The following is a 55,603-nucleotide window of genomic DNA, read 5'->3' on the forward strand; positions in this document are numbered from 1 at the left end:
TGAGCCTGGGCGAGCACGTGGGCCGGCTGCTGTTCGGCGCGTTGATCCTGTTCGGACTGGCTACCACGGTGTTCGGCCTGTCGACCTCGATCCCGTTGTCCATCGGCGCGCTGGTGGTGCTGGGCGCGGCGGACGCGGTCAGCGTGGTGGTGCGTTCGTCCCTGGTGCAGCTGAATACGCCCGACCATATGCTGGGCCGCGTGAGCGCGGTGAACACGCTATTCATCGGCGCCTCGAACCAGCTGGGCGAATTCGAATCCGGCGTCATGGCCGCGGCGTTCGGCGCTGTACCCGCGGTGGTGATCGGCGGGGTAGGCACCATGGCGGTGGCAGGATTGTGGATGCGGTGGTTCCCCGAACTGCGCAAGTTGAAAACCATCCACGCGTCCTGACGCGGCGCGTCCGCGCCGTGCATCGGCCAGCTCAGCGCTCCAGCCCTGCCTTCTTCGCCTGGCTGGCGATCGCGATCATCACGCCGATCCGCCGCAGCGGATCGGGCGGCAGCCAGTTCGGCCGCTCGAACGCTTCCAGGTCGTCGAGCATCGGGCTGCGCCTGCCCGCGATCTGCTCGGCCAGCAGTTTGCCGTAGATGGTGCCCTTGATCACGCCCGCGCCGTTGCAACCGACCGAGGCGTACAGGCCCGGCCGCACCTGGCCCACGAAGGACGCGCCATTGCCCGTCAGTGCCGTGGATCCGCTCCAGACGTACTCAAAGTCATGCGATGCCAGTTCGGGATAGCGGCGCTGGAACGAATCGCGCAGCAACTGCTCCATGCGATCCAGGGGCTGCTCGGCTTCATAGGAATAGGCGCTGCGCACCATGAAACGGCCGCCGCGGATGCGACGCAGCGTGGTGCCCAGGCGATTGGCCGGGATGACGCCCCACTGGTCGCGCTGGCCCAGCAGCGCCTGCTGCGTCGGACTCAGCACGGGCGTGACGCCAGCGTAGGTAAAGATGGTGACGAGGCGGCTGCGCAGGAAACCCAGCTTGCGCGCGAAGGCATTATTGGCCAGGACCACGTTGTCGGCAGTGAATTCGCCGCCGCGCGTGCGCACCGTGTAGGGGCCTGCGCCGCCGACCGCCAGCACAGGATTGTTCTCCATGAGCCAGACGTTTTCAGGGAGCGTGTCGGCCAGACCTCGTATCAGCGCGGCTGGCTGCACGAAGACGTTGTTCATCGAGTGGTATCCGAACTCGTAATAGCTGGTGCCCAGTTGTTCTCGCAAGGCATCCCGATCCAATTCGGTGTACGCGACGCCCCAATCGCGGTACTGCGCCAGCGACGCGTTCAGCGTGCTGCGGCCAAGCTGCGTGGCCGCAGCGTGGTACTTGCCCGCGACATCCCAGCCGCAGTCGAATCCGCCCCGTTCCGCCAATTCCGCCAGCCAGTCCAGTCCGGACTGGTACATCGCGATCTGCTTGCGCGCGACCTGCAGCGGACTGTGGTGGCCGCTCATGCGGGTGTTGTGCGGCAGGTTGATCAGAAAGCCGGAATTGCGCCCTGCGGAGCCTTCGCCGGCTGCGGTGGCGTCCAGCACCAGGATGCGCTCCTGGGGCTGCAATTCGGCCAGCCGGCGCGCAGCCGCCAGGCCGGTGTAGCCGGCACCGATGATCACGTGCTTGAAGCGCGCATGCGGCGGCGCAGCGGCGCATGGCGCGCGCTTGGGCAGCATGGCGTTCCAGCCCGAGCCGCTCTGGTATTGAGGATAAGTCTGCGGTTGCCCTGATGGGTGAGACATGATGGGTTCAGTGTTGCGGTTGGCGGATCATTGGTCTGCGCGCGCCTGCAGGCTGCGCATGACTTCGTTCTGCACGATGCCCCAGATCTGCGACTTGAGCTCGATGTAGCGCGGCGAAAGCTGCGCGTCGGCATTGCGCGGATAGGGGAGATCGTTGGGGATGTCGCAGGCGACGCGGCCCGGCCGCGCGCTCATGATGACCATGCGGTTGGACAGCAGCAGAGCCTCGTCGATGGAGTGGGTGATGAAGATGATGGTCTTGCCGCTGCGTTCGTAAATGCGGGTCAACTCTTCCTGCAGCACCTGGCGGGTCATGGCGTCCAGCGCGGCAAAGGGTTCGTCCAGCAAGATGACGTCGGGATCGTTGGCCAGCACCCGGGCGATGGACACGCGCTGGCGCATGCCGCCGGACAGGGCCTTGGGATAGGCGTCCTCGAAGCCCTTCAGCCCCACCATCTCGATGAACTTCTGCGCCGTCGCGCGACGTTCCGAAGCGGGAACGCCCTTGAGCTTCAGGCCAAAGGCCACGTTCTCGGCCACGGTCAGCCATGGGAACAAGGCGTACTGCTGGAACACCATGCCGCAGTGCGGATCCACGTCGCGCACTTCGCGGCCATTGACCACGATGCGTCCGGCGCTGGGTTTTTCGAATCCGGTGATCAGGTTGAGCAGCGTGGACTTGCCGCAACCCGACGCGCCCAACACCACCAGGAACTCGCCGCGCTTGACCTGCAGGTCCACGCCCTGCAAGGCGTGAAAGGAACCGAACGACTTGGAAATGCCTTCGATCGATATCATCGTATTGTTTGCTTCGTGGTTTATCGCGACCATGCCAACACCCTGTTTTCAATGACTCGGAAGACCACGTCGGTCACCAGCACGGTGACGCTGATGAGCGCCATGCCCAGCACCACGGTGTCGGTCTGGAAGAACTCCTTGCCGTTCATGATGAGAAAGCCCAGGCCTTCCTTCGCGGCAACCAGTTCGGCGGAAATGACGCAGGTCCACGACAGGCCCAGGATCACCTTGAAGCCGCTGAAGATCTGCGGCAGGCTGGCCGGCAGGATCACCATGCGCATCACTTGCGGACCGCTGGCGCCCAGGTTGCGAGCGGCGCGGATCAGCAGTGGGTCGATGTTGCGCGTGGCTTCGATCACGTACAACAGCGCCGGCGCGAAGGTGCCCATGAACACGATGCTGTACTTCTGCGTTTCGGTAATACCGAACCACAGCAGCGACAGCGGAATCCAGCTCATCGAGGGCAGCGGCCGCAGGAAGGACAGGATGGGGTCGAAGGCGGCACGGGCGCGCAGCGAGGTGCCCAGGAAAATTCCCAGCGGAATCGCCAGCGCCGTGGCGGCGGCAAAGCCCACCATGACCCGGCGCGCGGACGCCAGGATGTGGCCCATTAGCGCGCCTTGCTCCCACATGCCGGCCAGGCGGGCGAAGACGGACGAGGGCGGCGGCAGGAATAGCGGATCCACCCATTGCAGGCGGCAGACGCCTTCCCAGAACAGCAGCAGCACGATCACGGACACGCTGCTGATCAGCAGCAGGTCCGGACGACGCTGACGGTTTGATGCATTCATCGTTCAATTCCTGACAGAAAGAAGGGCGGGCGGCATGCGCCCGCAGGCGTATCGGTGTGGACGCCTTCGCAGTTACAGGTAGGCGGGATCAACCCAATCGCGTACAGCTGGTGCCTTGTCGATCTGTCCGTAGCGCACCATCATTTCCGCCAGCTTCTGCAAGCCATCGATGTACTTGCTGCCCGGCGCCAGCAGCGGCCCTTGTTCCGACGCGGCATACCAATCGGCGCCCTTGACCATTTCCAGCTGGTCGGCAGCGGTAAGTTTGGTCAGTTCCGTCAAGGCGGCCACCGTGCTGTCCGGCTGCGCGCGCAACTGCTCGTTGGCGCGGAAATACGCCTTGAGGAAGCGCTTGACGGCTTCGGGGTGCTTGTCCAGGAATGCGCGGCGCGCAACCAGCACGTCCGGCCCCGGCGTGACGCCGTATTCCTTGTAGAGCGAGAACTGCGTATCGTCGGCCAGCATGCGCGCGCCCGGCATGGCGCGAATGGCGTTGAACTGCGGCGTCCACGCCGCTGCCGCGTCGATCTGGCCTGCCTTGAAGGCCGCCGGCATTTCCGGCGCGGGCACATTCAGCACGGTGACGTCCTTGTCCGCCTTCAGGCCCGCCTGGTCCAGCAGATTGAGCACCAGCAGGTGCGCGCTGGAGGCGAACGTGACGCCGACCTTCTTGCCCTTCAGGTCTTGCATGCTTTGCACGCCGTCGCGCACGATCAACCCTTCGACCCGGCCGAAGTTCTCAGGCACGCCGATGATGGCGAAATGGCGCGAACCCCGCGCCATCACCGCCAGCGCAGCGGGTGCGGCGGTGACCGCCATGTCGATATTGCCCGACAGCAGGGCGCTGACGCGTGCCGAGGTCGTGCCGAAAGACTCCCAGCCTACGTCCAGCCCTTCATTCTTGAAGTAGCCGGCCTGGATGGCCAGCCAGGCTGGGTAGTGGCCCAGCCACGCCGAGCCGCCATAGCGCACGGCCTGCGCTTGCGCGGCCCAGGCCCGTCCTGCCATCGGCAGCGCCAAGGCTGCGGCGCTCAGGGCGGCGCCTTGGATGAATCTGCGTCTAGTCTCCTGCATGTCCTTCTCCTTTTTGTCGTCGGGCTATCCTGCGGCGAAAAACCGGCTGCGCGCGGCGCCTCGCGAAAGCGTGGCGTCTTGCCCAGGCGTTTCCCGCCGGGTCAACAAAGCCGCATCTGCCGCCCGAGCCAGGGCAAATGCGCGCTTACCTGCGGGAAGATTTCCGTCTCCAGCGCCTTGCGGCTGATCTGCCAGAACATGTCGGCCATCTCCTCGAATTCGTCCTGCCGCGACACCTGGTGCAGCGTGCGCGCCAGGCCCGGTCCCGGCAACGGCAACACCGCCACCTGATCCAGCCACGAACGTCCCTGCAACAGGCACAGCGGCGTCATCAGCGCCCAACCCAGATTGGCCGCGATCATCGCCATGACCACGTCGCTGGTGTCGATCTCCAGGAACGGCGGCGCGGTCACGCTGCAGCGGCGCAGATGACGTTCGATCATGGCGCCGAAGTGCGAGCGGCCGCTGAAGCGTATGAAGGGCGCGGCCTGGGCCACTTGGCGCAGGTCCATGCGCGCAAACTCGTCGGCGCGCGCCGCCGGCACCACCAGCGCAAAGGGCTCGGTCAGGATGGCGCGCCGCGCCAACCCATCCACGTCGTCCAAGGCGTCGGTGGTGACGATGATGTCGACCTGCCGGTTCAGCAGCGCCTGCGCGTGGCCGTAGGCCAGCCCGGACCACACCAGCACCTGGCTGGCGCTCTGCGTCAGCCGCTTGACGATGGCTGGACCGGTGGTCGCGGCGAAGGAATCAATCATGCCGATCCGGATGGCCGGCCGGTTCATCAGGTCCGCCTCGCGCACCTGCGAAATCAGCCGATCCACGTCATCCACGATCTGCCGCGACTGGCGGTACAAGGTCACCCCCGCCGGCGTCAGCCGGTATGGCCTGCGCGACCGGTCCAGCACGCGCATGCCCAGCGTGCTCTCGATCTGAGAGATCGTCTGCGACACGGCCGACTGCGTGATGTTCAAGGCTTGCGCCGCCGCCGACAAACTATCGGCCGCCGCCACCGCCGCGAAGATGCGCAGCATGCGGATGTCCAGGCTGGAATCGTTTTTTAGTGCGCCCATGGTGTCTCCTATCAGTGATGCTAAGAATGCCGGAATGAGGGGTCAAAAAATACGGGCAACTTAAGCAAATCTAATAGTCGACATTAGGAAGCGTGAAACAACGATGGTTGTGGAAACGCGGACGCCCATCGGGAAGATGGGTGCACGGCCGACGCAGATGACACGGCGACGCTGCACCCGGAGACAGGGCGCTTTCAATGCGAGGGAAGATCCCGGGGCCGCAGGCCGCCGAGTGCGGACGGACGTGTCCTTAAACCGCCACGCGCGGATTGCTACATCAGAGAGCCGGCAGATCCGCTTTCATGCAGGGCAAGACAAAGGACGCTCACACAGCCGCAAGCCGCTCCACGGTGTCTGGATACTTCTCGACCAGGCGAATCAATAGCGCGGCCTGCGCGTTCGGCTTGGCTCGGCCTTGCTCCCAGTTTTCGAGCGTTCGGGGATTGGTCCGCAAGTAACGAGCGAACACCTGGCGAGACAGATGCAGGCGCTCGCGCAGCGCCAGCAGCTCTTCGGCGGTCACATCCGGTGCAGGCTTGAACTCTACTTCGTGGGTGCGCAAGGTGTGCTTGCCCGCGCGCGCATTCGACATCGCATCGAAACCCTCGGCGATCTCTCCGTATGCCTAAGGCAAATCGCTCTATTCTGGAGGTGTCCCCCCGCCCCGTCATGCTTGCAACTTTTCCTGAATTACCCGAGCTATCTCTTGCAGGAGGTGTCCATGGCACCTCGGCACACCGTCCGATATTGTTGATACAATAAGAATCATTATCATTTAATTGAAGCCATGCCTAAGCGCCAGCTTCACAGAGCGCGCAGCGGACATAGCCTAGGGGCATCATGGGGGAGCGGTTCTTCGGCGTGATCGCCGAGGCGTACAAGGCGTGGAACGCGGAGCTGGTCGGTTTCCTGAACCGCCAGCTCAAGCGTTCGCCCGAGGCCGCCCAGGACCTGGCGCAGGAGACCTTCGCCAAATGGCTGGCGGCGCATGACGGCGCCACGCCGCCGGAGAAGCCGCGCGCCTATCTGTACGAGATCGCCCGCAACCTGCTGCGCGACCATTGGCGCCGCGAGAGCGTGCGCGATGAACATGTGGTGGCCAGCCTGGACGACCAGGGTTTCGAGCCCACGGCAGTCGGCCTGGCTGCCCCCGCCGGCCTGCAACCCGAAGCGCGCGCCGACGCCAGCCAGCGCCTGCGCCTGCTGCAGGCCGCCATCGACGAGATGCCGCCGCGCCAGCGCGAGGCCTTCCTGCTTTATCGGTATGATGAGCTCCGTTGCGAGGACATCGCCGACCACATGGGCATCAGTGTGCGGGCGGTCGAGAAGCACCTGCAACTGGCGCTGGCGCACTGCAAGCGCCGTGTCCACGGCGAAACGCCATGACCCGATCCCTACCTTTGTCCGCTGTCGAAGAGGCCGCGAGCGCATGGTTCATGCGCCGCCGGGAACGCGCGTCCGACGCCAGCGCCGAACAGTCCTTCCAGTCCTGGCTGCAAGCCTCGCCCGAACATCGGCGGGAGTACGAGCGGCTCGAGCTGGTGTGGGAGGACATGGCGGCGCTGCCGCGCCCGGACTCCGCCCGGGTGCACTCGCAGCCGGCCAACCACACGCAGAATCCGTCGCGCAGCCGGCCGCAGTCCCCGCCCCGCGCGTGGTCAGCGCCGACGCGGCGCCCCGCCTTCCTGCGCTGGGGCGGTGCGCTGGCCGCGATGCTGCTGATCGCGGCCGCCGCCTACCAGTACGTGCCCATCAGCTACGAATCCGTGGCCAACGCGTCCACCCAGACCCGCAACCTGGACCTGCCCGACGGCACCCGGCTGCATGCCAACGTCGGCACCCGCGTGACCGTGCGCTACACGATGGCCGAACGCCATATCCGCGTCGAGGGCGGCGAGGTCTACATCGATGCCGCCCCCGACCGCCGGCCGCTGATCGTGGCCGCGGGCGACGCGGAACTGCGCGACATCGGCACCGAGTTCAACGTGCTGCTGCTGCCCGACGTGCTGCAGGTCGGTGTGCGCAGCGGCGAAGTCAGACTGAACGCCCAAGGCGCCAACGCGCCCGCCGCGCAGACGCTTCAGGCCGGCGACACGGTGCTGCTGTCGCGCGCCGACGCGCGGCTGTTGCGCCGCCAGCAGGTGCCCGCCAGCGAGATCGGCGCCTGGCAGGGCGGCGTGGCGGTGATGCACGACGCCACCTTGCAGCAGCTGGCCGGCTACCTGGCCCTGTACCGCGACACGCCGCTGCGCTTCGCCGACGAGCGCGCCCGGGGCTTGCGCCTGTCCGGCACGCTGGATCTGCGCCAGCCGGACGCCGTCCTGGACATGCTGCCCGGCCTGTTGCCGGTGACGGTAAACCGGCGGCCGGACGGCGCCGCGGTGATCGGCAGCCGCTGAAGACAAGAATTAAGAATTATTTTTAATTAGACAGGTTCGGGTTTTGGCGGCTGGCGCGTCTTCCCCAGTTGAAGATCCACTTCCAGACTGGGGAAAGTCCATGGCGCAACGCCATTTTCATCGTCGGCTGAGCGCCGGCCGTTACGCGCTGCTGTGCGCGCTGTCCATGAGCGCCGCGCTGGCGGTCCAGGCGCTGGCGCCATCCGCGGCCCATGCGCAAAGCGCCGTCGCGCAAAGCTTCGACCTGCCCGCCGGCAGCCTGGCCGACGCGCTGGTGGCGTTGGGCCGGCAGGCGCAGCTGCAGGTGCTGTTCAGCCCCGACGTCGTGGCCGGCCTGAGCGCCCCCGCCGTATCCGGCTCCATGACGCCGCAGGTCGCGTTGAACCGCCTGCTGGCGCGCAGCGGCCTGGTGGCCGTGCAGAGCGGCTCGGGCTTCGTGGTGCGGCGGCCGGCCGACGCATCCACCGGCGATGCCACCACCCTGGCGCCCGTGACGGTCACCGGCCGCGACCTCACCGTCACCGAAGGCACGGGGTCCTACACCGCCCCCGCCGTCACCATCGGCAAGAACGCGCAAAGCCTGCGCGAGATCCCGCAATCGGTCTCGGTGGTGACGCGCCAGCTGCTGGACGACCAGAACCTGACCACGCTGGACGACGCCATGCGCACCGTCACCGGCATCACGGTGGAAGCGGGCAGCATCGGCGGCAACCATGGCAACTTCTACTCACGCGGCTATGCGCTGGACACGATCCAGGTCGACGGCGTGAACACGCCGGCCAGCACCGGCAACGACCTGTCCTCGGGCTTCGGACTGGCCATCTACGACCACATCGAAGTGCTGCGCGGACCTTCGGGTCTGTACCAGGGCGCGGGCGATCCCGGCGGTACCGTGAACCTGGTGCGCAAGCGCGCGCAAAAGGAATTCGCCTTCAGCGGCCAGGTCATGACGGGCTCCTGGGACCGCTATTACACCGAGGCCGACATCACCGGCCCTTTGGACAGCGACGGGCGCCTGCGCGGCCGCCTGGTGGCGTCCTATGACGACCGCAAATCCTTCGTCGACGGCGTGTACACCGAGAAGCCGCTGTTCTACGGCACCCTGAGCTTCGACCTGACGCCCGACACCGTCCTGACCGCCGGCGCCACCTACCAGCAATACAAGGGCCGCCCCTTCTTCGGCCTGCCCGGCTACACCGACGGCCGCTTGCTGGACGTGCGCCGTTCCACCAACCTGGACCCCAGCTGGAACCACATCACCGAGGAAGTCACCGAGTACTTCGCCGACGTGGACCACCGCCTGGCCAATGGCGGACGCATCAAGGTCAGCGGCATCTACCGCGAACAGGACGAGCCCAGCCGCGAGTTCGGCTGGTCCGACTGCGCAGTGGACCCGATCACCGGCGACACCTGCCTCGTCAGCTGGAAGTACCGCAGCAACTGGAAGACCTACGGCCTGGACGCCTTCGTCGCCACGCCCTTTGAAGCCTTCGGCCGCCAGCACGAGCTCACCGTGGGCGCCGACTACCGCAACGTCCACAAGAACTTCCGCTACGGCGGCGGCGACAACGCCGACACCAACCTCTACCACCCCAACAACAACATCCCCAAGCCGGACTACCAGTTCACCAACGGCAACGACAGCAAGACCGACCAGTACGGCCTGTATGCGCGCACCAATCTGCGCGTGACCGACGCGGCCACCATCATCGCTGGCGGCCGCTTCACCTGGTGGGAAAACCGCACGCAAAACCGCAACGCGTACTTCAACCAGTTCACCAACACCAGCGACAAGATCAACGGCAAGTTCACGCCCTATCTGGGCCTGGTGGTGGACCTGAACGAGCAGTTGTCGGCCTACGCCAGCTACACCAGCATCTTCACGCCGCAGACCGTCACCGACGTCAACGGCCAGCTGCTGGACCCGCGCACCGGCAAGCAGTTCGAGATCGGCCTGAAGGGCGAATTCCTGGACAAGCGCCTGAACGGCCACGCCGCGCTGTTCCGCATGGAAGACGAGAACCGCTCGATGACGGACCCGAACAATCCGCTGTTCTCCATGGCCGCAGGCAAGATGCGCAGCCAGGGCTTCGAGGCCGAAATCAGCGGCAGCCCCGCGCCAGGCTGGGACATCACCGCCGGCTACGCCTACACCACCACCAAGACCCTGAAGGGAACGGAAGAACAGAAGTCGCAGCAGTACGCCTTCATCACGCCGCGCCACACCTTCAACCTGTGGACCAAGTACACCTTCGCCACCGGCACGCTGGAAGGCCTGTCGCTGGGCGCGGGCGTGCGCAGCGTCAGCAGCATGTACCGCCTGAACGGCCCGGTGAAGTTCGAGCAGCGTCCGTACACCACCGTGTCCGCGCAAGCCGGCTACCGCTTCAACAAGCACCTGGAAGGCACGCTGACGGTGAACAACCTGTTCGACAAGGTCTATTACCAGCGCGTGTGGGCAGCGTATGGTTCGAACTACTACGGCGAGCCGCGCAGCGTGATGCTGAATCTGCGGGCGACGTACTGAGAGAAAGCGCCAGGTATGGGCACTGCGATAGCAGTGCCCGTTTTGACTCGAAAAAGTTATCCCGCTAGCTTTTTTCCATAGTGCGCAGCAATAGACTTAGACAATAGTTCCAAGGCTGACGCATAGTTCTCTCTAAAATCTACGTACTTCTTCGTGCGAAGCAGGATTGGAATTTCGCAGTCGTCGATAACGACAGGGATGACTGCCACCCTTCGCTCGCGCACCTCCGTCCAGTACTTGGCCTGCCATTCGTTTTCTACCCACTGAGATGCTATTGCATGTCGTGAAAGAACTACGATCACCAAGTCTGCGTCTTCGACTCCAGCACCCACCCTTTCAACGATCGACTCTCCAGCAAGTATTTCCCATTCGTCAAGCCAGGGTTGATGACCAAGCGCAGAAAGGTCGACCGCAAGGCCACGGACAAAACTCTTGTCAGTCGAAGAGTGTGAGATGAATACTCTGGCGCCTTTCGGCCCCTTTTCAAACTGAGCAGAGAACATACGATCATTGAGCAACGTAGACACGTAGGTAAACTCTTCCAGAACTTCTACTCGAGCATCTCCTTGAACGGCATCACCATAGTATGGTGACAACAGCCTAAGCAACTTGTCGAACCGTGCCATCAGTTGCTGCGTATTTGGAGCGTCAAGATAATGGATGGGGATATAGGAGTGGTACGGTGCAATAAGTGGAGATGCAAACATGACAACCGCGCATCGCCTTCCACGGTGTGATGTGTCGTCATCGTAATAGCCTATTCTTCCTTTGTGTTGGCCTCGTAGCACCACAACCGGTCCATAAGCTGAGTCTTTCGAAGAGTATGGCATCAAAAGGATGTTTCGGATAAGCGTTGAGAACCACAGCTTCATAACACAGAAGCACCGTCTGGTGCCGTAGACATGAGGCAAGGCCAAGGCCAGGAGCACGTACAACACTCCTGTCAGAAGCCGCTTAATCACGCTAGTAGTCTGTGCATTCGTCAGGTCTAGCCGACTCGCCACGACCTCCCGCTCTCACGTAGCATGTCAAGTCAGACCGCATAAGCATCTCAACTTTGCAGTCCGACACAATTGGCAAATTGTTGTCCGGCGCCCGCAACGACAGCCCATTAGCATGACGCCGCACACAATGGCATGCCGCCATCAGGACCAAGAACGACATCCGGCCACAGGCCCACAAGAAGCTGTCCAAAACATGAAAACCACTCTGAGCGCCAGTTCCCACTCCAGCATCCGCGGCCGCCTGCGCCGCACGGCCATGGCCGGCCTGCTGGCATCCGCCCTGGCCGCCATGTCCGGCCCCGCCGCAACCGCCGCCGAATCCACCAGCGCGGCGGCGCTGCCGCCCACCGCCCAGGCCGCCGCCATCGCGCCGCCCGATGCGCCGACGGTGATGTATTCCATCTACCAGATCGACGGCAAGGGCGCCGATTCCTACGAAGTCGCCAACGGCAGCATCGCCACCTTCTGGTTCGGCCATGCCTTCGAACTGGGCGGCACGCGCTACTACACCGGCTTCACCTGGGACACGCGCGAACGCTACGGCAAGCCGGGCGAAGACGAGGTCGGGCCCGGCACTCAGGTCAACTTGGCCGAAGCCACGTACACGCTGACCGGCGCCACGCCCGAACGTCCCTGGAAGTTCCGCGGCATGAAGCACTCGGTCGGCGAGTTCGGCGCCTACGAAAAACCGGAAGACGTCGACACCCGCCGCAAGCCGGTGGAATACCGCACGCCCGCCGGCAAGCTGCTGCTGGCCGTGCCCACCGAAGGCTTCGACAACGGCATCAGCTTCAGCGGCTACGCGCTGCTGGTCTTCAATCCGGCGGGTCCGGACGAAGGCGCGGGCTGGACCTATGTGGGCAGCATCAATACCGGCGAAGACAATAGCGCGGCCTGCGCCGAAGGCGACGTCATGCCTTGCGTGGCCAGCTCGGGCGAACTGGTCTTCTCCGCGCATGGCGGCAGCGACATGCCGCGCGTGACCGTCAAACGCAGCGGCACAGAAATCGCCGGCCCGGACAAGACCCGCCAACTGGGCGCGGGCGATGCCGTCGTCTACGCCTACGACACAGCCAGCAAGAAGTACGCGGAGAAGTAAGGCCGGCGTTGCTGCCAGCCGGGCGCGCAAGCCGGCTTCCCAACGGCTGCGATGCCCGCGCGGCTTGTGCTGCTACGTGAGATTCAAGCCACCATCGGACAGCAGGATTTCGCCGGTCAGATAGTCCGACGCGGCCAGCATGGCGACCGCCTGCGCGATATCCTCCGGACTGGCCGCCCGGCGCATCGGCGCCTTGTCGCGCCACAAGGCTTGCGCCTGCGTCCAATCGGCCGTCATCGGCGTGTCCACCAGGCCCGGCGCAACCGCATTCACGCGGATATGCGGCGCCAGCGAAAGCGCGAGCAAGCGCGTCACATGATTGAGCGCCGCCTTGGTCGCCGCATAGGGAATGGAAGCGCCTTTGGGCCGGAGACCCGCGTGCGAACTCACGTTGATCACGCAAGCCGGCCGGCCATGCGCCGCCGCCGCTTGCAACGCGGCCTGCGCTTCGGCCACCAGGCGAAACGGCGCCACCACATTGACCTCATGCAATGCATGCCAGATGTCCGGCGTGGCCGCGGCCAGGTCCGCATGGGGAATGACTTGGCTGATTCCAGCGTTGTTGACCAGCACGTCCAGCCGCCCCCATGCCGCGACGGCTTCCCGGACCAGCCGGACCCGGTCGGCATCGTTCGCCAGATCCGCCTGCACGTAGACAGCATCGCCCAGCTCGCGCGCCAAGGCATGGCCGGCTTCAGCCGAACGGCGTGAATGCACGACCACCGCATAACCGTCCCGCGACAGGCGGCGGGCAATGGCCTCGCCTATGCCGGAGGTAGAGCCCGTGACCAGCGCGACGGGACGCGTAGATTGCAAATGGGACATCGAGGAATCTCTTGCTCTGGAATGCGCCGCATGTGGCGATGGGTCTACAACTTAACACCGTGATGAAAATCGCAACCTGAGAGACAAGGCCTAGGCTGCCGCGCCGCCGTCCTCGCGCGACGCGTCCAGTTCTTCGGACACCCACTCGCAGAACGCGCGCGTCAGCGGATCGTCCTCGCTGTCCCGATGCACCAGCAACGCCCATTTCGGACCGCGCACGGTCTGCTCCGTCAACGCCGCCAGCGAGCCATCGCGGCGCGAGCGGTCGGCCAGCAAGCTGCTGACCAGCGCCATGCCCAGGCCCTCGCGCGCCGCATCCAGCAACAGGCCAGGGTCGGAAAAATTCATGCCCTGGCCGCGCTGGCCCACGTCGGCGCCGCCTTGCGTTTCCCAATGGCTCCAATCCATCTCGCGTTCGCCATGCAGCGTGGCGCGCGTCTCGGCCGCCAACAGGCGAGGGTGGCAGGCTGGATACATGCGGTCCTCGACCAGCACGCGGAACGCGCAATCGGCCTGTGGGCCCAGGTCGTCGCGCAGCGCGATGTCTATGGTCTGCTTGCCCATGTCCGGCGCGGCATCGCTGGTGTACAGCCACAGGTCCGCCTCGGGATGCAGGGTGCGGAAGGCTTCCAGCCTGGGCAGCAGCCAGTGCCGCGAAAACGCCGGACTGGTGTTCACGATCAGCTGGTTCGGCTTGCGATACTGGTCCAGCCTGCGGATGCCGGCTGCCAACTGCTGCAGCATGGCCTGCGTCGTGCCCAGCAGATCCCAGCCCGCATCCGTCAGCGACACGGCGCGCCCCTGGCGGAAAAACAGCGGCTGGCCCAGATAGTCCTCCAGGCTGCGCACCTGCTGGCTGATCGCCGACTGCGTCAGATGCAGCTCGTCAGCCGCTTTATGGAAGCTGCCCAGCCGGGCGGCCGCCTCGAAGCCGCGCAGCACGTTCAGGGGAGGCCATTGCTTGAGCATATCAATAAGCCCTGCTAATCAGAATTCCACTAAATATATCGCTAGTCCGCGCGGCCAGGCGGGAAATACACTGCAATTCAAGAGGTGCGCACCTTTGACTCAAACATAACCATTTTTTATCGATCTTCCAGAATCCCAGGAGCCCGACGTGCCCACCCGCCGCCAACTCATCCAACACACCGCCACGCTCATGGGCGTCCAGGCCGCCGCCTCGCTGGGCCTGGGTCTGCTCGCCCCCGGCGCACGGGCGGCGCCAGCGCCCCGGTGGCACATGCCCGACGAAGGCGCGCCCCAGGCCCGCGCCTTCATCGCCTTCGGGGCCCAGGACGCCATCTGGGAAGACTTCACCGCCGACGTCCAGGCCGCGCTCGGCCGCATCGCCCGCGCCATCGCCGCCCACCAGCCCGTCACCGTGTTCTGCCGCGCCCGCGAACGCAGCCTGGCCGAACGCCATTGCGGCGCCGACAACGTCAGCTTCGTCGAAACCCGCCTGGACGACATCTGGATGCGCGACATCGGCGCCAACTTCGTGCTCGACGGGCGGGGCGCGGCCACCGGCGTGGACTTCAACTTCAACGGCTGGGGCAACAAGCAGCGCCACGCCGCCGACGCCAAGATCGCCGCTGAAACCACCGAGGTCACCGACACCGAATACCTGCAAAGCGAACTGATTGGCGAAGGCGGCGGCATCGAAGTCGATGGCCGCGGCACCGGCATCATGACCGAAAGCAGCTGGATCAATTCCAACCGCAACCCCGGCTGGAGCAAGGCGGAAGTCGAAGAGGAACTAAAGCGCTGCCTGGGCCTGCGCAAGATCATCTGGCTGCCCGGCATCAAGGGTAAGGACATCACCGACGCCCATGTCGATTTCTACGCCCGCTTCGCCCGGCCCGGCGTCGTCGTCGCCAACCTCGACATGGACCCCGAGTCCTACGACTACGCGCTGACCCGCAAGCATCTGGAGATCCTCCGGCGCGCGACGGATGCCGACGGCAAGCCGCTGGAAATCCACACCATGAGCCCGCCGCTCAAGCCCCGGCGCAGCAAGTTCCTGCGCGACAACTCCGACTTCGCGGCGGGCTACATCAACTACTTCGTCATCAACGGCGCCGTCATCGCGCCGGAATTCGGCGATGCGGAAGCGGACGCGAAGGCGCGCGACCTGCTGGCGCGTTTGTATCCGGGGCGCAAGGTGGTGCAACTGGATATCGACGCCATTGCGTCAGGCGGCGGCGGGATTCATTGCGTGACGAATCAGTTGCCGGTGGTCTAGGCCAGACGGAAAGCCGCGCCTCACGCGGCCGTCAAACAGGCGCCAGACGCCCCATCAACCGGGCCTGCTGCTGCAAATTCGCGGCCAGCAACGCAATCCTGTCGGCGCGCATCCGCTCGTCTATTGCCGCAATGCTGATGGCCGCGATCGGCCGGTCCAACGAATCGAAAATCGGCACGCCCACGGCAGTGACGCCCAGCGTTACCCGATTGCGTATGAATGAATAGCCGTTGCGGCGCGTTTGCGCCACGGCCGCACGCAACGTGCGCTCGTCCAGGCCCGCCTCCGTCTGTACGCGCGGCAAGATGTGCGACATCACTTCCTCGTACTCCGCCGCCGGCAGGTGCGACAGGATGGCCAGCCCGCCGGCGCCCAGACCTAACGGTCTGCGGCTGCCGATGGACAGCGTGTTCACGCGGATCGGCGAGGGCCCTTCCTCGCGCGCCTGACATACGGATTCGATGCCGCTGCGCACACTGAGATAGACCGTGTCGCCCAGCTCCTCGGCCAATTGCCGCATGCCCGGCTGGCAATGCTCGCGCAAGTCGTAAGAGGGCGCCGCGGCCAGACCCAGCTCGAACGCCAGCGGGCCCAACGCATAACCCTTGCCTGTTTCACGCTGCACAACTAACCGCTCCTGCATCAACTGCCGCAGCAGACGGTGCACCGTGGAGTGCGCCATATCGGTGGACTTGGATAACTGGGTGAGTGCCAGGCCGCGCCGGCCCGCCGTCGCAAGCAGCTTGAGCAATTGCACGGAACGTTCAAGCACGCCTGGCTCGGCAGGTCTAGCAGGCATAAGTCGTGTCCACTCAACGGAAATTCGATCAGGGAATTTTCCTCCAAATCATATAGTCGCCACAAGAAAAGAGGCATGCCTTTCTGTACAACGGACAGAAGGCGCAACGGAGACTTTCATGGATCAGTGCTTCACCGAGCAAGGCCAGCCGGCCTCGCTGACCGGAAAAACTGCATTGGTGACCGGCGGCAGCAGCGGCATAGGAGCAGCGACGGTACGTGTGCTGGCCAATGCAGGCGCGCGCGTGGCGATCGGCTACCTGAACGGCGAGGACCGCGCCCGGGAGCTTTGCGCATCGCTGCCTGGAGCCGGCCATCTCGTGTTGCGGGTGCCGCTGGACGACGCCAATGCCCAGACGCGCGCGGCCGAGGAACTGGGTACGGCGTTCGGAAGCTTGAACATACTGGTGCATTCGGCTGGCTACACACGCCGCATTCCGCACCGCGACCTGCACACCCTCACGCCGGAACTCTACAACGAGATCCTCACCGCGAATGCGGGCGGACCGTATGCGATCACGCGCAGCTTTCTACCCTGGCTGCAGCGCGCCGACGAGGCAGTCGTCGTGGCCGTTTCTTCCGTATCCGCATATACCGGCTCCGGCAGCAACATCGCCTACTGCGCCGCCAAAGCCGCCCTGGACACGACGATCCGTTCGTTGGCCCGCGCGCTCGGCCCCATCCGGTTCCTTAGCGTTTCGCCTGCCGCAGTGGATACAGGATTCGTCGAAGGCCGCAACCGTGCGGACCTGGAGAAACATGCCGCAGGCACGGCCCTGGGACGCGTCGTTTCGCCGCAGGACGTAGCCCAGGCAATTCTGGCGGCCGCAACACTGCTGAATACCAGCACCGGTGTGCGGATCGTCATCGATGGCGGCCATACGCTATGACGCAACGCGACCATACCCACGACCCGGCCCTGCACAGCTGGGTGGAAAGCGCGAATGCCGCCGGAACGGATTTTCCGATCCAAAATTTGCCTTTCGCCGCGTTCAGCTGCCACGGCGCCACCCCGCGCATCGGCGTGGGCATAGGCGATGCCATCATTGATGTCGCTGCCGCGGCGCCATTGCTGCAGGGTCTGGCGGCTCAAGCTGCGCAAGCCTGCGCCGAACCCGTGCTCAACCCCTTGATGGCGCTGGGCGGCGAGGCGCGCCGGGCGCTGAGGGCGGCGCTATCCCACTTGCTCGACGCGCGCAGGACAAGGCAGACGCTGCCGCTTTTTCCCCAACGCGATGTCCGCCTGCATACGCCGGTGCAGATCAGGGGATTCACGGACTTTTTCGCTTCGATCGATCACGCCAGCAACGCAGGCCGGCTGTTCCGGCCGGAGCAGCCCTTGCTGCCAAACTACCGCTACGTCCCGGTCGCCTACAACGGCCGCGCCAACAGCATCTTGTGCGGTGCCGACATCGAACGTCCGCGCGGACAGCTCCGCCCGCCGGGACAGGAAGCGCCCGCCTATGAAGCCTGCCAACGGCTGGACTACGAAGTGGAGCTGGGCGCATACATCGGCCAGCCATCGGCGCGCTGGCAACCGGTGCCGGTGGAGCAGGCCTGGGAACATATCTTCGGCTTCTCGCTGCTGAACGACTGGTCCGCGCGCGACATGCAATCCTGGGAATATCAGCCGCTCGGCCCCTTCCTGGCCAAGAGCTTCGCCACCAGTGTCGCGCCCTGGATCGTTACACCGGAAGCGTTGGCGCCTTTCCGCATTCCCGCCCGCGTTCGCAGCGCGGATGAGCCAGCGCCGCTGCCCCATCTGCACGGCGCGGCAGACCAGGCGCTAGGCGCGCTGGACATCACCATGGAACTGCAGCTGCGAAGCGAGGCAATGGCACGGCAAGGCATCGCGCCGGTCACGCTTTCGCGCGGCAATACCGCAGACCTTTACTGGACCTATGCACAGATGGTGGCGCACCACACCAGCAATGGCAGCACCCTGGACGCGGGCGACCTACTGGGTTCCGGCACCGTCTCGGGTTCGCTGGCCAGCAGCTGGGGCAGTCTGCTGGAACTGACCCACGGCGGCAAGGAGCCCATCAGACTGCCCAATGGCGAGACCAGGAGCTTTCTGGCGGACGGGGACGAGGTCATCCTGCGCGGCTACTGCGAACGACCAGGATGTGCCCGCATAGGCTTTGGCGAGTGCACGGCCCGCATTCTGCCGGCACGGGAGGTGCGAACATGATCGTTGAACAACGCACCTACACCACCCACCCTGGCAAATGGCGGGACTACCTGGCCTTGTACGAGGCCGAAGGGCTGGCCGTGCAGCGCCGCATACTCGGACGCATGGTCGGCTATTACTACAGCGAAGCAGGCGCCTTGAACCAGATCGTGCACCTGTGGGCCTATCAAGACCTGCAAGAGCGCGAAACAAGACGAGCCCGGCTTGCGGCCGATCCGCAATGGCAGGCCTACGTACAGCGCATGCTTCCGCTGCTGCAGCACCAGGAGTCCAAGCTGCTCAAGCCGGCGCCCTTTTTCACCCATTCCTGGCACGACGATGCGAGTCAATCATGAATGCAACGAAGATTGAAGCCTTGCAGTACCAGAGCGGCTTTGGCAACCGCTTCGAATCGGAAGCCGTCGCGGGCGCGCTGCCGGTTGGCCGAAACTCACCGCAGCGGGTCGCGCATGGACTGTATGCGGAGCTGTTGTCCGGCTCGGCCTTCACCATGCCGCGCGACCTCAATCTGCGTACCTGGATGTACCGCATACGCCCGGCGGCCATGCATGGCCGATTCGCGGAAACGCCCGTGCCGCGCTGGCAGACGGGTCCTTTCACCGACGCGCCCACGCCCGCCAACCGGCTGCGCTGGAATCCCTGGGCAGAACCGGATGCGCCCACGGACTTCATCGATGGCGTGGTAACGGCGGCCGGCAACGGCGACGCGCATGCACAGGTGGGCGTCGCCGCGCATGTGTACGTGGCCAATCAATCCATGCGCAGGCGCTACCTCATGAACTCCGACGGCGAAATGCTGTTGGTGCCCCAGTCCGGACGGCTGCGCTTGCATACCGAACTGGGCAGGCTCGATATCGCCCCCGGCGAGATCGCCCTGGTTCCGCGCGGCATGCGCTTTCGCGTAGAGCTACTGGACGTGTTGGCACGCGGCTATCTGTGCGAAAACTACGGCAGTCCCTTCCGCCTGCCCGAACTGGGGCCGATAGGCTCCAACGGCCTGGCGAACGCGCGTGATTTCCTGGCTCCGGTCGCGGCCTATGAGGAAGACGGCGGCCCCGTCCAATTGGTCAACAAGTTCCTCGGCCGCTTCTGGCAATGCCAGCAAGACCATACGCCGCTGGACGTGGTCGCGTGGCACGGCAATCTCGTGCCCTACAAGTACGATCTGGCGCACTTCATGGCCATCGGCTCGATCAGCTTCGATCATCCCGATCCGTCCATCTACACCGTCCTCACCTCCAACACCGACACGCCCGGCGTGGCCAACTGCGACTTCGTCATCTTCCCGCCGCGCTGGCTGGTGGCCGAGGATACGTTCCGTCCGCCCTGGTTTCACCGCAACGTCATGAGCGAACTTATGGGGCTGGTGCGAGGCGTCTACGACGCCAAGGCCGAAGGCTTCGTGCCGGGCGGCATCAGCCTGCACAACTGCATGCTGCCGCACGGCCCCGACGCGGCCACATTCGAAAAGGCCAGCCAGGCCGATCTCGCGCCGCATGCGCTGAAAGACACCCTGGCCTTCATGTTCGAGAGCCGTCACGCATTTCGCCCCACCGCGCAGGCGCTGGCGGCGCCCAACCTGCAGCCGGACTACGACGATGTTTGGAAAGGCTTCAGCCGCCATTTCGAGCGGCGCTAAACCACAGATGGAGACAACGCCATGACCAACACAAAACGCCGCCAGTTGATACAGATCGGCCTCTGCGCGCCCGCGCTGGCCTGGCTGCCCCAGGGATTTGCCGAAGACGCTTATCCGGCCCGGCCGGTCCGGCTGATCCACGGCTTTGGTGCGGGCGGTAACGCCGACGTCGTCGCCCGTCTGGTCGGCAAGCAATTGACACAGTCCCTGGGCCAGCCAGTCGTCGTGGAAATCAAGAGCGGCGCTGGCGGGCGCATCGCCAGCGATGCGGTCGCCAAGGCCAAGCCGGATGGCTACACCCTGATCATGCTGACCGGCGCGCATACGGTCTCCGCGGCGGTCTCCAGGGAGCTGTCCTACGATCCGGTCAAGGACTTCAGCTTCCTGTCCACCGTGTCCAAGTTTCCGTTCGTGATCGCGGTAAGGGCGGATCATCCCGCCAGGACGCTGGCCGATCTGCTCGCCATGGCCGCCAAGGCTCCCGCCAAGATCACGTTCACGTCCGTAGGCGTGGGATCCACCCAGCACATGACCGGCGAACTGCTGGCCACCGAGGGCAAGGTGGAGTTGCTGCACATACCGTATCGAGGCGGCGGCGCCCCCGTCGAGGCTGTGCTGTCCGGCGATGTCGACATCCTGGTGGATACCTTGACCGTGGCAACGCCGCAGCTGAAGGCGGGCAAGCTCAGAGCCCTGGCCGTCACCAGCGCCATACCCTGGCCGCAGGCTCCGGATATCGCTCCAGTCGCGCAAACCCTGCCGGGCTTCGAAGTGCTGTCATGGTTGGGCATTGCAGGCCCCCCGGGCCTGCCCGAAAACATCGCGGCAACCTTGAATTCCGCCATCGGCAAAGCCCTGGAAGAGGGCGAAGTGAAGCAAACGCTCGCCACCCTGGGAAGCCAGCCCGCGCCCAGCAGCCCGGCCGCCATGCGCGACATGGTCGCCAGCGAGATCGTGCGGTGGAAGCAAGTCGTCAAGGCGGCGGGGATTCCGCCTTTGTAGCGCGGTCCGCACCGGCCAGAATCCGTTCACGACGCGATGGAGGCAGGAGGACTTGGGGTCATGACTGCCGTGATACAGTCAGCCGTCATTCCTGTCGCACCCATCACGTCGCCACGCATCGGTCCTCGGCCGGCAGGCCAAGCCTCGCAAGGCGAACGTGGCAAACCCCTTGCGGAGCGGAGCATGAACACCCAGACCCCAGCCATCGTCCCGGCGCGTACCGCCTTGCTGGTCATGCACTATCAGACCGACATCATGGAACTGTTTCCGTCGGTCGCCCCCGCCTTGCTCAGCAACACGCGGCAACTGTGCGAAGCCGCGCGGCGCGCCGGCGTCAGCGTCTATTTCGCCAAGATTCATTTCAGCCCTGGCTATCCTGAAGTCAGCCCCTTGAACAAGAACGGGCAGGGCATCAAACAGCTGGGCCGCTTCGTCCACGACCGCATCTCGCCGGAACTCGACCGCCGCGAAGACGAGCCCATCATCATCGCCCACCGCGCCAGCGTGTTCTTCGGCACCGGCCTGCAAGTGCGCCTTTCCGCGCAAGGCATAGACACGCTGATCATGGCCGGCGTCGCGTCCACCGGCGTGATGCTGTCATCGATTGCGCATGCCAGCGACGCGGACTACCGCCTGCTGACGGTCAAGGACTGCTGCTACGACCCGGACCCGATCGTGCATGAGCATTTGTTTGCGACGGCGTTTGAATCGCGCACCACCGTGCTGTCGCTGGACGATGCCTTGTCCTTGCTGGGCTAGCGGACTGCTGGAAGAATACCTGCCTCCATGACCCCGACGGGTTCCCCCTCGCTGCCCATCATGTCTTTCCAAACGATTCCTGCAGAACCTTACGCACCGCGCCGCATGGCGTTCATCGAACAATGGCGCGAAGACGGCCTGGCCATCAAGGCCTACGCGATACAACGCAATCCCGATCCAGCCGTTGCGCTGCTGTCCGCTGAAGTGGCCGCAGCCGCTCGCAAGACCGCAATGGCGGCGTTGCAAGACGCCGCCAGCGATCCGCGCGCCACGGGCTTGGGCTTCTGCATCGTGCACGTGGGCGAAGAAGCGGTCTGGCTGCTGGCTGACTGGTGGATATCCGGCGGCATCCTGTGCCAACAGATGTACTCCGCGCCGCTGGATCGGCCCGAACAGTTTCAACCCGTGCAGGGACCGTTCATTGCCTGCGTGTGGGAGCTGGAAGTGACCGCGCATGAGCGCGGCGCGTGGATGAGGCATGCGCTGCGAGAGACGCCGGATATCAACGCGTATTTGGCGGACGTGCTGCCTGCGGGCAGCTATTGAGACTGCCTCAAGCAGCGCGGCGCTTACTTCCTGAGATAGGACTTCTTTCCGCTATCGGTGTAGCAGAACGTTCCGCCCCGCGGCCCGGTGCAGTATTGGCCATCACGGCAGCTGCATGCGCCATTCGAGCCGGAAGCCGAGGGCTTGGAAACAAGTGGCTGTGCGCTGGAATCCGGACTTGAGCACACGCGCTTGGATGCGCTGATCGAACCGTCGCGGCACAAAAACTGTTCTCCGACGCAACGCTCCACGCCACCCTTCTTTCTGAGCAGGGATAGTTCGCCGCATGGGCCGTCGCGGCAAACAGCAAGGCCGCCAACAACAGACCAAGACGCATCGTCATTTCCATTGCAAGTAGGCAAGAACAGCGGCGGGAGCGGACTGCGATCAGCCCGTGCAACGGCCTTCGGCCGCCAGGTTCACTTCGGACTTGGAGATCACCCGCTGACCTTCCTCTTCCGTTACCTGCTCCACGCCGGCGCCACCCACAAATACGCCCATTTTGATGAATTGGCGCACGAAGTAATTCTTGCCCGCTTCCATCATCACCATCAGGTCGTTCGGCGAAAACTCCGATTCGGTGGAGACTTTGTGCTGCTCGTTGCCGGCGACCTGCGTGTAGAAGAACACGCGGTCGGCGGTTTCACCCAGGCACTTGCCGTTGACGTACACGTCCTTCTTCAGCGCCTTGCCCACGAAGCTATCCCGGTAGACATACAGACCGGACTTTCCTTCGTCCGGCGCCGGGAAGGATTTGGCCTGCTTGTTTTGTTCGGCCGGCGCCATCGGCACATTGGCGCATCCCGCGCCCGTCATCACGCAAGCGGCAGCGGCCGCCAACTTCAACATCTTTTTATTCATGTGATTCATCTTCTTCAGCTTAGTTATCTGCCGCTTCCTGCCCTCCGCAGGGGAACGGGTAAATGTATCCAAGAGATTCTAATAATGTCACATGAATACCAAATAAGCTATCTGACAGTAGGAAATGCTGCTGTTCCGGGATTAGAAATGGCAGACTACGACTCCCCGGCGACATCGCAGCCAGACATCTCCTCGTCCATGAACAAAACCGAAGGCGCTACCTTCCTAATGGCGCATGACAAGGGCAACTCGCACTTCAGCGATCTGCACTTCCACGACTGCACCTTCGACAACGGCGCCCTTTCCATGGTCAAGACCCCACAGCGCATGTCGCGCGTGCAGAACGTGCGCGTTTCCAAATGCCGCGCGGTCAACTCGATGATCCAGCCCTGCATGTTTGAAGACGTGCTGATCGAGGACTTGTCCACCAACCCCATCCTGCTGGTGTGGGCCTCGTTCTTTCGCCGGGTCAAACTGGTGGGCAAGATCGGCAAGCTCAATCTCAACCTGACGCCCACCGCGTTCTGCAAGGACGAGCGCATCCTCGATCAGTTCGCAACCGCGCGCGCCGCCTTCTACGCCGAGACGGATTGGGCCTTGGATATCAGCGAAGCCAAGCTGCTGGGCCTGCGCTGCGAAGGCGTGCCGCTGCACCTGATCCGGCGCGATCCGCAGACGCAGGTCATCGTGGACAAGCAGGGGAATTATCCGGGGCACGAGGCGCTGGGAGCGGATTTCGTCCAAGCGTTCCCGGGCATCGCCAGCACGCTGCATAGCTTTGATAGCTCGCCCGCCCAGTCCATGCTGCTGACCGCCTCGCTGGCCGCGCCCAAGGCGCGACGGGACGAGGAAAAGGGCGCGATCGCGGAACTCAGGACCTTGGGGTTCGTGGAAGAAGGTTCGGCGTAGTTCTACGCGCAAGCCCGCCGGTCAGGGCGCTACCGAAAATACGGCGCTAGCCAGAACCACGCCGCAACACTTATCCCCAGCCATAGCGCCACGATCATCACCGCGCCCGCCAGGCTGCGCGGCTTCTCCCTCTGCAACTGCATCCAGGCGTCCGCCTGGCCTCTGCATTCCTGCAGCACATCGGGTGGCAACAGCTTGATGGCCAGCCAGATCAGGCCGGGCAACAGCAGCACGTCGTCGATGTAACCCAGCACGGGGATGAAGTCGGGGATCAGGTCGATGGGGCTGAGCGCGTATGCCACCACGAACAGGCCCAGCGCCTTGGCGTACCAGGGCGTGCGGGCGTGCTTGCCGGCAAACCATAGCGTCAGGCCGTCGCGCTTGATGCGCTTGGCCCAGGCTTTCAGGCGGTCGCTGAGGGTCATGCGGAAAGCGGGTGCTCGCACCCAATAGCCGTGAATGGACGTAGTCTGACACACCTTTTCCGCTCATACGGTGCGCTGCTTCAGGGCTTGCGGTCGATGACAATCCGATTGCCATCCCGGCTGCACGTCAAGGTATCCCGATACGCCGTGCACAGCTTGTCCACCAGCGCGGACCAGCAGGCGCCGCTGACCGGTTGAGAGATCACCACGGTCTCGGCTCCTCCCTTCAACAGGATATCGGCGCTGGAGTTCCGGCGTAACCCTTCGGCGATGGAACCGAGTGTGCGAGGCGCCCCTGAGAATTCTTCCGCGTTGGCGGGGAACCTGTTGTTCAACTGCCAGTAAAGCCCTCCAACCAAGGCGATGGAGAGAAGTATCAAGAACACGCCGGCAGGCCCTTTCAAACCATATTTGTCGATGGTCGTTTCCACCTCATGCTTGGTGTTTGGCGTAGGGGAGGGTCTGGGTCGAAGCAACAAGTAGATCCCCAGCACGAACAAGATCAGGGCCACCACGACGGCAACAAGCAGCACGGCCCAATCCAATCCGGGAAGTTCTCGCATGCAGGTGAGATCCATGGCCGATCACCTCTTCGCATCAGAGAAGAAAAGCACCAGCAATTGCGACGCTTGCTTGTAGTCCATCAGCACATAGCCTCGCCCGATCTCAAACTGAAAGCCTTCCGTCCACGTCACCGAAAGCGGCGGCCTTTTTCCTTGGAATACTTCCGCTATGACGTTGCTGTATTTCCTGGAGAAAACAACGATCTCGTTGTCGATCTGTTTGACGGGCAACTCCGCGATGACGACGGCCTGTCGAAACAAGCTGCCTCGCGCCAGGACCGGCAGGGCGCTCTCGATAAAACCGCTCTCGCTCAAGGCCGACGTGTCTCCCGACTGCGCAAACGCCAGATAGCGGGGGAAGATCTGCGCCGCGGATTGCAACTGCGCTTGGTACGCGTCCTGTCCAAGGATGGAAGTAAGAACCGCCGGATTGGCCCCGATACCCGAGAAGCCGTATTCGCACTTGCGTCCGCCGGCATAGCGCTGGACGGTGCAGGTCCCGTTGACGCTATAGGCCTCGTATTGCCCGGATGAGAAGCGGCATTCGCAGTATTTCGCCGGCGCAAGCGGCGCGGTGGTTGGAACGTTCTGGCCGGTGCCTTGCGCTTGGGCTGTGGCGCCCAGCGCGATGAACGAAGCTCCAATGGCAGCCAGAGCATGCTGGATGAATCGAGAGTGTGGCATGGGTACACCTCGCTTTATTCAACCACCTGAACGGGATAGTGAAGCTTGCCGCACATTTAATAACGATCCCGCGCGGTCTGAACGAGGATTAATCCATCAGGAGAGATCCAAAATGGGCTCTGCCGGTGGAGCGGGTGACGATGAAGTCTCCATCCCCTTTGGCTTTCCAGAACCCATCATGCCATAATTGATAACGATTCCCATTTATTCACAGCACAAGCCGTGGACTCAACGCGTGACACCTGCTTTTCCACCATCTACAAGAGCGACCATCCCTGGCTGGAGCGCCGCCTCCAGAACGGCCTGCGCAATCGCGAGGATGCCGAGGATGTCGCAGGCGAAACCTTCACCCAGTTGCTCTGCCTTCCTGCGCTGGAGCAATTGAATGAACCCCGCGCGATGCTCATCACCATCGCGCGGCGCATCACATGGCGGCTGTGGCGCCGACGTGAACTCGAGCAAGCGTGGCTGGAGATGCTGCGCCTGCAGCCGGAACCCCTGGAGCCCTCGGCCGAAGAGCGGGTACAGACCCTGCAGTCCTTGCAGGCGCTCGACACGGCGCTGGACGGTCTTTCTTCCAAGGCCAGGATGGCTTTTCTCTACAGCCAGCTCGACGGCATGACGCATGTGGAAATCGCCGCGCGGCTGAAGGTTTCTCCCACCATGGTCCGCAAATACATCGTCCAGGCCCTGCGCCGTTGCTGCGAGGTGTTTGGCGTATGACGCCCTTGGACATGCGCAGCCGCGAGGCGGCCATCGAATGGCAGGTCTGTCTGTCCAGCGGCCAGGCCAGCGATGCCGACCGCAAGGCTTTCGATCGGTGGTTGGCGGAAAGCCCGAGCCACGGCGCGGCCTGGCAGCGGCTGAACTCGGCATTGGACGGCACGCTGCATCGCCTGCGGCCCGGACTGCTTGCCGACGGCAACCCGCTGCGGCGTTCGCTGGTCGGGCCGCAACTCGCGCAGCGCCGCAGGCTGGGCAAGCTCGTCCTGGCGGGCGGGACCGTGCTGCTCGGCGCCGGTGTCGCGGACCGCTATGTGCCGCTGCGGCATCTGGCGGCGGGCTATGTGACCCGCACCGGTGAACGCCGGCGCGTGGCCTTGCCTGACGGCAACATGATGGAACTGGACGCGCGCAGCGCCGCAACGCTGGACGGACAGCACGGCGTACACGTGTCTTCTGGTGCCGCCATCTTTGAGGTGGCGGCAGGCCAGGGGCTGCAAGTACGTCTGCCCCATGGCGAAGTCCGCCTCGCCCAAGGCCGCGCCATGGTGCGCTGCGCGTCCCAACGCAGCTTCTGCCTGGCCCTGAGCGGAACGGCCGAGGTCTCCACACTTGCAGGTATCCGCCGGCACTTGGCGCCCGGTCAGAGCGTCTGGTTCGACGCGCAGCAGATCGATGCGGTGCAGGACAACCAGGAGTACGCCGCCGCCTGGAGCAACGGCGAGCTTGAAGTCCATGACGAACCCCTGCAGACCGTGGTCGATGCCCTGGCCCGATATCGGCCAGGTTGGCTGCGAGCCTCACCCCAGGCGTCCCGCCTGCGCGTCACCGGCCTGTTCCCGCTGGACGATAGCGACCGCGCCCTGGCGGCGCTCACGCATACCCTGCCCATCCGGCTGCAACGGCTGAGCAGTTGGTACGTCATGATCGATCTCGCCTGAAAATTTTTTCTGCGCCAGGTGTTTTTTTGCCGGCGCCGATGCACATACATGGAACGCGTGCTCACGCATCCACGGAGTGTTCCATGCTTTCCCTCAGGTTTCCGGCTGCCTGCGTCATCGCAGCCGCCGCCAGCACCGCCCATGCCCAGGCGCTGCGCCAGTATGATTTGCCCGCGGGCCAGCTGGATGTCGCGCTGACACAGATCGCGCGCATCGCGGGCGCGGTCATCTCGTTTCGCGCCGAACTGGTGGCGGGCAAATCTGCGCCGGCCATCTCCGGCCGGTTGACCGTCGACGAAGCCACCGCACGCGCGCTGACCGGAAGCGGGCTGGAACTACGGCGCACACCGGACGGCAGCCTGACCGTGGCGCCATCAGGCACCACGACGCTCTCGCCGGTGACGGTCGAGGCGGCCACGCTGGGCGTGACCGAGGGCACGCATTCATACACCACGCCGGTGATGGCCACGGCCACCAAATTTGAGCTTTCGCCGCGCGAGACACCGCAATCGGTCAGCGTGGTGACCCGCCAGCAAATCGAGGACCGCGGCTTCCAATCCCTGGACGATGTGGCCCGCGACACCACCGGCCTCACCACGCGCCAGATCGGCGGCGGCGAGCGCACGCAGTTCTTCTCACGCGGATTCGAGATCAGTTCGTTCCTGGCCGACGGCGTGCCGCTGGCTTACGACTACGACACCCAGGGCGTCGCAACGCTGGCCATGTACGATCACATCGAAGTGCTGCGCGGCGCGGCCGGCATGATGACCGGCGCAGGCAATCCCTCGGGCACCATCAATCTGGTGCGCAAGCGCGCGACGGCGGTGCCGCAGTTTTCGGTGACCGCCAGCGCCGGCAGCTGGGACAACTATCGCGGCGAAGTCGACGGGTCGGGCGCATTGAACGAAAGCGGCACCTTGCGCGCACGCGGCGTCGTGGCCTATCAGGACTCGGATACCTTCAAGAAAGCCTACGAGCATCAGCGCCAGCTCTATTACGGCACCATCGAAGCCGATATCACGGCAAACACCACGCTCAGTATCGGCGGCTACTACAACCGCGAAGACAACCCCGGCGCGGATTGGAACGGCCTGCCGACCCGCCGCGATGGCAGCTTCTACGACTTCAATCGGTCGACCCGCCTGTCGCCGGATTGGGCCTATTGGAACAAGGAAAACACCAGCTTCTTCGCCGAACTCGATCATCGCTTCGACAACGGCTGGTCCGGCAAGCTGACCGCCCGCACGCTGCGCGCCAAGATGAACATGCTGGGCAGCTACCTCTATCCCCTGGAGAACTCGACGTTCTTCGGACAGGGCTTGGGCCAGTACAACTACGACAAGACCCAGTACAGCGTCGACGGCTACCTGAGCGGCCCGTTCACGCTGCTGGGGCGTACGCATGAACTGGTGCTGGGCGGCAGCTTCATGAAGAACAAGGACGACGACGGTCCTGGCGGATGGCCGTTGGGCTATGACATGACGGTCGATCCCGAACACTGGGACTCCAGCGCCGTCGAAAAGCCCACGTTCGTCTACCCCTGGTCGCGCAAGGGATTCCAGCGCCAGATGAGCGGCTACGCCACCACGCGCCTGAGCCTCGCCGACCCGCTGACGCTGATGCTGGGCGCCAGGCTGGACTGGTATGAATACGACATGACGCTGAAGTCCGGCGACTACGTCAGCCCGCCCGCGGCCTACAAGGTCAACCACGAACTGACACCCTACGCGGGCCTGATCTACGACCTGGACCGCCACCATTCCGTCTACACCAGCTGGACCAGCGTGTTCCAGCCGCAAAACTACCAATCAGCCAGCGGCGCACCGCTGGATCCGGTCATCGGCACCAATCTGGAAGCAGGGATCAAGGGCGAGTACTTCGACGGCCGCCTCAACGCCAGCGCGGCGGTATTCCAGATCCGCCAGCGCAACCGTCCAATCGCCCTGACCACATCCGCGTGCGGCCCAGGGGTGATCGAATGCTATGCGCCCTCCGGCAAGGTGGAAAGCCGAGGCGTCGAATTCGAAGTGGCAGGCGCAATCACGCCGGGCTGGCAGGTGTCTGCCGGCTATACCTACAACCAATCCAAGTATCTGGAGGACTCGGGCAACCTTCGGGCTGGCGCGGCGTATGACACGCAAACCCCGCGCCATCTGTTCAAGCTATCCACCATGTACACCCTGCCTGGCTCCTTGAATGCCTGGCGCGTGGGCGGGGCAATGCGCGTGCAAAGCGCGATCAGCTTGCCCGCCTACAACGTGCGCCAACCCGGCTACAGCACATGGGATGCCGTGGTGGCTTATCGGGCCAGCCCGAATCTGGATCTGCGGCTGAACGTCTACAACCTGTTCGACAAGTACTACTACCAAGCGATTGGCAGCAACCAGGACAACAACCACTTCGGCGCGCCGCGGTCGTTTTTGTTGACGGCGAAGTACACGTTTTAAGGTTGGGGCGTGGCTGGGAGAATCGTTCGTAGAAAGAATTTCGGACTACACTTTCCGGGGCAATTTCACAGCCTGACACCTTGCCTCGGACTCTCTGCCTGCCCGGCCTTGACCCACGGCATCCGGCTTGAAGAACACGACAACTGCGAGACGACACATGCGTGCTTTAAAAGCGGCTTTCCTGCTGGCGATACTGTACCTCGGCGTCGCTGTCTCGGCGCAGGCCGAACAAGGTTGCCCGGACGGCTTTATGCCCAACGCCGCCGGCACGCCGGGCCAGCAGTGCGTGCCGATCCCAGGCCTGTCGCGGCCACAAGGCGGCACCGGCGCGCAAACCGCGCCTGACCAACCGCGCTGGACCACCCGCTGGGGCGCAATCGCATACGACCCGCCCTCGGGCTCCGTCGGCATCGCCGCCGACAAGACCAGCAAGGTCAAGGCCGAACAGGCCGCGCTGGAGCATTGCGCGTCCAAGGGCGGCAAGGGTTGCAAGACCAACATCACCTACTACAACCAATGCGTGGCGGTGGTGTACGGCCCTTCCCCCAAAGGCGAGGGCGTCTTGATGAATTCCGCCAGCGCCGAGACCAAGGAACAGGCAGAAGCATTGGGCATGGAAACCTGCAATAAAGCCACGCAGACCTCCTGCAAGACCTTCTATACGGGCTGCAGCTACCCGGTGCGGTTTCAATAACGCGCGGGCTTCAACTACCGACCCATGACGTGACACGGGATGACCACGGGCCTGCGCAGCTGACGGCACTCGCGATACTGAAACACGCCGCACAGAGTAGACTGGCCGCCTGTCCATCTGTATCGAGTCCTACTCCATGCTAGTCAAAGCCCTACGTGTCGGCCTGGGTCAAATCATCGTGCTGGGCGACGCGCTCACGCGGCCCCGCCCGCAACAGCGCTCCGCGCAAGGCCAGGCCACGGTCAACACCGAAGCGGCCAAGCTGTCGCTCTACCAATTCCACGCCTGCCCGTTCTGCGTGAAGACGCGGCGCGCCATCCACAAGCTCAACGCGCCCATCGCGCTGCGCGACGCCAAGGGCGATCCCGAAGCGCGCGCGCAACTGCAGGCAGGCGGCGGCAAGGTGAAGGTGCCGTGCCTGCGCATCGACGATGCAGCGGGCACGCGCTGGATGTACGAGTCCAGCGACATCATCGCCTACCTCGAACAACGCTTCGCCAACGTAGCCTGACAGGGGTTCATGGGCATGATGCGCCTGGCTCGCCTGTTCCTCACCGCCTTGGCCACCGCGAGCGCGCTGGCCGGCTGCGATTCCGCGCTGGAGCCCGCGCCGCCCGGGTCGAAACTCAACGCTGAAGCCATCGCCACGCGGGACACCCCTCCGGAGCATCAGTTCAAGGGCGTGCTGGCCGGGAAGCCCGTGCATCTGCTGATGCATAAATGCAAGGTGTACATGGTCGAGCCGGCCGATGGTGAAAACCTGAAGTGGACGCTGGTGCTGGAAGGCGACCTGTATCCGCTGCCGACCAGCTGCATCCGTCAATCGCTGACCGAGAGCAAGGGCGTGGTGACCGCGTTCATCGGGCGGCAGGCGTTTGGGGCGGGCGGGTGCTGCACGGGAACGCCGGAGTATCGGTCCAGGGATGGGGTGAATTGGAAGCCGCGCTGAGCGCAGCGATATCAGGCCGCCAGCACCCTTTGCAGAAATCCCCGCATCAACGCAGCCACCTCATCCAGATGCGTCTCCAACAACCAATGGCCGCCACCCTCCAACAGGTGAAGCTCAGCATCCGGCAAATCCCGCAGATAGGCACGGGCGGAAGCTTCCGGCATGTAGTGATCCTGCGGCCCCCAGACAATCAGCGTAGGCGGCTGGTGATCCCTCAGATACTGCCGGTGTTCCGCAAACCACGCGCGGTTTTGCTTCAGGCCGGCAATCAAGTCGATGGCAACCTCCTTGCGGCGCGGCGTCATCAGCGACCAATGCAGTTTCCATAAATCCGGCGAAATGCGGTCGGCAACTTCCGGCCCGACATGGTTCAGGAATTCCTCCTGGAAGCTTGCCTCAGTAATGCTGTCGCCTATGGCGTGGCGCATCTCCGCGGGCGACAACGCCCAGGTGGCTTCGATGTCCGCATATTTGGGCCCTAAGGCATCCTCGTAGGGAACGTCGCCATTCTGGATGATCAGCGCCGTCACCCGATGAGGCGCACGGATCGCCAGCCGCGCCCCGATGGGCGAGCCGAAGTCGTGCAGGTAGAGCGCATAGCGGTCCAGGCCCAGGGCCACGACAAAGCGATCCAGAAAGGCCGCATAGCCGTCGAAGCTGTAATCGAAGTCCTCGGGCGTGGCGCTGTAGCCGGCGCCGGGATAGTCGGGCGCGACCAGGCGCCAGCGATCGGCCAGGCGAGGCATCAGGTTACGGAACTCGTAGGAAGAACAGGGGTAGCCGTGAGGCAGCAGGAGGGCAGGCGCATCGGAAGGGCCCGCGATGCGGTAGTAGGTGTCGATGTTGTCGACCGGGATGCGGCGGTGCTCGACAGGGACGGTCATGGGAGGCTCCTTGGGTTGCGGACGGCGGGTGGGTGTAAATGGCCGCTACTCGTCAGCAATCACAGTGCCTGGGCATGGTCGCCCCAGGGGGAATGCCCCGATGCAATCGCATCCGGCGCCGCGCGTGACACCATAAGCGCCTCTGCCCGCTTTTGGCTTTCCGGAATTCCGGAAGATCGTCCGGGATAAAGACGTCAGGCTACGATTTCGCAACATGCGGTTGGTCAGCCAACCGCCCGCTACGCCGAACCCCCAAAGGAAAGCCGCAGATGGCAAATGACGACCGCAGCCTGATCATTCCCAGAAGAACGCCCGAATCAGCGGCCATGACGGCCAACATCAAACGCGCGATGACGATCACCGCTGCCCTCAACCGCCTGACCTTCAACGACGCCGCCGAAGTCCGCGCCTTGTTCAGCGAACTGATCGGTAAGACGGTCGATGAGAGCTTCCTGTTGATCCCGCCGTTCTATACGACCGGAGGCCCCGACATCAGCGTCGGGCGCAACGTCTTCGTCAATCAGAACTGCACTTTCTATGACCTGGGTGGGTTGAGCATTGCCGATGATGTGATGATCGGGCCGAACGTCAGCCTCATTACCTCCGGACATCCCATCGAACCTTCGCGGCGTCGTGAGCTTGTCACCGCGAAGCCCAACGTGATCGAGAGGAATGTCTGGATCGCGGCGGGTGCGACCGTTATTGGTGGCGTGACTGTGGGCGAGAACTCGGTGGTCGCGGCGGGTTCGGTGGTCACCAAGGATGTGCCCGCGAATACGCTGGTGGGTGGGAATCCGGCTAGGGTGATTCGGTCGATTGCTGAATAGGGCGCGCGAGTGGGCGCCGCGCCTCTAGCTGCTGCGGGTGTAATTCGCGCTATTGAATCACTATCGATCCATTGTGCGTCGCCCCGCCTTCCTGGTCCGCATCACCTGCGCCAATCCGTGCTTGTTCCAGCATAGCGTCGGTCAGACTGCTTACCTGATCACACAGGCCTTCCACACCGCCCATCAACGCAGCCACCGTCCAGGCATCCAGCGGCTGCGAACCGGTGGCGTAGGGTTCGGACGCGCTGTTGCCAACCATACGGGCGATCGCCTCGATGGCGTAGCGGGCGCGGTCGATGTGGTGGAGATAGGCGAGGGGAACGGAGCCGAGCTCGGGATCGGTGTCCACGGACCGGGGGTTTTGGGTTAGGGGGTGGGATTGCATGACAGCCTCCAAAAACCAAAGACACTAGCCGGCTTCCAAACCGGGCTACCCTCGGGCGGGAGCGAAGTGAGTATATGGGACAGGACCAGTAAGTCTCCGCCGGCAATGACAATTTCGCCACGCTAGATCGCCGTCCAACCCGAGACACGCTGCCACCGGTTAGCAATCATTGCTAATGACTGCCACTCGCGAAATCCGTATGGTGCAGGATGCCTGACGTCGTATCGACCTGTGCACAAAATCGCTGCGGCGATCTGCTCGACCGAATATTGCTTGTGTTTCATTGCCAACCTCCCGTTCTCGCTGGGAAACTCGCCCTAAAACACTAACACTCAATTTCGTCCAGGATTTCGACAGCAGATCAACTCCCCAAGTAGCGACTAGCCATAGCCGCATAGCGGTCCTACTTCTGGTAATCGCTAAAAATTGGCGTCGCACTTGCGGAGCATCTCTGCCATAAAGTACCGAAAATTCGTATCCATAAATTTCTGTGGATACGAATTCTAGGAGCATCCGAGCAGACATTTTCGAATGGACTGACAGGATGAAGCCAGACCGTATCCACTGGCAGCTTACTGAGGTTTACCATAATGATGAAAATAGCGAATTCGGCGTGATCTTGCGTTTAAAAAAATGCACCATCACCTTGCGCACCGACGACGGGTTGCGCTGGAGGGCCTCACCGATGCTGCTGCATAGGAACGTCTAGCTAAACCATTCTAGTGGTTTGCTCTGGGCGGAACTGAGCGGAATTTCAAGCAAGTACTCACGGGAGACATACGAATTATCTTTATTGCTTTCGTCATTGAACACTACAGCAATAACTTCAAGGACATTTTCGTTCTCATGCGTGGAACGTAAATCTATTAAGAACTCTCGACTATGCAGCCTTCTTATAGCCATAGTCTTCGAGGTTCGGGATAGATTTGATCGAGCGCGAAAAGAACATTATTTCAGAAGCTCTGTATCTCTGGGCAGCGCTATAGCTCAAACCGTACTTAATAGACGAGAAACCAGTGTACATAGCCTCGATCTCAGGCGCATTATCGTAAGACACCACCCAGTTTGCCCCCTTAACTTTCCGCAAGGCATTTGCGACAGCTACGTGATCATTGTGGGTGTAGAAATTATCATACAAGCCCTTTCCCTTCACGTAATATGGTGGGTCCAAATAGACAATCGAAGGCTCACCTCCCTGATTGACTCTATTTTGAATAAATTCCAACCCATCCAGACGCGTAAGCTCGATGCGGTTTCGTTCCCCAGAAATTTTTTGAATTCGACCGATAAGATCGCTCTTATTGTAGCGGGCGTCCAATTTCCACTTCCCATCTTGGTTCTTCCCACCGATAACACCAGCCTTCATAATTCCAGAGCGATTGGATCGATTCAGAAAAAAAGTGGCGAACGCCTGTTGCAATATCGTTGCATCAATGCCTTTGCTGTAGATTTGCTTTTGTCGATGCCACTCCTCAATATTTACGTCAGTGTCATTGATTAATTTGCACAATGCATCAGTACGGTTTAGCACACAATCCCAAAATGCATGTATGTGCGTATTGAGATCGTTAATGCAAATCGAGGATACATACCCATCAAGGAGTAACTCAATAGCGACTCCCGCGCCACCAGCGTACACTTCTGAGTATCGGCACCCAATAAGACTATTTTCCGATAGGATAGCCTTAAGGTAGAGAGCAAGTTTTCCCTTGCCCCCCGGGTATCGAAGCGGGGTATAAAAGTTCATTACTCAGCCCAAATTGCTACAATTAGTGGTTCGACATTATTCCAGCCACGTTTTAAATCGTTGGATTTTGGGCTCAAATTTGGATTATGAACAAATGCATTCAACGAATTGGGATGGAAGGTACTATCAGCATTTCCAAGCTCTTTGTTGATTGATTGAACTTGATTGGACGTAAGTTGCTGCGCCGCCCTCAGATGCTCGACCACATCAGTCATCCGTGCTTGTAGATGGTACCGATTGCTGTTTAATTCATTTTCTGTCTTTAATCCCTTCGCAGCGAGATAGTGATTGACACTCATCTCCAGAAACAAACGAGCCAATACCGAAACTGCATTCGCATAATCGTCTACATCAAATGATTTCAAATTGTGGTAGAGATCATTTATTCTATTATTTTCAGTGATTCGTAGAATGCAAGTTGGACTAATAAGCTTCTTTCGCTGCTCAGAAGAGGGATTTGCCTTGGCCTTAGCTTTCGGGTTTCCTTCTGACTTTGCAGGCTGACTTTTTTGAGCAGGTGGTGCACTCGTTTGATCCAAACGCCAAGGCTCTACACTTTCACTATGTTGCGGTATGTTTTCTTTAGAAAAAGTGTCGAGATATGCTTGGCGGTCTTTTTTCTTATTGAGAGTTCGCGTCGTGACTCTACGGTTCTCATCAGGATTAGAAATATCGAAGACGATTTTCTGAAGCGGCTTTTTCAATTCATCGAAGGAGATCGTTGAAAAAAGCACCTTATCTTTAATTTCCAAACCAAGAAAACTCTTTACCGCAGGATCGCCGACAAGTCGTTCTATAGGAGTCAGCGCTGGAGAAAGAAGCAACGTGCTGATAGCCTCATCGTCAGCAAACAACTGACGCATGAAGTCAAGCAACTGAAGATGCGGGGGCTTCCTAGCTGTTAGTTTTGATTCAAAGCGCTGTTGTTCTTCACGATCCCACTGTGCCGTCCCAACACCATTGTTCTTCCCTGTATGCTCCAGTCGGACCCATTGTGCTGCTGCTGCTTCGCTCTCAAAAACTGCGCAGTCAACCGTCTTAAGGCTTGCAATTAGTTCGGGGGAGGCCCGCTTCAATTCATTTTTAATAGTCTTTGATACTTCCAGGCTATCAAGAAGTGCTCGATTAGTCAGGACTTTAAGCGCAGCCAGGCGGCGATTACCTTCTTGTGTCACGTATCGACCATCTTGCTCAGTTACGGCCATCCGTTTCATTGGATTTAGACCGTTCTTGGCGATGTGACGAGCCAACTCAATGGTGTCCGCCGTCATCAATTCCAGCAACGCCTCTCGCGGACTTTGCTTAGCGTTTCTGAACCGAGGATTCTCTAGGCTGTAGTCGATCTTGGAGAGAGCGATGCGTGGCATGGTCTTCTTGAATTGTTGATTGACTCAAATATAACATCGCACGATAAACATGTGGTAACGCTTATCACCAGAAAGCACCCGGACAGGCGCATATAGGAATGGTGCAGACTACCTTTCGGTATGAGACGAGGCTCAGACCTCCCATGCTCACCTGACGGACTGATTTAGAAGATGGTGCCAAACTATAATTTGGCGCGGATTCGTCCGATGCTTGGCGCGTGGGCGGAACCGTACATCATCTCTCACCACACCGCGCTTTAATTCGAGCCAGGAAAAATGGCTGCAAAATTGCATGAACGAGCAGGCTTTAACTATAAAGGGAAACGTTATTTTCATCGGCGCTGGGCATGGATTTGGCATTTCCGTCCGGTAACTTGCGAACTATTCGTGGAATATCATAGGCCGGGTGGCCTTAAGATGCGAAAGGCCGATATTGAGCTTTTTCTGAGTCAGAACGGTCAAGCCATCACATATTATGAAGAAAATCTCTCGAGGCAAGGAGACGTCCGAGTGGCCAAACAAGCCCTCGCCTTTGCCAGAGCGCAATATGAACGCAGGCAACAACCTAATTGCGACCCGGGTGGCAGCACCAACAACTCAGGCAAAGTTGCTAGGATTCTCGACGCCAACAGCAAACTCGTACCTGACGCGGAAGCACGACTTGCTCGTGCAATAGCGACTGCAGACATACTCGCAACAGGAAATCAACGGAAAACGTGAGCTAATAAGGAAGCCAGACCACAATTGCGGCTGCGTGTGATCGGCGAGATCGTAGTCTGACTTCTTTTATTCACTACGCTTTTTGAAATAGCCAACGGTTATTTGGTTGTCAGAATCGGGCAATAAAGTGGTCGTGCGCGACGAGGCACTGGCTAGTGCACTGGGCCTAAAGATCGGCGCGACAAAAGCTCTCCCCGACATAATTTTGGTCGATCTGGGTTCCGATGACCACGGCACCGACATGTTGGTGGTGTTCGTAGCGTAGAAGTTGTTGGATCGGATGGGCCAATCAATCGCGAGCGAAAAATAGCATTAACGACAATGGCTCTAGAAGCAGGTTTTGATGAGCGGCATCTAGCATTTCTTACTGCCTATTTCCAATCGTGCTGGCCAACCGTTCTGCAAGAGCATTTCGGAACTTGCCTGGGATTCCTATGCCTGGTTCACCTCTGAACCGGAACACACAAAGGATCTATGGGCAGCAGGTACGTGGAAGCTATCCAATGGCATTCTAGAATAGCGAGGATTAGCTAGACGAAAGGTGTCAGACTGCAGTCTCGTCAGCCACTTGCCGAAAATTTGCAGTCTGGCATCTTAATTGCTAGATGCAGAGGGATCGCAAGCTATTTTTCGCCGCGCCTTAGGGTGCGTTTCCGCACACGGCAACTGACGGCATCAGACATGAACCCGAAGCTGTGGCAAACGGGTTTGAGAACTAAAAAAATAAGGAGATGAGATGAAGTCGCTGTGGATAGAGACCTAACAAGCTCACCAACTCTTAGTTTAGATCCAAGGTCTTCAAGCTAGCGTCAGAATAACAAAACCGCCTTAGCTTTTCTGAAGCGATGTCGAATTTTTCACAAGGCGATCAACTCGCGGTGAAAGGTTGAAACGCTGATACTCTCAGCCTTGGCCAACCGATTAAATAGTGACGGCAAGTGTAGTCGCGCGTCCTGTAACGTACATTGATCGTCGAAGACAATTGCATAGAGGCCCTCCGTCCGATCCTGATTCTGCACTAGATCCTCTATAAACTGAAGCCACTTCGAAGTATCATTCACACGCCCGAGAACGTCCACATAGTTAACTTTGAGCGCAGACAGCATTCGCAGGGCCAACGTGCGCGTGGGAGCAACGAAGTCCATACGTGGCGCAACCCGGATATCGAGAAGCCATTTGGGCTGATAGCGCTCGATAAACACCTCAAACGCTTCGGGCGAGCCCAGATCCGTTTCGTGTACCAATACAACGGATCGGTCGCCCTCAAATGGAAGGCGCAATTGTGCACCTTGCCGAATGGTCTGATGATTTATCAGGCGATCATTTTGAATGGTGTTTGTTACGACCAACCTGAGATGACTTCGTGAACTCTCTCGATTATTCACCGTGACCACCATTCTCAATGAGTTGGGTCTCGACATCGACATAGCTGAATCGCAGCAACTCCGGACGAATGGACGTATCGGAGTCACCGAATTCCATGTTTCCTTTGGAATCTTTCAATTTTCGATCTTTCAAAAACGCGCGCTTGTATAGCCGCGGAGCGACACCGGTGAACGGTCGAAATAGAACATATGGCGGTGGGTGACCTTCGCCATTGCCAACCGCAGCATTCACCACCTCGCTTGGCGGACGCCAGTTAACCGCATTCGAAACAATCGCATCACCGTGCAGACTCAGCGCCTTACTTTTCTGATACGGCTCAATAAACTGCACTTCGTCGACGCCGGCCGCCACAATATGGCGAGCGCAATAGTGACAGGGGAAGGTAGTTACAAACATTCGCGTGCCGACGGTCGAAGTTCCCTGCCTACCGGCCGATAGCAAAGCATCCATTTCTGCGTGTACTGCACGACTGAATTCCAGCAGTCGCCCGACTTCGGTCTTTCGCAGGCGCAACTGCAATGTTACGCCGTCATCTTGTGCTTTAAGCTCAGGAAATGTGTCGATGATGTGCTGGATGATTGTCTGCTGCTCGACCGTGTTACGGCAGTACCGACCAACCATCGAACAGCGGTGATCGTACTCGTGTCCGTTGAGTACGTCCATACGGAACCCCCCCCCGTACACACCACCGCCAGCACGTGGCACCTCATTGGTGCCCGTGGCCACGACATTGCCAGCCGCATCAACCAAGGCTGCGCCCACTTGACGGGAAAGGCACGCACTGCGCATTCCAGATCCATAGGCGTGGAACATGCCAGTTTCGTTCGGCAGGGGTCTAACAACCTTCGCGTGTGTCAGGATATCGATCAAGCGCCCAAGCTGGTCTGCGACATCCCAGTCCGGGTTTTCGACATCCGCGTTGCCCTCTCGGATCAATCGGGCAGGCGTGTTGTCGACGAAAAAATCGGAAAGATGAAAGGTGTCTGTCACCTTCTGTCCATGAGGATCGTCAGCATCCTCGTCACGTTGCATGAACTCCTCGATCTGAGCTTCGGTCGAATCCCTACACTTGGATGAACTCAGCCGCTGCTTTCGCACCTCTTCGCTGCATACAACGCCGATCTGGCAAAACGCATCTTGGTAGACCTGTCGCAAAAGAGCAGTCTCTGCCGGCTGCTTGAGGGAGTCGATGATGTAGGCACGGCGCTCCGCAACCGCAGCCCCACCAGCCAAGCGACTTTCGGTGTGGCCCTTGCGTCGCTCATGCATCTCCCGCATTAAGCGAATCGCCACAGCCGCTTTATCACCAGTTTCTAAACGACACAAGTCTCCAAAGTCTTGCAAAGACCTTGCCCGCATTAATTTTGTGCTGTTGTCGACCATGTGGCTACGAGACGTTGCCCAGGTTTCGATAACGCCCGACGCCTTAAGAATTTCGGCCTGAATACCTGCATTACTAAGCAACCGTTTGAGTGCATCCGCCACCCAACTAGTGCCTGAGCCTGCCGGCCCCACCACTGCAAACACGTACTCATTTGCGACGAGATCTTTCAGCGTTTGGCTAGCGTCGCGCCCGCCTCCAGTCTTAATAAGTTGGGCGGTAACAAGTTTGGGCTGAGCGCTCATGATTTTTTTAGCTGGTTTTCCTGCCTTAATTCTACCGTCTGTCATGTCATGTGCCAAAAAGTGACTTTTGCCGGCAAGACTAAACAATGGCGTGAGACAACAACTTTGCATAGTTCGCTTCATGCCTGGCGCGAGGGTAGAGCGCGATCAGCTTGCCTACATACAACGTGCGCCAACCCGGTCACGTAGTGGCGTGTCGGGCCAGCCAACATCTGTATCTGCGCCTAAACGTTTGCACCTGTTCACAAGTACTAATACCAGGCGATCGGCACCATCCGCGACAACAACCTCTTTGGAATACCGCAATCGTTTTTGTTGACGGCGAAGTACACGCTTTAGGGTTAGTGCGTGAGCGAGGAAGTCGCAGCAATCGATTTGTTTGAGCTGGCTGGTCGGGGATCAGCTCAAAATCAGACCAAATCAGCTCATTTCTTGAGCTGATTACTGCTAAATTGAGCTGATCCAATATCTTCGGCTCTTGCCATGACCGTCCGCGAAGACATTCTTCAGTTTCTGCACACTCAGCAGCGCGAGAATCTCCCCTGGGTGAGTTCCAGCGAACTGGCCTACCGAACCGGCGTCAGTTGGTCCACGGTGAAGCGCCAATTGGAAAAGCTGCGCAAAGCCGGCGCAGTACTGCGCGAGGGGCAGGGCCGGGCAACCCGTTACCGGATTGCGGAAGAAACACCCGCATCGACGCTCCCAACGACCAGCATTGCCACACGGCTGGCGGAACCGGCGTCCGAGGCCGTCGGGATGATCTGGTCTGAGCGTGGTCAAGCCCTGCTGGCCCGGCTTCGGCAGCCGTTGTCAGTGCGTGCCCCTGTGGGATACGACCGCGCCTTCGTGGAAAGCTATGTGCCAAACCAGAGCTTCCTGTTGCCGCCTTCGCTAGCTCAAGACTTGGCCGACGAAGGCCGCATGCCAGGTCAGTCGCCAGCCGGGACTTACGCGCGCCGCGTCCTGGAGCCGCTGCTGCTCGACCTGTCCTGGTCATCCTCTCGACTGGAGGGCAACCGGTATTCCTTGTTGGCCACGCAGGAACTCTTCAAGCACGGAATGGCCGGGGAAGATCTGGATGCAGTGATGCTGCTCAACCATAAGAGGGCCATCGAGTTCCTGGTCGATGCGGTGCCCGCACATGGCCTGACGTCCGCCGTGATCGGCAACCTTCACGCGATCCTGCTGGAGGAACTATTGGCCAATACCGACGGCCTGGGCCGCATCCGCCAGATCGTGGTCAACATCGGGGACACGACTTACGTACCGCTCCAGGCGCCCTTGTTGCTGCAGGAAATGTTCGACCAGATTGTGGAGAAAGCTCGGCTTATCAAGAACCCAGTGGAAGCGGCATTCTTTCTGTGGGTGAACCTGGCCTATCTTCAGCCGTTCGAAGACGGCAACAAGCGCACCAGCCGTCTGGCGGCCAACATTCCGCTGATGCTTTACAACTGCGCGCCGCTGTCCTTCCTGGACGTGGAGGTACAGGACTACGTCCGCGCCATGTTCGGAGTCTATGAATACGGCGATGTGACGCTGGCGGCGGAGTTGTTCGCCTGGGCCTATCGGCGCTCGATCCGCAAGTACGCCGTACAACTGAACGCTGCGGGCGTGCCGGATCCGGTGCGATTCCGATTTCGGGAAAAACTGAACGAAGCGATTGGCCGGGTACTACGTGAGCAGCAAACGGCCGACACCGCAACAGCGGCGCTGGGCCTATCCGAAGACGATGTTCAGTTATTCCGCCCGATACTGGCGCAAGAACTGCGCATACTGGACGTGTACAACTGCGCTCGCTATCGCTTGTCGATGGACCTAGTTCAACAATGGGTCGAGGCTGGGCGGCCGCACTGAAGTGAACCAGCGGAACAAGAGCCGCAAACATTGCGGCTCTCCAGTCCCGACACCGATGGATGCAAATCAGGGCTTACACCCAAACCACTCAGGTATTGTCTTTCACCACAGTACTTGGCCCATTGGTCTTCACAGACGCGATCCCGGCATCTCGAGCCGCAGTGCTCGAATACATTTCACTGCGTCCAATAGACTGCCCATTCGCCGCGCTCAACGAGAAATAAGGTGAACCGTTGGTTGCCGTCTTGCGCTGATAGCGCTCATCGATCGGCGAATTCTGCCGAACGGATGCAATGCCATCCTGAGCGCTAGCCTTGGTGGTGTACCGCTCGCTCGTCAAAATGACTTCATGATTCCCGGCTTTCAGATTGAACATGTACTGATCGCCGCTGCGCTTCAACTCGTAGTAACCGCTCATGGAAACCTCCAATATCTGGTTAGTTCAACGATGGGTCGATACTGCGATGCACACACATGAATGCCGGTTGATGATAGTCCATGCCTTGCGTTCAGGACATGCCAAAGAAAAGGGCCGCTAATCGCGGCCCTTATCGTCACTGCTTAACGAATCGATTCGATTACGCCTTACGCACCTGCGCAATCAACCCATCCAACTGCGCCAGCATCGTATCGATCTCTTCCGCCGTCACATTCAACGCCGGCATAAACCGCAGCAGATTCCCACGCGGCGCATTCAGCAGCAGGCCATTGGGCGCCAGATTGCGCGCGGCTTCGACGATGGCGGGGCCGTCGTCGCGGTCCATGACCAGCGCACGCAGCAGACCCATCCCACGCTCGCCCTTCATGCCCCACTTAGCCGACAGAGCCAGCAGGCCTTCGGACAGCTGCTTGGCGCGAGCATTGACCGACTCCATGAAGCCCGGCGCAGCCAGAGCATCAAACACAGCAACGCCAACAGCAGCCATCAGCGGATTGCCGTTGTACGTGCCGCCCTGGTCACCATGCGAGAACACGCAGACTTCCTGGCGAGCCAGCAATGCAGCCAGCGGCACGCCGCCGCCAATGCCCTTGGCCAGCGTCATGATGTCCGGCACGACATCCGATTGCTGGTAAGCAAACATGGTGCCCGTACGCCCCATGCCGGTCTGCACTTCATCAACGATGAACAGCAGCTTGTGCTCGTCAGCCAGCTTGCGCAGGCCTTGCATGAATTCCTTGGTGGCCGGGATGACGCCGGCTTCGCCTTGGACGGGTTCGAGCATGATGGCGACGGTTTGGTCGTCGATCAGCTTGCGCACGGATTCCAGGTCGTTGATTTCGGCCTTGGGGAAGCCTTCGACCTGCGGGGCGAACATCTTGTCCCAGCCCGGCTTGCCGGACGCGGACATGGTGGCCAGCGTGCGGCCGTGGAAGCCGTGGTTCATGGTGATGATCTTGTAGGCGCCGTTCTTGTTCACCTGGCCCCATTTGCGCGCCAGCTTGATGGCGCCTTCATTGGCTTCGCCGCCGCTGTTGGCGAAGAAGACGCGGTCGAAGACCGAGGCGCCGGTGAGGCGCTCGGCCAGTTCGATGGAGGGCAGGTTGTAGAACGCCGGCGAGGGGTTCATCAGCAGCTTGGACTGGTCCAGCAGGGCCTTCTGCATTTCCGGGGCGCAGTGGCCCAGGGTGTTGACGGCCCAGCCCTGGACGAAGTCCAGGTATCGCTTGCCCGCGTGATCCTCCAGCCAGGATCCCTGGCCGCGCACGAACACGAGGTCCGGGCGGGAGGTGATCTCCATGAGGGCGTTGGTCTTGAACTGGCTGAATTCCATGGCGGTTCCTGCGGAATGAGAGAACAGGGATTAAAAGTGATTGGACGATGCCAATAGGCGAATTTAGCACCGACGGGGGGATGCTATTGTGACGTACCCCCAGCCGATCCGCCCCGGGCCGCCTCAAAAGGGCAGACAACGCGGGCGCTCTATTTTATGCAACAGGCGCGACCCCGCGCGCAGCCCTTTGTCGCTTTTTACTGACCAATCATGAAACGTATTCTTTCCAGTCTTGCCGCCGGCCTGGCGCTGGCGGCGGCCACGGCGACCGCGCATGCCGATTTTCCCGAGCGCCCCATCCGCCTGATCGTGCCGTTCCCACCCGGGCAGGCCACTGACATTTTTGCGCGCGCGCTGGCTGAAAAGCTGGGCGCGGCCGTCAAGCAGCCCATCGTGGTGGAGAACCGCGCGGGCGCGGGCAGCAATATCGGGATGGAGCAGGCGGCGCGTGCGACGCCGGACGGCTACACGCTGGTGATCGCGGGCTCTGCCGCGGCAGTTAACCAGACGCTGTACAAGACCATCAATTACAGCCTGACCAAGGATTTCGCGCCGGTGTCGGGGGTTTTCTCGGTGCCGCTGATGTTCCTGGCGACGCCGGCTTCGGGCATTACCTCGCTCAAGCAGCTGGTGACGCAGGCGCGCGCCAATCCGGGCGAGCTGGCCTATGCCAGCGCGGGCATCGGCGGCACGCAGCATTTGTCGGCCGAGATGTTCAAGGCGGCGGCGAACATCGACATCCGCCACATTCCGTACAAGGGCAGCGGTCCGGCGCAGGCGGATTTCCTGGGGCATCAGGTGCCGTTGATGGTGGACTCGGTGACTGCTGGTCTGCCGCATGTACAGAGCAAGAAGGCGGTGGCGCTGGCGGTGACGACGGCCAAACGCCTGCCGCAGCTGCCGGACGTGCCGACGGTGGCGGAATCGGGTTATCCGGGTTTCGAGGCGATCGGCTGGGCGGCGGTGTTGGCGCCGCGCGATACGCCGGCCGAGGTGACGGGCTATCTGAGCAAGCAGATCGGCCAGGTGCTGAACTCTCCGGACATGCAGAAGTTCTTCCGCGACCGCGGTGCAGAGCCGATGCCACTGACGCCTGAGGCGACCGGCACTTTCATTGCCGGCGAAGTGAAGAAGTGGGGCGAGGCGGTGAAGCAGTCGGGCGCTCAGGTCGACTGACGGACGCGCAAGACGTCATGCCCCAGCAAACCACCCCGCATCGCCGGGGCGGTTTGCATGAGGGGCTGAGGTAAAGCTATGGCGGCTTAGGCCGGATCACCCGGCTGGCCCGGCCGTCCGGGCTCGCCAGGCTGCCTGGGCTTTTCTGCGGGCTGTCCGGGGTTGCCGGGCACTTCCGGCGGCATGCGGCCCGGATCAGTGTCATCGGGGCCGGGCTGGCCCGGTACCTGGCCGGGAGCCTGCTTTTCGGGCGCATCGCCCGGCTCCTGTCCGGGACGCTGGGACGGATCGATGCCGGTCTGGTTGGCGGGATCGCCGGGCTTCTGGTTCGTGTTCATGGATGTCTCCTGAAGATTCACGTGTAGCGCTCACGCGCAGCGGCACGCGTATCGTGCAAGTCCACGATAGAAGCCAGGTTCGCGCTCGCCCAGATCACGCAGGACGACTTTATCTAGTACTTTCTTCTTATCTCTTGCTCAACCAGGAGCCGGAATGAAGAAGACTGCCACGGCGTTCACCACGGAGCGCCGCCATCTGCTGGAAATCATCGACGGCCTGATCGAAGGCATCATCCTGCTGGACCAGGACCGGCGCATCGTCTGGGCCAACGACACTGCGTTGGCCATGCATGGCGTGACGGATCTGGCCGCGCTGGGCGGCACCGCTGCCGGCTACCGCAAGGCGTTTTCGCTGCGCTATCGCAATCACCGCGCGCTGCGCGCGGCGCAGTATCCGCTGGACCGCGCGCTGGCGGGCGAGACCTACAAGGACGTGGTGGTGGAAGTGACCAGCCGCCGCGATCCGGACTTCAGCCGCATGCATCAGGTACGAAATCTGGAGCTGCGCGATGCGCAGGGCGCTGCCGAAGGCATGGTGCTGGTGCTGCTGGACGTGACCGAACGCTATAGCGCGGAAGAGCGTTTCGAACGCACCTTCAACGCCAACCCCGCGCCGGCCGTGATCTGCTCGCTGGCGGATCTGCGGCACATCAAGGTCAATGACGGTTTTCTGGCGATGACGGGCTACACGCGCGAACAGGTGCTGGGCAAGACGCTGCGCCAGCTGGACGTGCTGGGCGATACGCCGCAACGCGAGGATGCGCTGCACCGGCTGGCGGAAGGCACGACCATTCCGCAGACGGAAACCATCATCGCGGTGCAGGGCGGCGGCAGCAAGCTGGTGATCGTGGCGGGCCAGCCCATCGAGGTCGCGGAACAGCCCTGCATGCTGTTCACCTTCAACGACCTGGAGCCGCGCCGCAAGGCCGAGACGGCGCTGCGGGATAGCGAACAGCGCTTTGCCACGGCGTTCCGTCTGGCGCCCGTGCCCATGACGCTGAGCACCACGGAAGGAAAACTGCTGGAGGTCAACGATGCCTTCGTCGCGACCACCGGCTACGACGCCAAGACTTTGGCGCGCGACGAGGATGCGCTGGCGCAACTATGGACGGACCCGCAGGCCTATGACCGCGCCATGGCCTCGCTGGAGCAGGGCGCCAGCGTGCGCAGCCAAGAAATGGCGTTGCGCACGCGCGACGGCGCATTGCTGGACTGCCTGGTGTCGGCCGCGCCGGTATCCATCCAGGACCAGCCCTGCGTGCTGGCCGCGATCCAGGACATCACCGAGCGCAAGCGCAACGAGGTGGAACTGATGGAGGCGATCGAGACGGTGATGCAGGACACCTCGTGGTTCAGCCGCACCGTCATCGAAAAGCTGGCGCAGATCCGCACGCCCCAGGGCGCGCCGCAGGGGCAAGGCGAACTGGCCGACCTGACGCCGCGCGAACGCGAGATCCTGGGCCTGATGTGCCAGGGCCACACGGATCCGGAGATTGCCGCCAGCCTGCACTTGTCGCGCAACACGGTGCGCAATCATGTGGCGGCGCTGTACAGCAAGCTGGACGTGCACCGGCGCAGTGCCGCCATCATCTGGGCGCGGCAGCGCGGCATCGTGGGATATGAAAAGCCGGCGCGCAAGCAGGCACAGAAGCCGCCTGGCAAGCAGGCTCAAAAACGGGTCCACAAGATTCGGTAGAAAAGTACCAGTCGATCTGATGCGCGCGCTTCTTACGCGCGTTCCATGCGCTTTCTATAGTGGGTTCGTCCGCAGCGGGAGTCCAGGCTTCGCAGGCCTCTCCAGCGCGGTTTCACGCAACCTGGAATTAGGAGCGACAACATGGATAACGACCGCATCAAGGGCGCAGCCAAGGAAGTCAAAGGCTCGATCAAGGAAACGGCAGGCAAGCTGACCGGCAACCGCGAGACCGAAGCCGAAGGGAAAGCGGAGAAAACCGTGGGCAAGGTGCAGCGCAACGTGGGCGAAGCCAAGGATCAGGCACGGGACTTGCTGAACAAGAAATAGCGCGGCTGCCTGTCGGCATGACCCGCTACGCCCATGAACGCCGAAAGGAGAAAAAAATGACGCATCGAATCTGGCTTGCGCTGCTGCTGGCAATCACCGCCATCACGGCCGGTTGCAACACGATGGAAGGCGCCGGCAAGGACATCGAACGTGGCGGGGAGAAGATCCAGCAGAAAGCCCAGTAAGTCCTGAACCGGTAGCCTGCCTGGACGGCTGGCGCGCTGAAGGCGCGCCGGCCTTTTTGCGCTTATGCGTTGCGTCCTATAGCGCTTTTGCGTCCAGGCGGCCCAGCAGGGCGTCGAAACGGCCTAGCCGCGCGTAGCGCGTCTGACCGCCCGCCACGACCTCGCCGCCTGGCAGGCCGACCCACTGTTGTATCCCGCTATCCAGGTCCAGCGCGCCATGGCGGATTCGAAGCAACTGGCCCGACGCCGGATGCCAGAGCTGGCCCAGGTCCATGCTTCGATGCGGCGCATGCCAGTGGCCCAGCAATAGCCAGCCGCCCTGCAGCGCTTGCAGCGTCATGCCGCCGGCAGGCAGATGCGCCACTTCGCGCTGATGAACAGCGCCGGCATCCAGGCCTGCATGGCAAAGCATGTCGTCCTCCAGCCACGCAATGGCACTGTCGCCCAAGGCCACGGGATGCGAGATGTCGCCCGACAATGGCACGGCATAAGAGAGCGGCAAGGGATGCAGCCGCCCTTCGCGAAACTCCAGCAGTTGGCCGCGGCACAGCACGCAGGTACGGCCGTCGGGCGTAAGAATGACGGCGGACCTGTCACTGACGGGACGGCGTTGCGCGGGCGCCGTGTGCAGCAGCGTCGGCTCCGCGGCGCAGTCCCCTTCCTGGCGCCCGTAGGCGGGATAAAGAAAGACCATGCCACGGTCCACCAGCAGCAGATCGTCGCCCGCAAACCCCAGGCTGAATTCCGGCGTCCGGCGTTGCACTTGCGCGGCGCGCGGCGGCAGGGGCATGCCGGGCCGGTTTGAAGAAGGCAGCTCGACCTGGCCGGAATGCAGCAGACGCGCATAAGGCGTGCTGGACAGTCCGTCCGGACCCTGTTCGATCCAGGCATGTACCCCGCTGAGGCTTACGCAGGAGGCGAGCAGCCCGCGCCGCGCCGGAAACTTGCCGTCAATCGCGCGCAATGCCGGCCATGCACGCAGGTCGGTGAGCATCGGGCCTTCCCAGTCCTCCATTGCGGCGCAGGCCCATCCCGGAGCCACCGCTACGGCGTAGGGAATGTCCAGATAGTCCTCCGGGCCGCACAGCGGACCCGAAGCCGGCTTGGGCAGGGCCGCCTGGGCGCCAGCCGCGGCCCCTTCCTGGCGATGTGCAACGGCCGCCCAACCCCGCGCCTGTATGTGCGTCTTGAGATTGTCTGCCTCGGCCTGCGGCACGATCAGCAGACGAATCGCGTCATCCTCTTCGCGCTGCTCGATGAGCGCCAGCCCCAACGACTCCAGTTCCTGGCCCAGCGCCGGCAGGAAGTCGTCGGCCCGGTCGTCGCTCATGACGGACCGAAGCCGGTCCAGGCGCGCGGATGCAAGCGCCGGGTGGCGGGTCGAATAGATTTGCCTGAGCGTGTCCAGCACGTCGGACAGGGGAATCTTCCAATCGAAGGAGACCGGCTGCTGCATCACGATTCAGCGCGAGAAACCGCGCGCGGAGATTTCCCAGATGTCCTGCACCACGCCATCCTTGAACACCACCAGGCCGTCGTGCAGGTTGAAGGTGGGGTCCACGTGCGCGGGCACCAGGCGCAGCACGCTGCCCAGCGCGGGCGCCGTGGCGCCGGGTTCGACGCGCACCACGCTGTGCTCGTCGTTGATGGCGGTGCACGTCAGGCCGGATTCGCCATAGACGGCGGGCGGGCCGCATTCGGCGGAGGCCGATTTGAGGCCGGCGTCCAGCACCACGCGGTCAGGCGTGGGCGTGCTCATCACGGTGGACAGCAGGAACAGGCTGTTCTGGAAATTGAGCGGGCCACCCCATTCGTTGGCGCCGTAGTCGCCGTCCATGAAGGCATAGGAGCCGGCCTGCAGTTCTGTATAGACACCGCTGGCGGCGTCGAACTCCGCGCTGCCGGTGCCGCCGCCGGTGATGGTGTCGCAGGCGATGCCGCTTTCACGGAGCAGCTGCGCGTAGGACGCGGCGATGCGCGCGGCCTGGCGGGAGACGGTGGCGCGTTCTTCGCGGGTGCGGTAGTGCTGCACCGACCCGTGATAGGCCTGCAGGCCCGCGAAATTCAGGCCTGGCAGCGCGCGCGCCTGCTGCGCCAGCGCCAATACGGTGGCGTCGTCGGATACGCCGCAGCGGCCCTGGCCCACGTCCACTTCCACCAGCACGTCGATCTGGGCGCCGGCCTGCACCATGGCGGCGGACAGCTGCGCCAGGTTCTGGGCGTTGTCGACGCAGACGCTGATCTTGGCGGCGCGCGCCAGTTGGCCCAGCAGTGCCATCTTGGCCGGGCCGACGACTTCGTTGCTGATGTGGACGTCGCGGATGCCGGCGGCCACGAAGGGCAGGGCTTCGCTGACCTTCTGGCAACAGATGCCGCGCGCGCCCAATGCCACCTGCCGCAGCGCGATCTGCGGGCACTTGTGGGCCTTGGCGTGCGGCCGCAGGGCGACTTCGTGGCGGTCGGCCCAGGCCTGCATGGCGCGCAGGTTGGCTTCGAAGGCGGTCAGGTCCAGCGCCAGGCTGGGGGTATCGACGCGGGCGAGGGGATCGCCCGGCTGGGCGGCGGGGGGCAGCGCAATGCCGCGTATGACTTCCTGGGACATCTTGGAAACTCCGTTATCAGCACTGCTGGGATGTAAGCGCACACCATAACCAAAGCGGGACCGCCCATAACCTTGGGCGATGCGACCCCCTGGAAAACCATAGCCCTGTAATCATTGGCTACAGGGGACGGGCATGACAGAATTTCATCATAAAGAAAGCCCCCGAGGGGAGGCAGATTTTGCCGGGGGAATTCGCCCATCGGCAGAAATCACATTACTGATACCCGTCAGCAAGAATTCGGAGAAGCTCGCATGAAACTCAAGACCTGGATCACCGCCCTGACCATCGCGGCCGCCGCAGTCGGCGCCGCCGGCACCGCGCAAGCGCAACAATTCTTCCGCATCGGCACGGGCGGCACGGCCGGCACCTACTACCCCATCGGCGGCATCATCGCCAACGCGGTGTCCCAACCCGGCAAGCTGGTCGCCACGGCGGTCGCCTCCAACGGGTCGGTGGCCAACATCAACGGCATTCTGGGCGGTTCCTTCGAAGCCGGCTTCACGCAGTCCGACGTCGCTTTCTGGGCCTATAGCGGCACCGGCACCTTCGAAGGCAAGCCCAAGGCGCAAGACCTGCGCCTGATCGCCACGCTGTACCCGGAGAGCATCCACCTGGTGGCCCGCAAGGGCGCAGGCATCAAGAGCGTGGCCGACCTGAAGGGCAAGCGCGTGTCGATGGATGAGCCGGGTTCCGGCACCCTGGTGGACGTGCGTCTGATCCTGGGCGCCTACGGCATGACCGACAAGGACATCAAGGCCGAATACCTGAAGCCCAACCAAGCCGGCGACAAGCTCAAGGATGGCGGGCTGGATGCCTTCTTCTTCGTGGGCGGCGCCCCCGCAGGCGCCATCGCGGAACTGGCGTCCAGCGGCGCCGGCATCGAGATCGTGCCCTTGGTTGGCCCGGAGATCGACGCGCTGCGCGCCAAGCAGGAATTCTTCACGCCGGACACCATTGCCGCCAACACCTACCAGAACGTGGGTGAAGTGAAGACCATTTCGGTCAACGCCCAGATGGTCACCTCGGCCAAGCTGCCGGAGCAGGTGGTGTACGACGTCACCAAGGCGCTGTACAGCGACGCCACCCGCAAGACCCTGGACAACGGCCACGCCAAGGGCAAGCTCATCACCCGCGACAACGCGGTCAAGGGCGCCGGCATTCCGTTCCACCCGGGCGCTGAAAAGTTCTACAAGGAAATCGGGCTGCTGAAGTAGGCCCCCCGAGCGCCTTCGGCGCTTCCCCCAGGGGCGCCGCAGTGGACCGGCGGAGCCGGATCCACGCGGCCCCGATCAGTGGCGACGAGGTCATGCGACTAGCGTGCCGCGCGGCCATGGGGCGCAGGGATGGCAGTGCATGTCCGCGGCGCAATGCGCCGCGCTTGAGTAGGGCCGCCACGAGCGGCCCTGCTTGCTGAATCACCCAGAGAATTACTGCGATGGAAATTGATCACGAAAAAACCCAGCAGCTGGCGGAGAAGTACGATTCGGAAATCCGCTTCCGGCCGCTGGACAAGACGGCGACCTGGATCGTCTCCGGCCTGCTGGTTACGCTCTCCATCTTCCACTACTACACGGCCGGCTTCGGCCTGCTGCGCGAAGCCACGCACCGCGGGGTGCACCTGGCTTTCGTGCTCAGCCTGATCTTCCTGGTGTTCGGCTTTTCCAAGTCGCACTACACGCGCGAGCCCAAGTCCACCTGGTACGCGCCCGGCGGCATTCCGCTGTACGACTGGATCATCGCGATCGCACTGGCCCTGTCGGTGCTGTACATCCCCTATATCTTCGAGGACCTGGCCTTCCGCGTGGGCAATCCGCTGCCCATAGACGTGTTCATGGGCTCGATCCTGCTGATCGGCCTGTTGGAAGCCACGCGGCGCGCCATGGGCTGGCCGCTGCCCATCATCGCGCTGGTGTTCATGGCCTACGCCATGTTCGGTCCGTATTTCCCAGGACTGCTGCAACACGCGGGCAACACCTGGCCCCAGATCGTCAACCACATGTACCTGACCAGCCAGGGCGTGTACGGCGTGGCGGTGGGCGTGGTGGCGACCTATGTGTTCCACTTCGTGCTGTTCGGCGTGCTGGCCACCCGTATCGGCCTGGGCCAGCTGTTCCTGGACGTCGCTTCCACCATCGCCGGCCGCTACGCCGGCGGGCCGGCCAAGGTGTCGGTGTTCGGCTCGGCCATGTTCGGCATGCTGTCGGGTTCCTCGGTCGCCAATGCGGTGACGGTGGGTTCGCTGACCATCCCGGCCATGATCCGCATCGGCTACCCGCGGCACTTCGCGGCCGGTGTGGAAGCCGCCAGCAGCACGGGCGGGCAGATCACGCCGCCCATCATGGGCGCGGCGGCCTTCCTGATGATCGAATTCCTGGGCATTCCGTACCAGCAGATCGCGATCGCGGGCATTTTCCCGGCTTTCCTGTATTTCTTCGGCATGTTCATGCAGGTGCACTTCGAGGCCAAGCGCGAAGGTCTGCGCGGGCTGACCGAAGCAGAAATGCCCAAGCTCAAGCAGTCGTTCAAGATGCGCTGGCCCACCCTGATCCCGCTGATCCTGCTGATCGGCGTGCTGGCCAGCGGCCGCACGCCTTACCTGGCGGCGTTCGCGGGCATTACCGGCTGCATCATTGTGGGCCTGCTGAATCCATTCCAGCGGCTGCGCCTGCGCGACCTGTACGAAGCCTTCGAGACCGGCGCCAAGTACGCGCTGGCAGTGGGCGCCGCGGCGGGTACCGTGGGTATCGTGATCGGCGTGGTCACGCTGACAGGCGTGGGCTTCAAGATCTCGTACATCGTCATCTCGGCGGCCCAGGCGATCGCCGGCGGCGCGGCAACGGTCATCCCCGATGCCATCGCCAATACCCAGACGCTCACGCTGATCGCCGCGCTCATCATGACCGGCCTGGTTTGCATCCTGATGGGCTGCGGCATCCCCACCACGGCGAACTACCTGATCATGGTGGCGGTGGCCGCCCCCACGCTGGTGCAGCTGGGCGTGCAGCCCATCGCGGCGCACTTCTTCGTGTTCTATTTCGGCATCCTGGCGGACATTACACCGCCCGTGGCGCTGGCGGCCTATGCGGCGGCGGGCATGGCGGGCAGCGATCCATTCAAGACCGGCAACACCGCCTTCAGGCTGGGCATCACCAAGCTCATCGTGCCCTTCGTGTTCGTGTTTTCGCCGTCGCTGCTGATCTCGGTGCAGGGCTTCACCTGGTATGACTTCTTCGTGACGCTGTTCGGCTGCATGGTCGGCCTGGTACTGCTGTCGGCGGCGTTCTCGCGTTACATGCTGGTGGGCATGAAGAGCTGGGAGCGCTGGCTGTGCACCATCGGCGCCTTGCTGACCATCCTGCCGGGCCTGACCAGCGGCCTGATCGGGCTGGCAATCTGCATCCCGGTGTTCATGCGCCAGATCGCTCAGCTCAAGCTGGAAAACGCGCCCAAAGCGGCCTGATCAGCCACCCGAAAACAAAAAGGGGCGGACCTTATCGGTCTGCCCCTTTTTGCCTCGAATCATGAATATTGGCAGCATTTAGGGTAAAAATGTGCGCGTTTTGAGGCAAGGTGACTTCATACAACATTCCACCCTCCGGCCGGTTGCCCACCCCTATAAATCAGCGTAAAGTAAAATTCATGTTTGCTGGTCTGCCGATATGCGGGCCGACTGTGCAAACAGGCACAAAACTGCGCCATATGTTCGATATCCTGGTTTATCTGTACGAGAATTACTACACGCCGCAAGCCTGTCCTGCGGCGGACGTGCTCGCAAAGCGGCTTGCCGCCGCCGGTTTCGAGCACGAAGACATCGACGACGCCCTGGGCTGGCTGTACGGCCTGGCCGAAACCACCGAACGCTGCGTCGATCTCGCCCAGGCCCCCGCCACCGGCACCCGGATCTACACCGACAACGAATACCAGCAGCTCGGTACCGAATCCATCGGCTTCATCGCCTTCCTGGAATCGGCTGGCGTGCTGCCCGCGCCGCTGCGCGAAATCGTCATCGACCGGGGCCTGGCGTCGCCGGAAACGCCCGTGCCGCTGTCCAAGATCAAGATCATCGCCCTCATGGTTCTCTGGAGCCAGGAGGCCGAGATCGACAACCTGGTCCTGGAAGAGCTGCTGGACGAAGACGGCACGCGCTTGCTGCATTGAACGGCATCCGCGTCGCTTGATGCCGTTACTCCTTACCCGCGCGCATGGCCGCGCGGGCGTCCCATCGTGAATTACGTCGGCCGCTTCGCCCCCAGTCCCAGCGGCCCGCTGCATGCGGGCTCGCTGGTTGCCGCGCTGGCCAGCTGGCTGGACGCGCGTGCCCATGGCGGGCGCTGGCTGCTGCGCATCGAAGACGTGGACACGCCGCGCACGGTGCCCGGCGCTGCCGAGGTCATCATGGGCCAATTGAGCGCGCTGGGCCTGGATTGGGACGGCGACATCATGTGGCAGTCGCGCCGCGGCGACGCCTATCAAGCCGCCTTCGACTCGCTGGCCGCGCGCGGCCTGATCTACGGCTGCGGCTGCACGCGACGCGAAATCGCCGATTCGGCGCTGCGCGGCCAGACCGCGCCCGGGGCCGACGGCGAACGGCCGTATCCCGGCACCTGCCGCCACGGCTTGCCACCAGGCCGCGAGGCCCGCGCCTGGCGCGTGGTCATGCCGGAAGGCGTGGAACATTTCGTTGACCGCTGGCTGGGGCCGCAGGAACAAAACGTGGCGCAAGCCGTGGGCGACATCGCCCTGCGGCGGGCCGACGGCCTGTGGGCCTACCAATTGGCGGTGGTGGTGGACGACGCCGCGCAAGGCGTGACCGATGTGGTGCGTGGCGCGGACCTGCTCAGTTCCACCGCGCGCCAGCGCGTGCTGGGCCGGCTGCTTGGGCTGCCGCCCGTGCGCTACCTGCACGTACCGCTGATCCTGGACGCTTCCAGCGGCCTGAAACTGTCCAAGCAGAACGGCGCCCCGCCCATCGACACCGGGGCGCCCCTGGCGGCGCTGATGGCCGCC

57 protein-coding genes (2 of these 57 only partly in view) are annotated in these 55,603 nt (G+C 62.3%); 32 read left to right on the forward strand and 25 right to left on the reverse strand.

The window, feature by feature from the left end:
• Positions 1-392, forward strand: partial view of an MFS transporter gene (locus HV793_RS06845; RefSeq protein WP_175212885.1) — the final stretch only. It extends 829 nt beyond the left edge of the window; the window shows 392 of its 1,221 coding nt (coding positions 830-1,221); its start codon lies beyond the left edge, outside the window; it ends in the stop codon at positions 390-392.
• 31 nt (positions 393-423) lie between these two features.
• Here HV793_RS06845 and HV793_RS06850 read toward each other — a convergent pair whose 3' ends face one another.
• The 6 genes from HV793_RS06850 to HV793_RS06875 form a co-directional block, all read right to left on the reverse strand.
• Positions 424-1,740, reverse strand: coding sequence for an NAD(P)/FAD-dependent oxidoreductase (locus HV793_RS06850; RefSeq protein ID WP_175212886.1), 1,317 nt, complete (start codon positions 1,738-1,740; stop codon positions 424-426).
• 27 nt (positions 1,741-1,767) lie between these two features.
• Positions 1,768-2,538, reverse strand: a complete 771-nt coding sequence (locus HV793_RS06855; protein ID WP_370539838.1) for an ABC transporter ATP-binding protein — start codon at positions 2,536-2,538, stop codon at positions 1,768-1,770.
• A gap of 20 nt (positions 2,539-2,558) precedes the next feature.
• A complete protein-coding gene (locus HV793_RS06860; RefSeq protein ID WP_059376592.1) occupies positions 2,559-3,329 on the reverse strand; it encodes an ABC transporter permease in 771 nt (256 codons plus the stop codon).
• A gap of 72 nt (positions 3,330-3,401) precedes the next feature.
• Positions 3,402-4,403: an ABC transporter substrate-binding protein gene (locus HV793_RS06865; protein WP_175212888.1), complete on the reverse strand. Its 1,002-nt coding sequence runs from the start codon at positions 4,401-4,403 to the stop codon at positions 3,402-3,404.
• Positions 4,404-4,504: 101 nt separating this feature from the next.
• Positions 4,505-5,476, reverse strand: a complete 972-nt coding sequence (locus HV793_RS06870) for a LysR family transcriptional regulator (RefSeq protein ID WP_175212889.1) — start codon at positions 5,474-5,476, stop codon at positions 4,505-4,507.
• A gap of 325 nt (positions 5,477-5,801) precedes the next feature.
• Positions 5,802-6,068: a helix-turn-helix domain-containing protein gene (locus tag HV793_RS06875; RefSeq protein ID WP_175212890.1), complete on the reverse strand. Its 267-nt coding sequence runs from the start codon at positions 6,066-6,068 to the stop codon at positions 5,802-5,804.
• 248 nt (positions 6,069-6,316) lie between these two features.
• Here HV793_RS06875 and HV793_RS06880 point away from each other — a divergent pair, with 248 nt between their 5' ends.
• The 3 genes from HV793_RS06880 to HV793_RS06890 all read left to right on the forward strand — a co-directional run bounded on the left by HV793_RS06880 (position 6,317) and on the right by HV793_RS06890 (position 10,402).
• On the forward strand, positions 6,317-6,862 hold the full coding sequence (locus HV793_RS06880; RefSeq protein WP_054455634.1) for an RNA polymerase sigma factor: 546 nt from the start codon (positions 6,317-6,319) through the stop codon (positions 6,860-6,862).
• Entirely contained in the window at positions 6,859-7,875 is a 1,017-nt protein-coding gene (locus HV793_RS06885) for a FecR family protein (RefSeq protein ID WP_175212891.1), read from the forward strand. The genes HV793_RS06880 and HV793_RS06885 overlap by 4 nt, the downstream gene beginning before the upstream one ends.
• A 100-nt stretch (positions 7,876-7,975) precedes the next feature.
• On the forward strand, positions 7,976-10,402 hold the full coding sequence (locus HV793_RS06890) for a TonB-dependent siderophore receptor (RefSeq protein WP_119449830.1): 2,427 nt from the start codon (positions 7,976-7,978) through the stop codon (positions 10,400-10,402).
• A 56-nt stretch (positions 10,403-10,458) separates the two neighbouring features.
• Here the strand turns inward: HV793_RS06890 and HV793_RS06895 are convergent, their stop codons facing one another.
• Complete coding sequence (locus tag HV793_RS06895; RefSeq protein WP_175212892.1) at positions 10,459-11,028, reverse strand: toll/interleukin-1 receptor domain-containing protein; 570 nt, start codon at positions 11,026-11,028, stop codon at positions 10,459-10,461.
• Positions 11,029-11,599: 571 nt separating this feature from the next.
• On the opposite strand from HV793_RS06895, the gene HV793_RS06900 reads away from it, so the two are divergent.
• Positions 11,600-12,505 (forward strand): hypothetical protein, encoded by a 906-nt coding sequence (locus tag HV793_RS06900; RefSeq protein ID WP_175212893.1) that lies wholly within the window; start codon positions 11,600-11,602, stop codon positions 12,503-12,505.
• A 72-nt stretch (positions 12,506-12,577) separates the two neighbouring features.
• Here HV793_RS06900 and HV793_RS06905 read toward each other — a convergent pair whose 3' ends face one another.
• Both HV793_RS06905 and HV793_RS06910 read right to left on the reverse strand, forming a co-directional pair.
• Complete coding sequence (locus HV793_RS06905; RefSeq protein ID WP_175212894.1) at positions 12,578-13,330, reverse strand: SDR family NAD(P)-dependent oxidoreductase; 753 nt, start codon at positions 13,328-13,330, stop codon at positions 12,578-12,580.
• 90 nt (positions 13,331-13,420) lie between these two features.
• Positions 13,421-14,299 carry a LysR substrate-binding domain-containing protein gene (locus HV793_RS06910; RefSeq protein WP_119449828.1) on the reverse strand — a complete coding sequence of 293 codons (879 nt, stop codon included), beginning with the start codon at positions 14,297-14,299 and terminating at the stop codon, positions 13,421-13,423.
• A 148-nt stretch (positions 14,300-14,447) separates the two neighbouring features.
• Here HV793_RS06910 and HV793_RS06915 point away from each other — a divergent pair, with 148 nt between their 5' ends.
• A complete protein-coding gene (locus tag HV793_RS06915; protein ID WP_175212895.1) occupies positions 14,448-15,572 on the forward strand; it encodes an agmatine deiminase family protein in 1,125 nt (374 codons plus the stop codon).
• 31 nt (positions 15,573-15,603) lie between these two features.
• Here HV793_RS06915 and HV793_RS06920 read toward each other — a convergent pair whose 3' ends face one another.
• A complete protein-coding gene (locus tag HV793_RS06920; protein WP_175181643.1) occupies positions 15,604-16,344 on the reverse strand; it encodes an IclR family transcriptional regulator in 741 nt (246 codons plus the stop codon).
• Between the two features lie 145 nt (positions 16,345-16,489).
• On the opposite strand from HV793_RS06920, the gene HV793_RS06925 reads away from it, so the two are divergent.
• From HV793_RS06925 to HV793_RS06955, 7 genes are all read left to right on the forward strand, one after another.
• Positions 16,490-17,260, forward strand: a complete 771-nt coding sequence (locus HV793_RS06925; RefSeq protein WP_175212896.1) for an SDR family NAD(P)-dependent oxidoreductase — start codon at positions 16,490-16,492, stop codon at positions 17,258-17,260.
• Positions 17,257-18,561, forward strand: coding sequence for a fumarylacetoacetase (fahA, locus tag HV793_RS06930; RefSeq protein ID WP_175212897.1), 1,305 nt, complete (start codon positions 17,257-17,259; stop codon positions 18,559-18,561). The genes HV793_RS06925 and fahA overlap by 4 nt, the downstream gene beginning before the upstream one ends.
• The gene (locus HV793_RS06935; RefSeq protein ID WP_054455651.1) at positions 18,558-18,896 is read left to right on the forward strand and encodes an NIPSNAP family protein; all 339 of its coding nucleotides are present in this window, start codon (positions 18,558-18,560) and stop codon (positions 18,894-18,896) included. The genes fahA and HV793_RS06935 overlap by 4 nt, the downstream gene beginning before the upstream one ends.
• On the forward strand, positions 18,893-20,200 hold the full coding sequence (gene hmgA / locus HV793_RS06940) for a homogentisate 1,2-dioxygenase (protein ID WP_175212898.1): 1,308 nt from the start codon (positions 18,893-18,895) through the stop codon (positions 20,198-20,200). The genes HV793_RS06935 and hmgA overlap by 4 nt, the downstream gene beginning before the upstream one ends.
• A 21-nt stretch (positions 20,201-20,221) precedes the next feature.
• A complete protein-coding gene (locus tag HV793_RS06945; protein ID WP_175181641.1) occupies positions 20,222-21,202 on the forward strand; it encodes a Bug family tripartite tricarboxylate transporter substrate binding protein in 981 nt (326 codons plus the stop codon).
• 183 nt (positions 21,203-21,385) lie between these two features.
• Entirely contained in the window at positions 21,386-21,961 is a 576-nt protein-coding gene (locus HV793_RS06950; RefSeq protein ID WP_175212899.1) for a cysteine hydrolase family protein, read from the forward strand.
• 105 nt (positions 21,962-22,066) lie between these two features.
• Entirely contained in the window at positions 22,067-22,507 is a 441-nt protein-coding gene (locus tag HV793_RS06955; RefSeq protein ID WP_175181640.1) for a hypothetical protein, read from the forward strand.
• A gap of 387 nt (positions 22,508-22,894) precedes the next feature.
• On the opposite strand, the gene HV793_RS06960 is transcribed toward HV793_RS06955, so the two are convergent.
• Positions 22,895-23,368, reverse strand: coding sequence for a DUF2846 domain-containing protein (locus HV793_RS06960; RefSeq protein WP_175212900.1), 474 nt, complete (start codon positions 23,366-23,368; stop codon positions 22,895-22,897).
• 198 nt (positions 23,369-23,566) lie between these two features.
• Here HV793_RS06960 and HV793_RS06965 point away from each other — a divergent pair, with 198 nt between their 5' ends.
• Positions 23,567-24,277, forward strand: coding sequence for a hypothetical protein (locus HV793_RS06965; RefSeq protein ID WP_175212901.1), 711 nt, complete (start codon positions 23,567-23,569; stop codon positions 24,275-24,277).
• A 29-nt stretch (positions 24,278-24,306) separates the two neighbouring features.
• Here HV793_RS06965 and HV793_RS06970 read toward each other — a convergent pair whose 3' ends face one another.
• The 3 genes from HV793_RS06970 to HV793_RS06980 all read right to left on the reverse strand — a co-directional run bounded on the left by HV793_RS06970 (position 24,307) and on the right by HV793_RS06980 (position 25,949).
• Positions 24,307-24,702 carry a YkvA family protein gene (locus tag HV793_RS06970; RefSeq protein ID WP_175212902.1) on the reverse strand — a complete coding sequence of 132 codons (396 nt, stop codon included), beginning with the start codon at positions 24,700-24,702 and terminating at the stop codon, positions 24,307-24,309.
• Between the two features lie 80 nt (positions 24,703-24,782).
• Entirely contained in the window at positions 24,783-25,280 is a 498-nt protein-coding gene (locus tag HV793_RS06975) for a hypothetical protein (RefSeq protein WP_125471036.1), read from the reverse strand.
• Between the two features lie 6 nt (positions 25,281-25,286).
• Positions 25,287-25,949, reverse strand: a complete 663-nt coding sequence (locus HV793_RS06980) for a hypothetical protein (RefSeq protein ID WP_175163057.1) — start codon at positions 25,947-25,949, stop codon at positions 25,287-25,289.
• A gap of 222 nt (positions 25,950-26,171) precedes the next feature.
• On the opposite strand from HV793_RS06980, the gene HV793_RS06985 reads away from it, so the two are divergent.
• The 6 genes from HV793_RS06985 to HV793_RS07010 all read left to right on the forward strand — a co-directional run bounded on the left by HV793_RS06985 (position 26,172) and on the right by HV793_RS07010 (position 31,703).
• Positions 26,172-26,672 (forward strand): sigma-70 family RNA polymerase sigma factor, encoded by a 501-nt coding sequence (locus tag HV793_RS06985; RefSeq protein WP_054455669.1) that lies wholly within the window; start codon positions 26,172-26,174, stop codon positions 26,670-26,672.
• Positions 26,669-27,613, forward strand: a complete 945-nt coding sequence (locus tag HV793_RS06990; protein WP_175212903.1) for a FecR family protein — start codon at positions 26,669-26,671, stop codon at positions 27,611-27,613. The genes HV793_RS06985 and HV793_RS06990 overlap by 4 nt, the downstream gene beginning before the upstream one ends.
• A gap of 83 nt (positions 27,614-27,696) precedes the next feature.
• Positions 27,697-30,060, forward strand: coding sequence for a TonB-dependent siderophore receptor (locus HV793_RS06995; protein ID WP_175212904.1), 2,364 nt, complete (start codon positions 27,697-27,699; stop codon positions 30,058-30,060).
• Between the two features lie 157 nt (positions 30,061-30,217).
• Positions 30,218-30,754 (forward strand): DUF4189 domain-containing protein, encoded by a 537-nt coding sequence (locus tag HV793_RS07000; protein ID WP_119449818.1) that lies wholly within the window; start codon positions 30,218-30,220, stop codon positions 30,752-30,754.
• 136 nt (positions 30,755-30,890) lie between these two features.
• Positions 30,891-31,265, forward strand: coding sequence for a glutaredoxin family protein (locus tag HV793_RS07005; RefSeq protein ID WP_013390852.1), 375 nt, complete (start codon positions 30,891-30,893; stop codon positions 31,263-31,265).
• Between the two features lie 15 nt (positions 31,266-31,280).
• Positions 31,281-31,703: a hypothetical protein gene (locus HV793_RS07010; protein WP_175212905.1), complete on the forward strand. Its 423-nt coding sequence runs from the start codon at positions 31,281-31,283 to the stop codon at positions 31,701-31,703.
• 11 nt (positions 31,704-31,714) lie between these two features.
• Here HV793_RS07010 and HV793_RS07015 read toward each other — a convergent pair whose 3' ends face one another.
• Positions 31,715-32,587, reverse strand: coding sequence for an alpha/beta fold hydrolase (locus tag HV793_RS07015; protein WP_175212906.1), 873 nt, complete (start codon positions 32,585-32,587; stop codon positions 31,715-31,717).
• A gap of 269 nt (positions 32,588-32,856) precedes the next feature.
• Here HV793_RS07015 and HV793_RS07020 point away from each other — a divergent pair, with 269 nt between their 5' ends.
• Positions 32,857-33,414 (forward strand): sugar O-acetyltransferase, encoded by a 558-nt coding sequence (locus tag HV793_RS07020; RefSeq protein WP_175212907.1) that lies wholly within the window; start codon positions 32,857-32,859, stop codon positions 33,412-33,414.
• A 49-nt stretch (positions 33,415-33,463) separates the two neighbouring features.
• On the opposite strand, the gene HV793_RS07025 is transcribed toward HV793_RS07020, so the two are convergent.
• From HV793_RS07025 to HV793_RS07035, 3 genes are all read right to left on the reverse strand, one after another.
• The gene (locus tag HV793_RS07025; RefSeq protein WP_175212908.1) at positions 33,464-33,799 is read right to left on the reverse strand and encodes a hypothetical protein; all 336 of its coding nucleotides are present in this window, start codon (positions 33,797-33,799) and stop codon (positions 33,464-33,466) included.
• An 880-nt stretch (positions 33,800-34,679) separates the two neighbouring features.
• Complete coding sequence (locus HV793_RS07030) at positions 34,680-35,546, reverse strand: DNA adenine methylase (protein ID WP_175212909.1); 867 nt, start codon at positions 35,544-35,546, stop codon at positions 34,680-34,682.
• Positions 35,546-36,913 (reverse strand): Sec-independent protein translocase family protein, encoded by a 1,368-nt coding sequence (locus HV793_RS07035; protein ID WP_175212910.1) that lies wholly within the window; start codon positions 36,911-36,913, stop codon positions 35,546-35,548. Before HV793_RS07035 ends, HV793_RS07030 begins: the two co-directional genes overlap by 1 nt.
• A 276-nt stretch (positions 36,914-37,189) precedes the next feature.
• Between HV793_RS07035 and HV793_RS07040 the strand changes: the two genes are divergently transcribed.
• Positions 37,190-37,633 (forward strand): hypothetical protein, encoded by a 444-nt coding sequence (locus HV793_RS07040; RefSeq protein WP_175212911.1) that lies wholly within the window; start codon positions 37,190-37,192, stop codon positions 37,631-37,633.
• A gap of 100 nt (positions 37,634-37,733) precedes the next feature.
• Positions 37,734-37,898: a BsuBI/PstI family type II restriction endonuclease gene (locus HV793_RS31290; protein WP_425321802.1), complete on the forward strand. Its 165-nt coding sequence runs from the start codon at positions 37,734-37,736 to the stop codon at positions 37,896-37,898.
• Between the two features lie 592 nt (positions 37,899-38,490).
• Here HV793_RS31290 and HV793_RS07050 read toward each other — a convergent pair.
• Together HV793_RS07050 and HV793_RS07055 are read right to left on the reverse strand one after the other, a co-directional pair.
• Positions 38,491-39,030 (reverse strand): hypothetical protein, encoded by a 540-nt coding sequence (locus tag HV793_RS07050; protein WP_175212912.1) that lies wholly within the window; start codon positions 39,028-39,030, stop codon positions 38,491-38,493.
• The gene (locus tag HV793_RS07055) at positions 39,011-40,690 is read right to left on the reverse strand and encodes an anti-phage dCTP deaminase (RefSeq protein ID WP_175212913.1); all 1,680 of its coding nucleotides are present in this window, start codon (positions 40,688-40,690) and stop codon (positions 39,011-39,013) included. Before HV793_RS07055 ends, HV793_RS07050 begins: the two co-directional genes overlap by 20 nt.
• Before the next feature lie 438 nt (positions 40,691-41,128).
• On the opposite strand from HV793_RS07055, the gene HV793_RS07060 reads away from it, so the two are divergent.
• Positions 41,129-42,499: a Fic family protein gene (locus HV793_RS07060; protein WP_175212914.1), complete on the forward strand. Its 1,371-nt coding sequence runs from the start codon at positions 41,129-41,131 to the stop codon at positions 42,497-42,499.
• Between the two features lie 88 nt (positions 42,500-42,587).
• Here HV793_RS07060 and HV793_RS07065 read toward each other — a convergent pair whose 3' ends face one another.
• Together HV793_RS07065 and HV793_RS07070 are read right to left on the reverse strand one after the other, a co-directional pair.
• Positions 42,588-42,917: a YegP family protein gene (locus tag HV793_RS07065; RefSeq protein WP_054455686.1), complete on the reverse strand. Its 330-nt coding sequence runs from the start codon at positions 42,915-42,917 to the stop codon at positions 42,588-42,590.
• A gap of 160 nt (positions 42,918-43,077) precedes the next feature.
• On the reverse strand, positions 43,078-44,271 hold the full coding sequence (locus tag HV793_RS07070) for an acetylornithine transaminase (protein WP_175163036.1): 1,194 nt from the start codon (positions 44,269-44,271) through the stop codon (positions 43,078-43,080).
• 210 nt (positions 44,272-44,481) lie between these two features.
• Between HV793_RS07070 and HV793_RS07075 the strand changes: the two genes are divergently transcribed.
• Positions 44,482-45,447 carry a Bug family tripartite tricarboxylate transporter substrate binding protein gene (locus tag HV793_RS07075; RefSeq protein ID WP_175212915.1) on the forward strand — a complete coding sequence of 322 codons (966 nt, stop codon included), beginning with the start codon at positions 44,482-44,484 and terminating at the stop codon, positions 45,445-45,447.
• A gap of 86 nt (positions 45,448-45,533) precedes the next feature.
• Here HV793_RS07075 and HV793_RS07080 read toward each other — a convergent pair whose 3' ends face one another.
• Positions 45,534-45,785 (reverse strand): hypothetical protein, encoded by a 252-nt coding sequence (locus HV793_RS07080; protein WP_054455691.1) that lies wholly within the window; start codon positions 45,783-45,785, stop codon positions 45,534-45,536.
• Positions 45,786-45,939: 154 nt separating this feature from the next.
• On the opposite strand from HV793_RS07080, the gene HV793_RS07085 reads away from it, so the two are divergent.
• The 3 genes from HV793_RS07085 to HV793_RS07095 all read left to right on the forward strand — a co-directional run bounded on the left by HV793_RS07085 (position 45,940) and on the right by HV793_RS07095 (position 47,993).
• Entirely contained in the window at positions 45,940-47,481 is a 1,542-nt protein-coding gene (locus HV793_RS07085) for a helix-turn-helix transcriptional regulator (RefSeq protein ID WP_175212916.1), read from the forward strand.
• 141 nt (positions 47,482-47,622) lie between these two features.
• Positions 47,623-47,808, forward strand: coding sequence for a CsbD family protein (locus HV793_RS07090; protein WP_013390838.1), 186 nt, complete (start codon positions 47,623-47,625; stop codon positions 47,806-47,808).
• A 56-nt stretch (positions 47,809-47,864) separates the two neighbouring features.
• Entirely contained in the window at positions 47,865-47,993 is a 129-nt protein-coding gene (locus HV793_RS07095) for an entericidin A/B family lipoprotein (protein WP_013390837.1), read from the forward strand.
• A 76-nt stretch (positions 47,994-48,069) separates the two neighbouring features.
• Here HV793_RS07095 and HV793_RS07100 read toward each other — a convergent pair whose 3' ends face one another.
• Both HV793_RS07100 and HV793_RS07105 read right to left on the reverse strand, forming a co-directional pair.
• The gene (locus tag HV793_RS07100; protein ID WP_244958597.1) at positions 48,070-49,449 is read right to left on the reverse strand and encodes a DUF6630 family protein; all 1,380 of its coding nucleotides are present in this window, start codon (positions 49,447-49,449) and stop codon (positions 48,070-48,072) included.
• Between the two features lie 6 nt (positions 49,450-49,455).
• Complete coding sequence (locus HV793_RS07105; RefSeq protein WP_054455697.1) at positions 49,456-50,595, reverse strand: DSD1 family PLP-dependent enzyme; 1,140 nt, start codon at positions 50,593-50,595, stop codon at positions 49,456-49,458.
• Between the two features lie 252 nt (positions 50,596-50,847).
• Here HV793_RS07105 and HV793_RS07110 point away from each other — a divergent pair, with 252 nt between their 5' ends.
• The 4 genes from HV793_RS07110 to gluQRS all read left to right on the forward strand — a co-directional run.
• Positions 50,848-51,810 carry a TAXI family TRAP transporter solute-binding subunit gene (locus HV793_RS07110; RefSeq protein WP_054455699.1) on the forward strand — a complete coding sequence of 321 codons (963 nt, stop codon included), beginning with the start codon at positions 50,848-50,850 and terminating at the stop codon, positions 51,808-51,810.
• 221 nt (positions 51,811-52,031) lie between these two features.
• Positions 52,032-54,056 (forward strand): TRAP transporter permease, encoded by a 2,025-nt coding sequence (locus tag HV793_RS07115; protein ID WP_054455701.1) that lies wholly within the window; start codon positions 52,032-52,034, stop codon positions 54,054-54,056.
• Between the two features lie 239 nt (positions 54,057-54,295).
• Entirely contained in the window at positions 54,296-54,754 is a 459-nt protein-coding gene (locus HV793_RS07120) for a Smg family protein (protein WP_042795808.1), read from the forward strand.
• Positions 54,755-54,820: 66 nt separating this feature from the next.
• On the forward strand, positions 54,821-55,603 hold the 5' portion of the coding sequence (gluQRS, locus tag HV793_RS07125; protein WP_175212918.1) for a tRNA glutamyl-Q(34) synthetase GluQRS. Its footprint extends 114 nt past the window's final position; 783 of the gene's 897 nt are visible here — the first part of the coding sequence; its start codon is at positions 54,821-54,823; the stop codon falls past the right edge of the window.

The sequence above is a fragment of the Achromobacter aegrifaciens genome (genome assembly GCF_902859965.1).
Lineage (GTDB): Bacteria > Pseudomonadota > Gammaproteobacteria > Burkholderiales > Burkholderiaceae_B > Achromobacter > Achromobacter aegrifaciens.

Excerpts from the sequence above, each read along its gene's own strand:
- HV793_RS07095 (WP_013390837.1), top strand. The coding sequence starts at position 47,865 with ATGACGCATCGAATCTGGCTTGCGCTGCTGCTGGCAATCACCGCCATC.
- HV793_RS06880 (WP_054455634.1), top strand. The coding sequence starts at position 6,317 with ATGGGGGAGCGGTTCTTCGGCGTGATCGCCGAGGCGTACAAGGCGTGG.
- HV793_RS06950 (WP_175212899.1), top strand. The coding sequence starts at position 21,386 with ATGAACACCCAGACCCCAGCCATCGTCCCGGCGCGTACCGCCTTGCTG.
- HV793_RS06905 (WP_175212894.1), bottom strand. The coding sequence starts at position 13,330 with ATGTCCCATTTGCAATCTACGCGTCCCGTCGCGCTGGTCACGGGCTCT.
- HV793_RS07010 (WP_175212905.1), top strand. The coding sequence starts at position 31,281 with ATGATGCGCCTGGCTCGCCTGTTCCTCACCGCCTTGGCCACCGCGAGC.
- HV793_RS07020 (WP_175212907.1), top strand. The coding sequence starts at position 32,857 with ATGGCAAATGACGACCGCAGCCTGATCATTCCCAGAAGAACGCCCGAA.
- HV793_RS07005 (WP_013390852.1), top strand. The coding sequence starts at position 30,891 with ATGCTAGTCAAAGCCCTACGTGTCGGCCTGGGTCAAATCATCGTGCTG.
- HV793_RS07100 (WP_244958597.1), bottom strand. The coding sequence starts at position 49,449 with ATGCAGCAGCCGGTCTCCTTCGATTGGAAGATTCCCCTGTCCGACGTG.
- HV793_RS06895 (WP_175212892.1), bottom strand. The coding sequence starts at position 11,028 with ATGGCACGGTTCGACAAGTTGCTTAGGCTGTTGTCACCATACTATGGT.
- HV793_RS06960 (WP_175212900.1), bottom strand. The coding sequence starts at position 23,368 with ATGAATAAAAAGATGTTGAAGTTGGCGGCCGCTGCCGCTTGCGTGATG.
- HV793_RS06870 (WP_175212889.1), bottom strand. The coding sequence starts at position 5,476 with ATGGGCGCACTAAAAAACGATTCCAGCCTGGACATCCGCATGCTGCGC.
- HV793_RS06860 (WP_059376592.1), bottom strand. The coding sequence starts at position 3,329 with ATGAATGCATCAAACCGTCAGCGTCGTCCGGACCTGCTGCTGATCAGC.
- HV793_RS07080 (WP_054455691.1), bottom strand. The coding sequence starts at position 45,785 with ATGAACACGAACCAGAAGCCCGGCGATCCCGCCAACCAGACCGGCATC.
- HV793_RS07030 (WP_175212909.1), bottom strand. The coding sequence starts at position 35,546 with ATGAACTTTTATACCCCGCTTCGATACCCGGGGGGCAAGGGAAAACTT.
- HV793_RS07040 (WP_175212911.1), top strand. The coding sequence starts at position 37,190 with ATGGCTGCAAAATTGCATGAACGAGCAGGCTTTAACTATAAAGGGAAA.
- HV793_RS06865 (WP_175212888.1), bottom strand. The coding sequence starts at position 4,403 with ATGCAGGAGACTAGACGCAGATTCATCCAAGGCGCCGCCCTGAGCGCC.
- HV793_RS06955 (WP_175181640.1), top strand. The coding sequence starts at position 22,067 with ATGGCGTTCATCGAACAATGGCGCGAAGACGGCCTGGCCATCAAGGCC.
- HV793_RS06975 (WP_125471036.1), bottom strand. The coding sequence starts at position 25,280 with ATGGATCTCACCTGCATGCGAGAACTTCCCGGATTGGATTGGGCCGTG.
- hmgA (WP_175212898.1), top strand. The coding sequence starts at position 18,893 with ATGAATGCAACGAAGATTGAAGCCTTGCAGTACCAGAGCGGCTTTGGC.
- HV793_RS07085 (WP_175212916.1), top strand. The coding sequence starts at position 45,940 with ATGAAGAAGACTGCCACGGCGTTCACCACGGAGCGCCGCCATCTGCTG.
- HV793_RS06980 (WP_175163057.1), bottom strand. The coding sequence starts at position 25,949 with ATGCCACACTCTCGATTCATCCAGCATGCTCTGGCTGCCATTGGAGCT.
- HV793_RS06995 (WP_175212904.1), top strand. The coding sequence starts at position 27,697 with ATGCTTTCCCTCAGGTTTCCGGCTGCCTGCGTCATCGCAGCCGCCGCC.
- HV793_RS07000 (WP_119449818.1), top strand. The coding sequence starts at position 30,218 with ATGCGTGCTTTAAAAGCGGCTTTCCTGCTGGCGATACTGTACCTCGGC.
- fahA (WP_175212897.1), top strand. The coding sequence starts at position 17,257 with ATGACGCAACGCGACCATACCCACGACCCGGCCCTGCACAGCTGGGTG.
- HV793_RS06925 (WP_175212896.1), top strand. The coding sequence starts at position 16,490 with ATGGATCAGTGCTTCACCGAGCAAGGCCAGCCGGCCTCGCTGACCGGA.
- HV793_RS06910 (WP_119449828.1), bottom strand. The coding sequence starts at position 14,299 with ATGCTCAAGCAATGGCCTCCCCTGAACGTGCTGCGCGGCTTCGAGGCG.
- HV793_RS07060 (WP_175212914.1), top strand. The coding sequence starts at position 41,129 with ATGACCGTCCGCGAAGACATTCTTCAGTTTCTGCACACTCAGCAGCGC.
- HV793_RS07105 (WP_054455697.1), bottom strand. The coding sequence starts at position 50,595 with ATGTCCCAGGAAGTCATACGCGGCATTGCGCTGCCCCCCGCCGCCCAG.
- HV793_RS07110 (WP_054455699.1), top strand. The coding sequence starts at position 50,848 with ATGAAACTCAAGACCTGGATCACCGCCCTGACCATCGCGGCCGCCGCA.
- HV793_RS07120 (WP_042795808.1), top strand. The coding sequence starts at position 54,296 with ATGTTCGATATCCTGGTTTATCTGTACGAGAATTACTACACGCCGCAA.
- HV793_RS06885 (WP_175212891.1), top strand. The coding sequence starts at position 6,859 with ATGACCCGATCCCTACCTTTGTCCGCTGTCGAAGAGGCCGCGAGCGCA.
- HV793_RS06935 (WP_054455651.1), top strand. The coding sequence starts at position 18,558 with ATGATCGTTGAACAACGCACCTACACCACCCACCCTGGCAAATGGCGG.
- HV793_RS06965 (WP_175212901.1), top strand. The coding sequence starts at position 23,567 with ATGAACAAAACCGAAGGCGCTACCTTCCTAATGGCGCATGACAAGGGC.
- HV793_RS07090 (WP_013390838.1), top strand. The coding sequence starts at position 47,623 with ATGGATAACGACCGCATCAAGGGCGCAGCCAAGGAAGTCAAAGGCTCG.
- HV793_RS06875 (WP_175212890.1), bottom strand. The coding sequence starts at position 6,068 with ATGTCGAATGCGCGCGCGGGCAAGCACACCTTGCGCACCCACGAAGTA.
- HV793_RS07035 (WP_175212910.1), bottom strand. The coding sequence starts at position 36,913 with ATGCCACGCATCGCTCTCTCCAAGATCGACTACAGCCTAGAGAATCCT.
- HV793_RS06850 (WP_175212886.1), bottom strand. The coding sequence starts at position 1,740 with ATGTCTCACCCATCAGGGCAACCGCAGACTTATCCTCAATACCAGAGC.
- HV793_RS06900 (WP_175212893.1), top strand. The coding sequence starts at position 11,600 with ATGAAAACCACTCTGAGCGCCAGTTCCCACTCCAGCATCCGCGGCCGC.
- HV793_RS06945 (WP_175181641.1), top strand. The coding sequence starts at position 20,222 with ATGACCAACACAAAACGCCGCCAGTTGATACAGATCGGCCTCTGCGCG.
- HV793_RS06890 (WP_119449830.1), top strand. The coding sequence starts at position 7,976 with ATGGCGCAACGCCATTTTCATCGTCGGCTGAGCGCCGGCCGTTACGCG.
- HV793_RS07065 (WP_054455686.1), bottom strand. The coding sequence starts at position 42,917 with ATGAGCGGTTACTACGAGTTGAAGCGCAGCGGCGATCAGTACATGTTC.
- HV793_RS07015 (WP_175212906.1), bottom strand. The coding sequence starts at position 32,587 with ATGACCGTCCCTGTCGAGCACCGCCGCATCCCGGTCGACAACATCGAC.
- HV793_RS07055 (WP_175212913.1), bottom strand. The coding sequence starts at position 40,690 with ATGACAGACGGTAGAATTAAGGCAGGAAAACCAGCTAAAAAAATCATG.
- HV793_RS06970 (WP_175212902.1), bottom strand. The coding sequence starts at position 24,702 with ATGACCCTCAGCGACCGCCTGAAAGCCTGGGCCAAGCGCATCAAGCGC.
- HV793_RS06990 (WP_175212903.1), top strand. The coding sequence starts at position 26,669 with ATGACGCCCTTGGACATGCGCAGCCGCGAGGCGGCCATCGAATGGCAG.
- HV793_RS07050 (WP_175212912.1), bottom strand. The coding sequence starts at position 39,030 with ATGGTGGTCACGGTGAATAATCGAGAGAGTTCACGAAGTCATCTCAGG.
- HV793_RS07075 (WP_175212915.1), top strand. The coding sequence starts at position 44,482 with ATGAAACGTATTCTTTCCAGTCTTGCCGCCGGCCTGGCGCTGGCGGCG.
- HV793_RS07070 (WP_175163036.1), bottom strand. The coding sequence starts at position 44,271 with ATGGAATTCAGCCAGTTCAAGACCAACGCCCTCATGGAGATCACCTCC.
- HV793_RS06855 (WP_370539838.1), bottom strand. The coding sequence starts at position 2,538 with ATGATATCGATCGAAGGCATTTCCAAGTCGTTCGGTTCCTTTCACGCC.
- HV793_RS07115 (WP_054455701.1), top strand. The coding sequence starts at position 52,032 with ATGGAAATTGATCACGAAAAAACCCAGCAGCTGGCGGAGAAGTACGAT.
- HV793_RS07025 (WP_175212908.1), bottom strand. The coding sequence starts at position 33,799 with ATGCAATCCCACCCCCTAACCCAAAACCCCCGGTCCGTGGACACCGAT.